Below are 57,671 nucleotides of genomic sequence, written 5' to 3'. Positions count from 1 at the left end.
TCCCAGCTCTTTTCGTCCGGGTTCCACTCCAGCTGGCAGCCCAGATGGGGACAGCGGACCGATACGATGAACGCTTCGCCGGCTTCATCCTTATAGACCCCGACCTTTTCGCCGTCGTACTCCACCACGCCCCCGTGCCCGCGGGGCAGCGCCTCGATATCCTCCCGCGGCGGCGTGAGGAATTTGCGCGCCAGCCCCTTCGCGGCCTGGGCGGTGTCCCGCATCAGCGTCCTGGCGGAGGCGGAGGGGTTGAACCGCTGGGGCGTGAACGCCTGCTCCCAGGGGCTTTTCCCCTCTGTGATCAGGCCGGTGATCAAAAGGGCGGACACCATGGAGGAGGTCATGCCCCACTTTTGGAAGCCGGTCGCCACGTACCAGTCGGGCGTCGAGGCGGAGTACCGGCCGATATAGGGCACCCCGTCCAGCGTCATGCAGTCCTGGGCGCTCCACGCCGCCGCCTCGGCGCTCTCGGGCCAGTAGGTTTTCGCCGCTTCCCGCAGCCTTTGGTACTGCCCGCCCGCGGAGTTTTCGCCGGTGCGGTGGTTCCCGCCGCCGAGCAGCAGCAGGTCCCCCTGCGGCCGGAAGGAGAGGCCGTCCGCGTCGACGCCGAGGTACATCCCGGTGAGTTTGGACGCGTTTTTGAGCGCGAGGACATAGCTGCGCTCCTGGTGCATCCGCATGAAGTAGTAGCCGGGCGCGTTCAGGAAGGGGTAGTGGCAGGCAAACACGATCTTTGCCGCCGTCACCTCGCCGCGGTCGGTGAAGATCCGGTTGCCCTCCACGGAGCGCACGGGGGTCCCTTCGTAGATTTCGAGCGGCCCGGCGACGGCGCGCAGGAACCTGAGCGGATGGAACCGCGCCTGCCCGTCGAAGCGCAGGGCGGCGGCCACGGGGAAGGGGAGCTCCGTTTGGGAACCGTAGGCCGCGCCGATGCCGAGCGCTTTCGCCGCCTCGAACTCCCGTGCCAGCGGTTCCCGCTCGGCGGTGGAATAGAGGTACGCCGGGGCCTCGGTGAAATCGCAGTCGATCCCGAGCTCCCGGACCATGCGCCGGTATTCCGCGACGGCGCGCTGGTTGGCGTCGGCGTACTGCCGCGCCGGCTCCTCCCCCGACCGCTCGATCAGCCGGTGGTAGATGAGCCCGTGCTGGCTGGTGATCTTGGCGGTGGTGTTTTTCGTCTGCCCGCCGCCCACGCGCGAGGCCTCCAGCAGCACGGTGCGCAGCCCCGCCGCCTTCAGGAAATGCGCGGTCAGCACGCCCGCCATCCCGCCGCCGATGACGGCCGCGTCCACGTCGAGGCCGCCCGCGAGCGCCGGCCGTTCCGGCAGCGCGGCGGTTTTGCTCCAGATGGATTCGCTCACGGCTTTTTCACCCCCGCGCGGCGGACCGCCCGTTTGACGACTGTTCCCATATGACCACGCTCCTTCGACTTCTTATTCCTAGCGTGGGCCACCGCATGAAAATTATTCCCGCCGGGGAAAAAGTTTCCCGCCGCTGGCGGGAAAACCGCCGGGGCCCGGCCGTCGGGGCGGCATTTTGGGGAAAAATGTCCGCCCGGCGGGGAAAGAAGTGAAAAAAAGATGGCGGAAGGCTTGATTTTGGAAGCGGATCGCAGTATGATAAAACAATAGGGTTTAACGGATAAATGCGTTAAAGCGCCCGGCGGCGACGCCGCAAAAGGAAACGGAGTGAAGGTAATCATGATCTACAACCGGGAAGCCGAAACGATGCCGCGAAAGCAGATCGAGGCGCTCCAGCTGGAGCGGATGAAGCACATCGTGCGATACTGCTACGACAACGTGAAGCTCTACCACGATCGGTTTGACGCGGCCGGGTTCGACCCCGACAAATTCAAAGCCCTCTCCGACATCAAGTATATCCCGCCGACGACCAAGGACGACCTGCGCGACAACTACCCCTTCGGCCTCTTCGCGGTGCCGCAGAAAAAGGTCGTGCGCATCCACGCGTCGAGCGGCACCACCGGCAAGCCCACCGTCGTCGGATACACGAAAAACGACCTCGACATGTGGAGCGAGATTATGGCGCGCCTCATCGCCGCCGCGGGCGTGAACGACGAGGACATCGCGCAGATCTGCTTCGGCTACGGCCTCTTCACCGGCGCGCTCGGCCTGCACTACGGCCTCGAGCGGCTGGGCGCCTCGGTCGTGCCCTCCTCCTCCGGCAATTCGGAAAAGCAGATCATGCTGATGAAGGATTTCGGCACCACGACGCTGATCGCCACCCCCACCTACGCGCTCTACCTCGGGGAGCTGGCCGCCGAGCTCGGCTACGGGCCGGATGATTTCAAGCTGCGCATCGGCCTCTTCGGCTCGGAGGGCAGCACCCCCGAGATGCGGGCGAAGATCGAGCAGAAGCTCGGACTCTTCGCCACCGACAACTACGGCATGAGCGAGCTCATCGGCCCGGGGGTCTCGGGCGAATGCGAATTCCGCGACGGCTTACATATCAACGAGGACCACTTCTTCACCGAGGTGGTCGACCCCGACACCCTCGAGGAAAAGGCGGAGGGCGAGGTCGGCGAGCTGGTCATCACGACGCTGACCAAGGAGGCGCTGCCTCTGCTGCGCTACCGCACCCGCGACCTCTCCCGCGTGACCTACGCCCCCTGCAGATGCGGCCGCACGACCGCCCGCATGGACAAGATCATGGGCCGCAGCGACGACATGATCAAGGTCAAGGGCGTCAACGTGTTCCCCTCCCAGATCGAGAGCGTGCTCATGCCGATGAGCCAGATCAGCCCGCACTACATGCTCTATGTGCGGCATGAGGGCTACACCGACACGCTCGAGGTCAAGGTCGAATTGATCGACGGCTCGCTGCTCGAGCGGTGGTCCGACCTCGAAAAGCTCCAGGAGACGATCCACGCCAAACTGCGCACCGTTCTGGGCATCGACGCGAAGGTCACCCTCGTGCAGCCCAAGACGATCGAGCGGTTCCAGGGCAAGGCCAAGCGGGTCGTCGACCTGCGCTGAATAAGTAATTCATTAAAGGAGTACATATATGAAACAGCTGATGCTTGGCAACCAGGCGGTTGCCAGAGGACTCTTCGAGGCAGGCTGCCGGTTCGTCTCGAGCTATCCCGGCACCCCCTCCACCGAGATCTCCGAGTACGCGAGCGAGTACGACGAGATCTACGCCGAGTGGGCCCCCAACGAGAAGGTCGCCATGGAGGCGACGCTCGGCGCGGCCATCGGCGGCGCGCGCTCCTTCTGCGCGATGAAGCACGTGGGCCTCAACGTCGCGGCCGATCCGCTCTTTACCGCCTCCTACACCGGCGTGAACGCCGGCATGGTCATCGGCGTGGCGGACGACCCGGGCATGCATTCCTCCCAGAACGAGCAGGATTCCCGCCACTACGCGATCGCGGCCAAGCTGCCGATGGTCGAGCCCGCCGATTCAAAGGACTGCATCGACCTCGTGGCGGCGGCGTACGAGATCTCCGAGACGTTCGACACGCCGGTCATCTTCCGCACCTGCACCCGCATCGCCCACTCCCAGAGCATCGTGGAGCCGAAGGAGCGCACCGAATACCCGCTGAAGGCCTATGAGAAGAACCCGAAAAAATATGTCATGATGCCCGCCAACGCGGTCGGGCGGCATGTCTTTGTCGAGGAGCGGATGAAAAAGCTCGCGGAGTTCGCCGAGACCACCCCGCTCAACCGGGTGGAGATGGGGGACGCGGAGGTCGGCTTCATCACCTCGGGCACCTGCTACCAGTATGTGAAGGAGGCGTTCCCCGCCGCGAGCGTCCTCAAGCTCGGGCTTGTGAACCCGCTGCCCGCGAAGCTCATCCGGGATTTCGCCGCGAAGGTGAAGACCCTCTACGTGGTCGAGGAGCACGACCCGGTCATCGAGACCTTCTGCCGCGCGAACGGCGTGCGGGTCGACGGCGGCAAGGACCGTCTCGGCCTCTGCGGGGAGTATTCCCAGCGGATGGTCGCCAAGGCGTTCGGCGGGGAGGTCCCCGGCGGGCTCTCCTTCGGCGAAGCGGTGCCCGTGCGCCCGCCCGTGCTTTGCCCCGGCTGCCCTCACCGCGGCCTCTTCTACACGCTGCACAAGCTCGGCGTGATGGTCAGCGGCGACATCGGCTGCTACACCCTCGGCGCGCTGCCCCCGCTCGGGGCGCTCGACACGACCGTCTGCATGGGCGCGTCGATCTCCGGGCTGCACGGTTTCAACACCGCGCGCGGCGGCGACTCGGCCCAAAAATCCGTCGCGGTCATCGGCGACAGCACCTTCATGCACTCGGGCATCACCGGGCTCATCGACATCACCTATAACCGCGGCAACTCGACGGTGATCGTGCTCGACAACTCGATCACCGGCATGACCGGCCACCAGCAGAACCCGACGACCGGCCTCACGCTCAAAAACCAGCCCACCCCGCAGGTTTCGATCGAGAAGATCTGCGAGGCGGCGGGCGTCAGGCGGGTGCGCGTCGTCGACCCGAACGAGCTGAAGGAGCTTGAGACCGTGATCAAGGAGGAGCTCGCCGCCGACGAGCCGTCGGTGATCGTCACCCGGCGGCCCTGCGCGCTGCTCAAATATGTGAAGCACAACCCGCCGCTCACCGTGGACGTGGAGAAGTGCAAAAACTGCAAGGCCTGCATGAGGATCGGCTGCCCCGCGATCAGCGCGGCGGAGGGCCACGTCACCGTCGACCAGACCCTCTGCGTCGGCTGCGGGCTGTGTGAAAAAATGTGCGCGTTCGGCGCGCTGAAATCTTCCGCGGAGGTGCAGGGCTGATGGCAAACGTAAAAAGCGTCATGATCGTGGGGGTCGGCGGGCAGGGCTCGCTGCTCGCCTCCAAGCTGCTCGGCAACGTGCTGCTCTCGCGCGGGTTCGACGTCAAGGTCTCCGAGGTGCACGGCATGAGCCAGCGCGGCGGTTCCGTCGTCACCTATGTGCGCTACGGCGACAAGGTCTATTCCCCCATCGTCTCCGAGGGGGAGGCCGATGCGGTCGTCTCCTTTGAGCGGCTCGAGGCCGCCCGCTGGCTGCCCTACCTGAAGGAGGGCGGACGGCTCATCGTCAACGACCAGCGCATCGACCCGATGCCGGTCATCACCGGCGCGGCTCAATATCCCGACGGCGTCCTCGAAAAGCTCGCCGCCACCGGCGCGAACCTGCTGGCGGTCGACGCCCTCTCGCTGGCCGAACAGGCCGGCAGCGCCAAGGCGGTCAACGTCGTGCTGATGGGGGTGCTCTCCACCCTGCTCGACATCCCCGAGGAGGCGTGGCAGGCGTCGCTCGAGGCCTGCGTGCCCGCGAAATTCCTGGAGCTCAACCGCCGCGCGTTCGCGCTCGGCCGGAACCATACCGCGTGATCCCAATCTTAATGACAGAAAGGAATGGATTCCTTTGCCAAACTACTACCAGCCCGAAATCGAGTGCGCCTCCCGCGAGCAGATCAGAGCCTGGCAGGACGAGCGCCTCGTCGAAACGGTCGAACACGCCTACAAAAACGTGGAGTTCTACCGCAGGAAGATGGACGAGAAGGGGATCAAGCCCTCGGACATCAAATCCGTTGACGACCTTTGCAAGCTGCCCTTTTTGACCAAGGCGGACCTGCGCGACGCCTACCCCTACGGACTGCTCGCCGTTCCGCGTGAGGACGCGGTGCGCATCCAGTCGACGAGCGGCACCACCGGCAAGCGGGTCGTCGCCTTCTACACCCAGGACGACATCGACCTGTGGGAGGACTGCTGCGCCCGCGCAATCGTGGCCGCGGGCGGCACCCGCAGCGACGTGGTGCAGGTCTCCTACGGCTACGGCCTCTTCACCGGCGGCCCCGGCCTCAACGGCGGCTCCCACAAGGTGGGGTGCCTCACGCTGCCCATGTCCTCCGGCAACACCGCGCGGCAGATCCAGTTCATCCAGGACCTGGGCGCCACCATCCTCTGCTGCACCCCCTCCTACGCCGCCTTCATCGGCGAGACGTTCGAGGAGATGGGCATCAGCCCGGAGGAGATCCCGCTCAAGGCGGGCATCTTCGGCGCCGAGGCGTGGACCCAGGAGATGCGCCGCGACATCGAAAAGAAGCTCGGCATCAGGGCATATGACATCTACGGCCTCACCGAGCTCTCCGGCCCCGGCGTCTCCTTCGAGTGCGCCGAGCAGACGGGCATGCACATCAACGAGGACCACTTCATCGCCGAGATTATCGACCCCGACACCGGCGAGGTGCTCCCCGAGGGCTCCAAGGGCGAGCTCGTCTTCACGAGCATCACCAAGAAGGCCTTCCCGATGCTCCGCTACCGCACCCGCGACATCTGCGTGCTCACCCGCGAGCCCTGCTCCTGCGGACGCACCCACGTCAAGATGTCCAAGCCGATGGGCCGCAGCGACGACATGCTCATCATCCGCGGCGTCAACGTCTTCCCGTCCCAGATCGAGACGGTGCTCATGAACCACGGCTATCCGGCCAACTACCAGATCGTCGTCGACCGCGTCAAGAACAGCGACACCCTCGACGTCTACGTCGAGATGACGGGCGCGATGTTCGGCGACACCGTCAAGGACATCTCCCGCCGCGAGAAACAGCTCGTCGACGGCTTCAAGTCGATGCTCGGGCTCGCCGTCCACGTGCACCTCGTCTCGCCCAAAACGATCGAGCGCAGCGAAGGAAAGGCGAAACGCGTTATCGACAAACGCCATCTGGTATGATATAATTGGCATAAGAAAGGGAAGCTTCTTCCCGGATTTTTGGGCATTATCGTCAAACTAACGCCGGCACAGCGGCAGAATGGGTGTGTAATATGGTTATCAAGCAGCTTTCCGTCTTTGTCGAGAACCAGCCGGGCAGGCTTTCGGAGATCACCGACGTCCTCAGCGGCCGGGAAATCAACATCCGCGCCCTCTCGATCGCCGACACCACCAATTTCGGCATCCTGCGCCTCATCGTCGACCATCCCTCCCGCGCCGAAAGCGCCCTCAAGGAGCAGGGTTTCACCGTCTCCCAGACGAGCGTCATCGGCGTCGGCATCGAGGACCGCCCCGGCGGTCTCGCGGAGGCGCTCAACATCCTGCGCGAGGCGGGCATGGACGTGGAGTACATGTACGCCTTCGTCAGCCACGCCGAGAAGACCGCCTACGTCATCCTGCGCGTCGCCGACAACGACGCCGCCGAAAAGGTCCTGCGCGACCACGGCATCCCCATCCTCAGCGGCGAGGACGTGTATTAGGGTTACGGGCATTTTTAGAGTTACGGGCATTTTTTGGTCGGCCTTTTGAAAAAGGCCTGGCGAAAACTTTTATCAGGCGCGGCGCCGCCGCCTGTCCGTGCACGCGGCCCGTGCGATGGGGAGCGGAAGGGCGGACGCGCGAAAACAACATCAGCCGGTTGGGCGGAAATTTTTCCGCCCAACCTTTTTTGGAGGAATGTGCAAATGTCCATCGAAAAGGTACGGGCGTTCTTTGCCGCGCGCGGGCGCGGCGGGGACGTCCTGGAGTTCCCGGTTTCAAGCGCCACCGTCGAGCTGGCCGCGCAGGCGGTCGGCGTCATCCCCGCGCGCATCGCCAAGACCCTCTCCTTCAAGAGCCCGGAGGGGTGCGTCCTGATCGTCATGGCGGGCGACGCGCGCATCGACAACCGCAAGTTTAAGGACCAGTTCTCCATGAAGGCGTCGATGCTTCCGCCCGAGGACGCGCTCGCCCTCACCGGGCACGCGGTCGGCGGCGTCTGCCCCTTCGCGATCGAGAACGAAACGGTAAAGACCTACCTGGACGTGTCGATGAAGCGGTTTGAAACCGTCTTCCCGGCGGCGGGCAGCGGCAATTCCGCCATCGAGCTCACCTGCGCCGAGCTGGAGGACTATTCCGGCGCGGCGGGCTGGGTCGACGTCTGCAAGGGCTGGGAGGAGACGTCGGTATGATGCGTGATCCCGTCCAGACGATCGGAAATCTCATCGACCGCGCGGGCGTCTCCTACATCGGCTCGGTCGACGGCGAGGGCTTCCCCGAGATGAAGGCGATGCTCCCGCCCCGCCGCCGCGAGGGCGTCCGCGAGCTGTGGTTCACCTCCAACACCTCCTCGATGCGCGCCGCACACTACCGGGAAAACCCAAAGGCGTGCGCCTACTTCTGCGACCGCCGGTTCTTCCGCGGGGTGATGCTCAAGGGGCATATGGAGGTGCTCACAAGCCCGGAAATCAAGGCGGAGATCTGGCGGGAGGGGGACGAGCGGTACTATCCCGGCGGGGTGGACGATCCCGACTACTGCGTCCTGCACTTCACCGCGTTTTCGGGGCGGTACTACAGCAGCTTCCATTCGGAGGACTTCCCCGTGGAGGGGTGAAAAAAGCGCCCGGCCGTTGAGGCCGGGCGCTTTTTGATACGTTCAGGAGGCGAAGTACTGGACGACCGCGTCCGCGACCGCGCTGCCGTACCGGTACATCGCGAACGCGTCGCAGATCTGCTGGTACTCGGCGGGATTGGTGATGAAGCCGGATTCCAGCAGGATGGAGGGGCAGGCGGTCATCATCGTGACGCGGTAGTAGGAGCGTTCGACCGAACGCAGCCTGCGCCCGCTGTCCTCCGCGAGGCTCTGGCCCGCGAGCTCAGCAAGGCGCTGCGACTGGTCGTTCCAATAGTAGACCTCGATGCCGGAGACGCCGACCGAATCGGCGGTCACGCCGAGGGAATTGTGGTGGCAGGAGATGAAGAGGTCCGCGTCGAACTGCTGGGAGAGCTCCATGCGCTCATTGAGGGTCATCGTCTCGTCGCTGTGCAGCACATGGACCGTCGCGCCGAGCGCTTCCAGGCGGCTCTGGGCCGCGTAGGCGTTGGCGAGGTTGAGGGTCTTCTCCCACGGGCCGCCGTCGCCCGCCACGCCCGAGGCGCCCGGGTCGGTGCCGCCGTGGCCCGGGTCGAGCACGACGGTCACGTCCGAGAGGGGGGTGGCGCTCAGGCGGTCGAACGCGGGCCGCTCGCGCAGGTAGACGACCGTGTCGTTCCCGTCGAACTGGACGTCCCAGCCGCTCAGGCGCACCCCTTCGTTCAGATGAAAGGTGAGGGTCACGGCGCCGTCGTCGCTGATCGACGATTCGACCGACGAGCAGAGGGTGCTCTCGAGCATCGAGGTGTTCATCTTTTCAAAGCCTTCGAGGTGGTGGAAGGTGACGGTCACCGAATTCTCGTCCATGCTCCCCGTGAAGGCGGGGCGCGCGGTGCCGCCGATCGTCAGCTTTTCCCCCTTGGGGGCCTTGGCCATCGCGATCGAGGCGACGGCGCTCTGCGCGGTGGCCGCGCCCTCGTCGACGTCGACGGCGGATTTGAGCACATAGCCGCCCGAGGAGAGGCGGTAGTAGCCGCCGCCCGCGTTTTCGGTGATGTAGTCGACGCAGTCCTTCTTGAGGATGGTGAGGTACTGCCCGTCGTCCGCCGCGTTTTTGTTGACGGGGACGATGAAGGTCTTCATCCGCGCGACGGGGACCGCCCCCTCGCCCGCGACATAGACCTCCCCGGCGGTCTGCTGGCTCGAATTGAGGCCCGCGTAGTTGAGGCGGTAGGTGACGGGGCCGATGTTCTTGATCTGCCCGGACAGGGCGAGGGAGGAGACGTCGAGGGTCGCCTGATAGGTGACGGCGACGCCGTTTTGCACCGCCGCGACCGGCTGGAGGGTGGCGGTGAGCCCGCCCACCGCGGCGGTCACCGTGCCGCCGCCCGGCGCGGTGCAGGAGAGCTTCAGGAGCTGCCCTGCGAGCACCGCCTCCGAGCTGGCGGGATAGGCGCTCGATTTGACGATGGTGGAGATCGTGGTCGTCTCGGACGGGTAACTGCGGGTGATCGCGGCCGTCCTGCTGATCCCGCCCTGCGTGAAGGTGTAGGTGTTGGAGCCGTAGGCCACGTCGACAAGCACGCCCCACAGCCCTTCGGACGAGCGTTCCAGCTCGCGTCCCTCAAAGAGGAGGGGCTGGGAGGGGTCGGAGGTGCCCATGATGTAGTAGGTCCCCCAGGAGGGGTCGGCGGTCACCGGCTCGGCCGGCCGCCCGATCGTCAGGGCCTTCTGGTAGCTGAGGTCGGGCATGCCTGCGGGCTCCTTCTGGCTGAAGGCGGCAAAAAGCGTATAGGCCGCGGTGCGCGACTCGGTATCGAGGGCGCTGTAGTTGCTGATCACGATGCCGCCCGCGCCCGACTGCCGTTCCAGCCAGAGGCTGTTGTCGATCCCGTGGGAAAAGGCGGACGCGTCGTCCGCGCCGTGCAGCGGGTAGTAGGCGGCGCCTTTGGCTTCGCAGAGGGCCTGCCAGCCCGAAAGGAGGGCGGGCAGCTCGTCGAGGGAGACGCCGTCGAAGGTCGGCACGACGAAATCGAGGTCGCCGCTCCCAAGCGGCGCGGAGAAGAGGTCGCGGGCGGCTTCGCCGCCCACCGCGCCGCCCGAGACGACGAGGCCGAGCCGCTGGGAATCCTTATGCTTGAGGCTGTCGTGCGCGTGCCCGGCGGTTTTGGCGACGCAGGAGGCGTAGTCCTCCACGTCGTCGAAGACGCCCGAGTCGACGCCCGAGAGGACGACGCCCGCGATGTCGTAGTTGGCGGTGAGTTCCGAGACGACCTTGCCCGCCAGCTTCTGCACGCCCGGCTCGGACGGGTCGAGGACGCCGTTTTTCACCCAGCCGGGATTTTTTGCCGCGGGGGAGGAGGCGGCCAGGCCGCCGGAAGCGACCGCGTAGGGGTTGACGACCGCGTAGACCTGGATGCCCCGCTCCTTGCATTCGTCGACGAGGTAGCCGAGCGGGTCAAAAAAGGCGAAGGAGCCCTGTTCGCCGGTGAGATAGGCGCTCGACGGCAGCACCGACGAGCGGTAGAGCGCGTCACACTCGGGAGCCGCTTCAAAGAAGACGGCGTTGTAGCCGTATTCGGCGGCGAAGTCCGCGATCGCGTCGAGCTGGCCGCGCAGCGCCTTGGCCGAAAGGTTGGGCGCGGAGGGGAAATCCGCGTTGCCGCGGGTGCGCACCGTCATCGCGCGCAGCTCGGGGGCGGTGGGCACGATCCCCCCGGGATAGCTCTTGGGGATGATCTCGCCGGTGAGCAGGTCGCTCGCCAGCAGCACCGTGAAGGTCGCGGCGACGATCGCCAGCGACAGGAGCAGGGTGCGCGCGATCACATGCGTCCGTTTCGGTTTCATATGGGCAACATTCCTTCTATACCGTAGTGGGGCGTCACAGCTCAAAGTCCGATTTGTCGAAAGCGGGCAGCGCGCGCGGGCGCTTGGGGACCCGCTTGAGCGGCGCGTAGCGGTAGCGCCGGCAGGAGGTGAACGGAGAGGTCACACCCTTTTTTTCACACAGCACCGAACGCCCGTCGCGGGTGATGAACCCGTATTTGCAGTACTGGCAGGCGGGCGGGATCTCGTTGGAAAACAGTCTCAGCTTGCTCATGGCGCACCTCCGAAAGTCCGATATAACCCTATCATTATACAGGAACGGAGGGGAAATTTCTACTTGTAAAAATGAACATTTCGACGCCATTCGGGAAAGGCGAGGATCGAGCACATGCAGAGCAGGCAGAGAGCGGGCAGGACGGCGTGGGGATCGGCGCGCGGGACGGGGGAGGAGAGGAGAGGGAGGCGGACGCCGCGAGGACGGCGGGGGGCAGCCACCGGGCGAAGAGGGCGGCGAAGAGGGTGGTGAGCCCGCCGTGGAGCAGCCGGGAGCGGTAAAAGCGCCCGAACCGCACGCCGCAGCCGTCAAAAAAGCAGGAGCGCACCTGGAAGATGATGCTGAGGGAGGAAAAGGAGACGAGGAAGGCGCAGAGCAAAAAGCCCGCGCGCCCGCCCAGCGACGCGGCCGCGATGCAGCCGCCGGTGACTTCCAGCAGTCCGGCGAGCGCGGCGGTGAAGAAGGGCTCCCCCAGCGCGGGGAAGAGCTTCCCGAGCGCGCCCGCCAGCGCCCCGGTGAGCCCGACGGCGCGCAGCAGCGCGGTGACGGCGGAGAAGGCGACGACGAAGGCGCAGATCGAGAGGATGCCCGAGGCGGCGGAGCGCACGGCGTTCACGAAGGCGTCGCGGGAGCGTTCGGGCGCGCGGGCCGGCGGACTGCCGGCCCGCGCGCCCCGGAAGGCGAGCGCGCCGACGGCGAGGGAGGAGAGCACCTGCGCGCCGAGCAGCGCGAGTCCGGCCGCGCGGCTGCCGAGCATCCCCGCGCCGACGGCGGAGATGAGAAAGGAGGGCCCGGCGTTCACGCAGCAGCAGAGGGCGCGCTCGGCGGTTTCCCGGTCGATCTCCCGGCGCGCGAGCATGTCGGAGAGCATCCGCGCGCCGACCGGGAAGCCGCCCACGAAGCTCATGAGCAGCACCGCGCCGAGGTTTTCCGGCATGCCGATCACCCGGCGGGTAAAGCCGCTTACCGCGCGGGAGAGCACCGCCCCCGCCTGCGTTGCGGCGATCAGCCCCGCGAGGATCATAAACGGGAAAAGGGAGGGGATGATGACCGCCGCGCAGCTCCCGAGCCCCGCGCGCACCCCCTCCGACACCTCCTTGGTCTTCCATAAAAGCCCGACGGCGGACGCCGCCGCGGACGCCGCCAACAGGTATTTTGCGCATTTCACGCGCCCACACCCCCGATTACATAAAAAACCGCTTTTTATAATATCTATGTACTGGTCCCCCGGCGGATGCACCCAAATTTGCCGCGGGGAGATGGGGGAAAATCGATGTTCGGAAGGAAGAAAGGGAAAAAGGAACGCTATTCGATCGCGGACGCGGTGTCCCGCACCCTCGAGCTGCCGGTCGACGTGCTCGAAGGTCTGCCGCAGCTGGAGCTGCTCGGCAACCGCGAAGCCTATATCGAGCACTGCCAGGGGGTGCTCGAATACAACGACCAGATCGTCCGGCTCAACACCGGGAGGATGATCCTCAAGTTCACCGGCCGCCGCCTGACCCTAAAATGCCTCAGCGGAGACAGCATGACGGTGCAGGGATATTTTACCGCGCTGGAGTTCTCCACGGTCTGAATCGTTTGACAGGCGGAGCCGGGAAGCCGGCGCTTCATACCTGACCCCGCCATTTCGCATACGGCATGTTGGAGAGGCGCGGCGGGCGGAGAACCCGCCGCAGCGGCCCCTCAGCTTGCCGAAATGATTTTTTGGCAGAGCCTCCGCATCCCAATGATTCCATGTTTCAAACCCGGCAAGCCCCGCTGCCCCGGAAGGGAGGGGGCGTGTGTGGGGCTGCGCCCGCAGGCGCGTTTCGGAGCGCAACCGAGCGAAGCGAGGCTCTTGGCGCGGAGATGGACCGCCGGTTTTATAACGCATACGGCATGTTGGAGAGGCGCGGCGGGCGGAGAACCCGCCGCAGCGGCCCCTCAGCTTGCCGAAATGATTTTCAGGCTGGGCCTCCGTATCCCGATGATTCCATGTTTCAAACCCGGCAAGCCCCGCCGCCCCGGAAGGGAGGGGGCGTGTGTGGGGGGACCGTAGGTCCCTACCGCACGTTGAGCGAGCGCAGCGAGCGGAGAACCCGCCGCAGCGGCCCCTCAGCTTGCCGAAATGATTTTCGACAAGCTGAGGGGTGGTTTTTTGCTGTTTATCCGGTTCCTGCGCTACCTGCGCGGGCATGTCAAATTTTTTGCGCGGTCGGGTTCCTTCGAGCGCCTCATCAACCTCTGCGCCCACCACCGGGTCCCCCTGTGGGACTGCCGGCGGGAGGAGGCGGGATATTCGGGCCGCACCACCGTGGACGGCTACCGGCGGATGCGCCCGCTCGCCCGCAAGGCGGGGGCGGTCACCCGCGTGAAGGAGCGTCACGGGCTGCCCTTCCTGCTGCGCCGCTACCGCCGCAGGATCGGCGTGGCCGCCGGCGCGGCGCTCTTCATCGCCTTCTTTGCCGTCACCCAGCAGTTCGTGTGGGTGGTCGAGGTGCAGGGGAACGAGCGGGTGGACAGCCAGGTGCTGCTCCAGGCTCTCGAGGAGCTCGGAGTCAGGCGGGGCGTCCTCAAAAGCGGGCTCGACGCGCGGGAGATCCAGCTCGAGGTCCAGCTCAAGGTGGACGATCTCTCATGGGCGGCGCTCAACATCCGCGGCACCACCGCGACGCTGCTCGTGCGGGAACGCACCGTGCCGCCCCAGAAGATCGACACCAAAGTGCCCGCCAACGTCGTGGCGGCGCGGGACGGCCAGATTGTCAGCATGGCGGTCACGGACGGCCGGGCGGCCGTACAGAAGGGGGACGCCGTCCGGGAGGGGGAGATCCTCGTGAGCGGCGTCTTTGAGGACCGCTGGGGGCTCAACCACCTGCTGCGCGCCAACGCCAAGGTCATCGCGCGCGTCCCCGAGAGCCTCGCCGTCGAGGTGCCGCTCACCCAGTCGCGCGCGGTGCCGTCCGGGCGGGTGGTCAAGCGCCGCTACCTCGAACTGCCGGGGGTTCGCCTGCCCCTCTTCCTCTATTCGGGGTTGGACGGGGAGTACAAGGTGGAGAAGGTGACCCGGCCGCCCGTCCTGTTCGGCGTGGAGATGCCCTTCCCGGTGACGCGCGAAACCTACATCTTCTACGAGACGGAGGAGGAGCGGATCAGCGCCGAAACGGCGCTGCGCATCGCCGAGCGGCAGCTCGCCGCGAAGGAGCGGGGCGCGTGGGCGTCCGGCACGGTGGTCAAGCGGGAGGTCTCGGCCAAAACGGAGGGCGGCAGGGTCGTGCTGACGGGGGAATACCTCGTGGAGATGGACATCGCCCGGCAGGTGGAAATCCCGGTGTTCGACCGCACAGGACAGGGGGAAAAGGCTCTGCGCGAGGGAGGCTACTAGGGATTTTGGCGCGTTTCCAAAGAAACTGGGAAAGTTTCACAAAATATTCATAAAGAACTGTGGAAACTGCTTGTTATTTGCGTGAAGATTTGCTATACTAAATCGTGGATGATTTTGGGGATTTCCAATAGAAAAAGGATGGAAAAAAACGAATGATCGAACAACTGGTGAATATCGACCGGATGGAGCACGCGCTGGCGCTGTTCGGGAGCTTCGATGAGAACGTCAGGCTCATCGAGCAGGAATACAGCGTCACGGTGACCTGCCGCGGCACCGAAATCAAGGTGTTCGGCGACGAGGAGGGCGTCTCCCTGGCGGTACGCGCCATCACCGGGCTGCTCTCCCTCATCAACAAGGGGGAGTCGCTCACCGAACAGAACATCCGCTATGTCATGGCGATGGTCAGCGAGGGGCGCGAGGACAAGGTCGCGGCGCTCGCGGACGACGTGGTGTGCATCACCACGACGGGCAAGCCGATCAAGGCCAAGACCCTCGGGCAGAAGCGGTACGTCGAGGCGATCCGCGACAACACGATCACCATCGGCGTCGGCCCCGCCGGCACCGGCAAGACCTACCTCGCCGTGGCCATGGCGGTGCGCGCCTTCCGCGCGCACGAGATCAACCGCATCATCCTGACGCGCCCCGCCGTCGAGGCGGGGGAGAAGCTCGGCTTTCTGCCGGGCGACCTCCAGAACAAGGTCGACCCCTACCTGCGTCCGCTTTACGACGCGCTTTTTGATATGCTCGGCGCCGAGAACTACCAGAAATATGTCGAGCGCCAGAACATCGAGGTCGCCCCGCTCGCCTACATGCGCGGGCGCACCCTCGACGACAGCTTCATCATCCTCGACGAGGCCCAGAACACCACGCCCGAGCAGATGAAGATGTTCCTCACCCGACTGGGGTTCAATTCCAAAGCCATCATCACCGGGGACGTGACCCAGATCGACCTGCCGGACGCCAGGCGTTCGGGCCTTCTGGAAGCGGTCAAGGTGCTGAAGAACGTGGATGACATCGCCATCCTTCATTTCACCGAGAAAGACGTCGTGCGCCACCGCCTGGTACAGGCGATCATCAAGGCGTACGAGCGGTATTACGAGGAGGGTAAACGCAACAGATGACCGAAAGTATCAAGGTGCTCATCACCAACCGCCAGAAGGACGTGAAGATCCCCAGCGGCATCCGGCTGCTCATCCGCCGCTGCTGCCACGCGGTGCTCGCCGCCGAGCAGTTCGGCGACAGCGCGGAGGTCAGCGTCAGCTTCGTGAACAACGAACAGATCCGCCAGCTCAACAACGAGTTCCGCCAAAAGGACACGGCCACCGACGTGCTCTCCTTCCCGCTCGGGCAGGACGGCGTCTATGACCGCAACCTCGAGACGGGCGCGCTCCAGCTCGGCGATATCGTCATCTCGATCGAAAAGGCCGTCGAACAGGCCCGTATCTACGGCCACTCCCTCCAGCGGGAGATCGGCTTTCTGACCGTGCATTCGATGCTCCACCTGCTCGGCTACGACCACGAGTCGGGCGGGCTCGAGATGGTGCGGATGCGCGAGAAGGAGGAGAGCGTGCTCTCGAGCCTCGGATTGCAGCGGGACGGCAGCTATGTGCTGACCGAAGATGAAATCTAAGCTCGCCGCCCTCGCCCGCAGCTTTCGCTGGGCGGGCTGCGGCGTGCGCCACTGCGTTTTGCACGAGCGCAACTTCCGCATCCACCTGGCCGCCGCGCTCTTCGTGTTCTGGCTGGCCGGGGCGCTGCGCGTGGAGGCCGCGGGCTTCGGGCTGCTGTCCCTCGCGGCCGGCGGCGTGCTCGCCGCCGAGATGCTCAACACCGCCGTCGAGGCGGCCGTCGACCTCGCCAGCCCCGGCAGGCATCCGCTCGCGAAGCTCGCCAAGGACGTTTCGGCCGGCGCGGTGCTCGTCATGGCGCTCGCGAGCGTCGGGGTCGGGTTCGCCGTGCTCTGGCGCCCGGAGGGGCTGCTCGCGCTCTGGCGCGCGCTGCTCGCGCACTGGCAGCCGAAGGTGCTGCTCGTGATCTATCTTGCCCTCGCGGCCTGGTTTGTGTTCGGGTTCGGCGGGGAGAAACAGACGCCGGCGTAGACCGCCGGCGCATTTTTGCGCCGCGCCGTAAAGGGCGGAAAAACTGGACGCGCCCCACAGGGGCGGGGAGGAGAAGCATTTTGACCGAACCGGAATACAGCACCAAATCGGCGTTCGTCGCCATCGTCGGACGCCCCAACGTGGGAAAATCGAGCCTGCTCAACGCCCTGATCGGGGAGAAGGTGGCGATCGTCTCGGACAAGCCCCAGACCACCCGCACCCGCATCACCGGCGTGCTGACGAGGGGGGAGACCCAGTTTGTCTTCATTGACACGCCGGGGCTCCACAAGCCCCGCACGCGGCTGTCGGAATACATGGTGAAGCAGGTCAGCGACAGCGTCGCGGACGTGGACGTCGCCCTGCTCGTCGTCGAGCCGCAGGGGGAGATCGCCCCCGCCGAGCGAGACCTCATCGCCTCCTTCCGGGCGCAGCGGATTCCCGCGGTCCTCGTCGTCAACAAGATCGACACCCTCGCCAACAAGGAGAAGCTGATGCCCCGCATCCTCGCCTTTACAAAGGAGTACGAGTTTTCCGCCGTCGTGCCGATCTCCGCGCTCACCCGTGACGGGGTGGACGCGGTGCTCGGGGAGCTCGAGGCGTTTGCCGCGCCCTCCCCCTTCTTCTTCGACGCGGACACGCTGACCGACCAGCCCGAACGGGTGATCGTGGCCGAGATCGTGCGGGAAAAGCTCCTGCGCAACCTGCGCGACGAGATCCCGCACGGCACCGCCGTGTCGGTGGAATCGATGAAGGAGCGGGAGGGGCAGGACCTCGTCGACATCGAGGCGCAGATCTACTGCGAGCGGGAGAGCCACAAGGGGATGATCATCGGCAAGGGCGGCGAGATGCTCAAGCGGATCGCCACCCAGGCGCGGCAGGACATCGAACGGTTCCTCGGCTGCCGGGTCAACCTCAAATGCTGGGTCAAGGTGCGCGAGGACTGGCGCAACCGGGAGAACGTCATCCGGTCGCTCGGCTACAACTGAGCCGCGCGTCGGTTTGAAAAACGAACAGGAGGCCCCGCGGGGACGGACAACCGTCCCCGCGGGGCCTCTTTCGCCGCCGTGTAAAATCTGCGTAAAATTTGCGGCGGAACCCTTGTGCTCCCCGGCGCGATCTTTTATAATGGGTTGCGAATCGCGGTGAAAAGGGGGGGACGTTCCGCATGGAAGCAGCTGCGCCGTCCGGAGCATCCGCCCGGATACCGGGACTAAAGAGGCATGACCCGCGTCCGGCGCCGGACGCGCGCCATGCCTTTGGAATGTTTCATCCCCGCCCTGCCGGCGGATTCGGGAAGGAAGTAAAGAGAGAAGGAGCGTGCCGCGCGTGAAGGTGGCGGATATCCTGGGGCTTCTGGGAGGCCTGGCGCTGTTTTTATACGGGATGCAGATGATGAGCTCGGGGCTCGAGGCGGCGGCGGGCAACCGCATGAAGCGGATTTTGGAGCGGCTGACGAGCAACCGCCTGCTGGGGGTCGCGGTCGGCGCGGGCATCACGGCGGTGATCCAGTCCTCCTCCGCGACCACCGTCATGGTCGTGGGCTTTGTCAATTCGGGCATGATGACCCTGCGGCAGGCCGTATGGATCATCATGGGGGCGAACGTCGGCACCACCATCACCGGCCAGCTCATCGCGCTCGACGTGGGCGCGCTGGCCCCGCTCTTCGCCTTCTGCGGCGTGACGCTGGTCGTGTTCATGAAGCGGGCGGTCTTTCACCACTACGGGCAGATCGTCGCGGGGCTGGGCATCCTCTTCATCGGGATGGAGATGATGAGCTCCTCCATGATGCCGCTGCGGGATTCGGAGGCGTTCGTCAGCCTCATGACCCGCTTTGGCAACCCGCTGCTGGGGATCCTGGCCGGGGCGCTTTTCACCGCCGTCATCCAATCCTCCTCAGCGTCGGTGGGGATCCTCCAGGCGCTGGCGGACAGCGGGCTCATCGGCCTGCCGAGCGCGGTTTACGTCCTCTTCGGCCAGAACATCGGCACCTGCATCACCGCGGTGCTGGCCTCGATCGGCACCGGGCGCAACGCGAAGCGCACCACCGTCATCCACCTGCTCTTCAACCTGATCGGGACGAGCATCTTCACCGTGGTCTGCATGACGTTCCCGCTCACGCAGTTTATCGAGGCGCTGACCCCCGGCAGCCCGGCGGCCCAGATCGCCAATATGCACACCCTCTTCAACGTTGCGACCACCCTGCTCCTGCTCCCGCTGGGCACCTGGCTCGCGAAGCTCGCGGTGCGCATCCTGCCCGAGCACGTCTCGGAGGACGCCGCGCTGCAAAAGCTGCTCTATATCAAGCCGGTGGAGGCGTCGCCGGAATACCAGATGGGCAACTCCGCCATTGCGATCAACGGCGTCTGGCGGGAGCTCGGACGGATGGCCGACATGGCCCGCGGCAACGTGGAGCAGAGCTTCCTCGCCGTGCTGGACGGCGATTCCCGCCGGTTGGCGGAGGTCGAACGCACCGAGGAATACATCGACTACCTCAATAAGGAAATATCAAAGTACATCTCGCGCATCATCGTTTACGAGGCAAACGAGCGGGACTCGATGACGATCAGCGCCTTTTTCAAGATCAGCGGCAACCTCGAGCGGATCGGTGACCACGCCGTCAACATCTGCGAGTACACGAAGCTGCTGGAGGAAAAGCGGATTTCCTTTTCCGAGCAGGCGCGGGGCGAGATCGCACAGATGAAAGAGGTGAGCCTGCGCGCCATCGGCCTGCTCCAAGAGCTGGACGGCGTTTCCGTCGAACGCCTGTCCGAAATTTCCGCCTTTGAGCAGAAGATGGACGACATGACCCTCGCGTTCCGGCAGAACCAGATTTGGCGGATGCACGAGGGAGTCTGCTCGGACGAGGCGTGCATCCTCTATTCCGAGATGCTGACCGATTTCGAGCGGATCGGCGACCACATCCTCAACATTGGGCAGGAGCTCGCCTCGGCCGGTTTTCCGCGCTGAGAGGCGCTCCATCCGTCCGGCTTTCCGCGCATGCGCGCGGAAAGCCGGTTTTTTATGTTTTAAACCACAAAAAAGGAGGCAATTTGCAAGTATTTCCACCAAATTTCAAAAAAATAACTATACAAAGGTCATACTATATGTTATAGTATGGGTAACAAAAAATGAATATTTGGCAAAACTATTGAAAGATAGTGACGCAAAGCCATGGGTCTAAACCGTAGGGTATGACAGCCGGTTGCCGCACAGCCTCCCTAGGGGGGCTTTCTGTACGACTGCCGTCGAGGCGGTCGTATTCTTTTATAGGGAGAAAAAAACGGTCACACCGTCTCCCCCGGCCGCGGCCCAAAGAAATTCCGGACAGATCCGATTCGGACAAAGATATTTTTCTAGGAGGGCATATCATGAAAAAGAACTGGATTCGCTTGCTGACGATGTTGCTTGCGGCCATGCTCATCCTCACGATGAGCGGCGTTGTCAGCCTTGCGAACGACGACCAGCCCGTCACCGGTGACGGCGTATCGGATGTATCCGATACGATCAGTCCTGTGAAGACGGAAGAAGAGCCGTCCGTGGACGAGAGCTCCACAGGCGCGAGCTCCGAGGATGAAGGCTCCAAGGGCCCGAGTTCCGAGGATGTAAGCTCCGAGGGTTCGAGCTCCGAGGGTTCGAGCTCCGAGGACGCAAGTTCCAAGGACGCGAGCTCCAAGGACGCGAGCTCCAAGGATGCAAGCTCCGAGGACATAAGCTCCGAGGAATGCACCTGCGGCGCCACCGAGGGCGAGGTACATAAGGAGGGCTGCCCGCTCTACACGGAGCCCGAAGAGAAGCCCTCGGAGGCGGTCCAGGCGGTCATCGATATGATCGAGGCGCTCCCGGATACCGACACAGTCGCCAACTATGAGCCAGCGGTCGATCTTCCCGAGGACGACGAGGGATACAACGATGCCTATAATGAGGCGTATTCGGCGTACCTGGAGGAAGCCAAGGAGAATTACGCCGCCGCGCAGGAGGCGTACAACGCGCTGACCGACGAGGAAAAAGCGGAGATCCCGGAGGAGCTGACCGGAAAACTGGTTGACTTTGCCGGTTTCATCGCCATGCTCGGACAGGTGAACACGCTTGATTTGGATAACGCCAGCGGCGGGCCGGAATACTATGAGGAATTTGGTACAAAGAAGGCTCCCTTCTTCTTTGCGAACGGGACGCCGATCACCATCACGGAGACCGGCGCTGACGGAATGGGCGCGAAGATTACTTGGGACGGCGGCGAAAAGGATGTCCCGGCAAATACCAACGTGTTCGGCGGATACCACAATAGCGATACCTCGTGCACGACCAGTATCATAATGATCGGCGGACGGCTCAACTCCCTGTTTGGAGGAGGCTTGCATAAGAGTCACGTCACCAAAGCGACGATTACGATCTCAGGCGGGGCGGTCCCCGGACAGGTCGCGGGCGGCGGCGCATCCTCAATGACAAATGGCTGCAGCGACGACTGTTCCTATACAAACGCATGGTATAGCGGTGATGCCAAGGACTCCCCCTGCCGGGTCGATGAAGCGGTGGTTACCATTGAAGGTGGTAACGATTATTTGCTCGTATTCGGCGGCGGCGAAGGGATCAGCAGTACCGGTACGGCGACGCTGAACATCTCTGGCGGCGATATGTCGGGAGCCTATGTCACCGCGGGCGGTTCCAACGGCTATACCGGAAGCGGGACCGTGAACGTTTCGGGCAGCGCCAATATCAAGGTTTTACAGGGCGTCAACCGCGGCGGCATGGACGCCATCAAGCTGAACGTGACCGGCGGAACGGTTAAAAATATGTATGCCGGCGGCGAATCGGGCGATGCCAGCGTAACGGGAACATTCGCTCAGTCGGATGTCACGGTTTCCGGCGGCACGGTAAAAACGCTCAGGGCTGGCACGAACGGCGGGGCCGAGATCACCGATATGAGCGGTATTACGGCGACGATTACGCCGAGCGCCGTGGAGGACAATCAGCTCACTGACAAGCTGGTCGCGGAGGTTAGCGGCGTCGACTATCCGAGCCTTGACGCGGCGGTCAAAGCGGCAAAGAACGGTGACGTGATCAAGCTGCTTTCCGGTTATACCGCGGAAACGGCGGACGATATCGTAACGATTCCCGAAGGCCTCAGCATCACGCTGGATCTGGCAGGGAAGACCATCGACGTGGGCAGTTCTTTTGCAGGCCGTCCGCTTATCAACAGGGGCACACTGACGATCACCGGAAACGGAACGATCGACAGTTCCGCCTCTTTAAGCGGCCGGGGAGCGATCGACAACTACGGCACGATCACTATTGAAAATGGTACCTATACCGGCAATGTTTATGCAGACGGCGCAAGCCTGATGAACCGCCAGGGCAGTACCGCGATCATTAACGGCGGCACTTTCAACGGCGCCACTAGTGCGCTCTATAACGAGGGCAAGGTAACGGTCAATAACGGCTCCTTTATTACCACTTCCTGCACCCATGTGGTGGATGCTGGAGGAAAGCAGCACTGGTCTTACGCTTTAAATAGCCGTGGCGAACTATACTTTAACAACGGTACTGTACAGGGCGTGCAGGGGGCGCTTTCCATCAGTAGCGGCTATGCCGAGGTGAAAAAGGGTACCTTCACGACGGTTAAGGATACGGAAGGCAACGATGCATGCGCGTATTACGCGATTTATATTGCCGGTGAGGTCGGCGAGGTGGAGGCCCATGTTTATGGCGGTACGTTTAAGTCTGCCAGCAAGGTGGCGATTCTGGTCGGAAACGACAATACCGGCGGCGACGGCGGCATCAACGCAAAGGCAACCGCTTATATTTCGGGCGGTACTTTTATCGGCGGAAATGGTAAGGCTCTGGACGCCGGAACAAATACTGGCAATCCATCTATTACAGGCGGCACTTTTAACAGCGACGTGACCAAGTATGTTGCCGCAGGCTATGTGTGCGAACAGCAGGGCGACGGCAGTTACAAGGTGTCCCCCGGCGCTTCGATCGCGCAGATTGGAAGCACTGTTTATCCGAGCCTTGCCGCGGCGATCACTGACGCCGTAAGCGGCGACACAATCACGCTTCTGGCAGACGTTAAAGAAGATCCCGTCACTGTGGATCGGGCGGTCACCATCGACGGCAACGGCAAGGAATTTACCGGTACGATGGTGGTCAGCGCCGGCGGCGTAACCATCAAAAATACCGTGTTTACGGGTGCCGGAATCGTTCCTAAGGAAGGGAAAAATGGTGCGAACCACCTGATCAAGGTCACCTGCGACGGAACGTTCACCTTTACCGGCAATACCATCAGAGGGGTAGATGCGAAAACAGCGGACGGCCAGGACGGCATTTATTACGATTACATCAATATTGCCGCGTCGGGCGTCGTCACGATCACCGGAAACACCTTTGACGCCAATGGCGGAAAGGTCTATAACGGCATCGAGTGCAGCCAGTCCATTCCGCTCGCCAGCGGAAGCAAGATCGCCAACAACACCTTCGCGAAGGGCGACTGCACCCATAACTCGATCAACATCTATAAGGTGGCGGACGGCGGCAGCTATGACGTCAGCGGAAACACCTTTGCCTATTCCGGCAACGCGTTCCGACTGAGCAACTATCCGAATGCAGACGGTGCAAGCCCCCGCGCCACTTTCAACATGAACAATACCACATACAACGAGACAGATACGACGAATCCCGGGTATGCGGGTCTGATCTGTCTGCAAGACCCGACCAACCAAAACGGCAAATTTGAGGATTTCTCCAAGTTCACCATCCATCTGGCGAACCTGAAAGGCCCCGGCGGTGAAATCCTGACCAAAAATGAACTTGGCACCGCAAAACAGGTCTTCTATGTTTACCGCGACAAAACCGGCATCATCGAGGATGCGGCTCAATGGCCAGTCGTTCCCGAATTCATCAATACCGACGAGGAGATCGCCGAGGTGGTCGCGGCGGCGATCAAGGCCGGCAACGACGCCCTGAAAGCGGCGCTGGGTGACGGCTCCACCACGACTTTGGCCGACGTCACCGAGGACGACATCAAGGCGATCATCTTGAGTGACAAGGGCGCGGCTTTCAAGACGGCGATCGGCGAGGCCAGCGCCATGCTGGATAAGCTCGATGCCGGCAAGCTGGCGGCCTATCTTGCGAAGAATCCCGACCTGAATAAACAGGTGGACGCGCTGCGGATGAGCTACGACATCGCCTTCACAGTGGCGCCCGCGCCGAGCGTTCCGGAGGTCAAGGCGACCGTCCCGGCGGACGCGACGGATGCTGAAAAGCAGGCGTTTAACGAGGCGAAGGGCGAACTGGCCGCCGACAGCAACCCGGCGGCAACCGAACCGCCGAAGAACCTGGCCGAAGCGGTGAAGGGGAACCTGCCCGCGGAGGCGACCGAGGCGGCGCTTGCCAATAATACCACCGAAATCCATGTTTCCCTCGAGACGGAGATCCACGATATCGCCGTGCAGGAGGTTACCAACGACGACGGAACCACGACCGCGGTGGTCACCGAGATCAAGTTCGAGGTGCAGCCCGTCTGGCTCATTAAAGCTGGAGATGATGTCAAGGCGAAGGGCGCCATCGATTCGCTGAGCGGACAGCCGGTCACCTTCAAGCTCCCCATCCCGAAGAGCGTTACGGATCGGTATGCCAAGATCGTCCATGAATACTCCGGCGGCAGCGAAACCTTCTACCTGGAGATTCAGAAGGACGAAGAGGGCAACCAGTATGTCGACGTGACGGTCACCCATTTCAGCCCGTTTGTCGTGACCTTCACCAACAGCAAGCCCTCCTCCGGACATTCTTCCTCGGGCGGCGGTTCCGGCGGCGGGAGCGCCTCGCTCGATAACTACGACTTCTGGGCGAAGGTCCAGAAATCGATCGAGCGCGCGGACGGCGGCGACGTCATCAAAGCGAACGCCTCCAAGGCGCTCAACGTGCCCGGCAGCGTGCTGCGCGCGCTCGAAGGCCGCGACGTGACCCTTGTCATCAGCTACAAGGGCAGGGAACTGGCGATCTACGGCAAGAACATGCCTTCGATCCCCGACAACAAGGTCTACTATACCTTTGACGACCTGTTCGACCTCTTTGCGGATTACGACGCGACCGTGTTGGAAATCCCCGAGGCCAAGCCGGGCAGCAACCCGGTGACGGGCGGCGGCTACTATCTGCCGGGCGTCACCGTGCCGACGGTCACCCTCACGGCGGAGCTTCCCGCGGTGCCGGAGACCCCGGACAGGATCTCGCTGGAGCCCGCCGAGAAGGCGGTCGAGCCGGCGGTGCCGGCCGAAGCGGCGCCCGCGCAGGCATCCGCGCCCGCGGCGGCGCACAGGCGCCTGAGCGGCGTGACGATCGCGCTGGCGGCGCTCATCGCGGCGGTGGCCGTGGGCGGCATCACCACCGGCGTCTGGCTCTATAAGCGGCGCGAACAGGAATAAGCACCCTAAGGGGCGCATCCCTCCGGATGCGCCCCTTTCCTTCCCCGTCCCGGCTTGACGGGGCGGGGGATGTATGCTATGCTTTTTCTGATAAAACGCGTTTTTGGCTGTCAAGTCTAAATTACTGGAAAATGTGATAGACTTTCCCTCTGATAAGGGTGCCGCCGCCGGAAAAAATAGAACCATCAGGAAAAGATGGGGGCGGTGCTGATGAATCCGGGCGAGATGTCGGCCTATGACGCGTTTTTACATTCGGGAAAGATTGAGGACTACCTCAAATATGTAGACGTCCGGCAGCAGTCCGCAACCGGGACTGCTTCGGGCGCCGCTGTGACGGGAGATACCGGTGCATATCACGACCGACGGGATCGTGCTGCGGGAGCGCGCGATTGACGAGTTTGACTGCGTGCTCACCCTCCTGACGAGGGAACGCGGCATCATATCCGCATACGCACGGGGAGCTAAGAAGCCACGCGGGACGCTGCGCGTTCCCGCCGAGCTGCTCAGCTACTCGTGCTTTGTGCTGTTCTCCAACCGGGAGCGGTACAGCGTCGACAAGGCCGACCTCGACACCGTCTTCATGGGCGTGCGCGGCGACGTGGAAAAGCTCTCCCTCGCCTCCTACTTCTGCGAGCTGACCGCGCAGGTCGCCCCCCGTGAGGAAAACGCGGACGGCTATCTGCGCCTGCTGCTCAACACCCTCTACCTGCTCGACACGGGCAAACGCGCCTGCGGGTTTCTAAAGCCGGTCTACGAGCTCCGGCTGCTCACGATGGCGGGCTTCATGCCAAACCTCGTCGCCTGCGCGGGCTGCGGCTGCTATGAGGCGGAGGAGATGTTCTTCCTGCCCCAGTCGGCGCAGCTCGCCTGCGGGGAGTGCGTCCGTTCCTTCCCGGCGGACCAGGTGCGCCTGCCGCTCGGCAGGGGGGTGCTCGCCGCCATGCGCCACATCCTCTATTCCGAGGCGGAGAAGCTCTTCTCCTTCAGCCTCCCCGGACCGGCGCTCGCCCGGCTGGAGGAGGTCTGCGAATGTTATACGGTCACACAGCTGGAACGGCGGTTTGACACGCTCGATTTTTACCGGACAATGAAGGGATCAGTCAATGGATAAATACTGTAAGGCAATTGAACTGGATAAGATCCTCGCGCGGCTGGCGCAGCTCTGCTCCTGCGAGGACGCGAAGTCGATGGCGCTGGCCATCGAGCCCGCGCGCGACCTGCGGGACGTGCGCGAGCTCATGCAGTACACGGTCGACGCGAACACGCTGACCAACCGCTACTCCACGCCGTCGGTCGGCGCGGTGGAAAACCCCGCCGCCGCGCTCAAGCGCAGTGAGATCGGCGCGCGGCTCTCGCCGCGCGAGCTGCTCGACGTGGGGAAGGTGCTGCGCGCCTTCGAGACGATCGAACGGTGGCGGCACCAACTCGAAGGCGGGCAGACGAGCCTCTCCTACCTGCTCGATTCGGTGGTCGCGCTGCCCGACCTGCAAAAGCACATCGCGGACACGATTATCAGCGAGGAGGAGATCGCCGACAACGCGAGCCACGAGCTCGCCGACATCCGCCGTAAAATCCGCCAGGCGGGCGCCAAGGCGCGCGAGGTCCTCGATAAGATGGTGCGCTCGGCGACCTACCAGAAATTTTTGCAGGACAACATCATCACCCAGCGGGACGGCCGCTTCGTCGTGCCCGTCAAGCTGGAATACCGCAATGAGATCAAGGGCCTCGTGCACGACACCTCCTCGTCGGGCGCGACGGTCTTCATCGAGCCGATGGGGGTCGTCGAGGCCAACAACGAGATCCGGCTTTTGCAGGGCAGGGAACAGGCGGAGATCGACCGCATCCTCTACGAGCTCTCCGCGCAGGTGGGCGGCTGCGCCGCCAGCATCCGGGGCAGCTATGAGGCGGTCGTCGAGCTCGACCTCTACTTTGCCAAGAGCCGCCTCGCCGACGAGATGCACGCGAGCGTGCCCGCCATCAACGACACCGGCGTGGTGCGGCTCAAAAAGGCCCGCCACCCGCTGCTCGACAAGCACAAGGTCGTTCCGATCGACCTTTCGCTCGGGGAGACGTTCGACACGCTCGTCGTCACCGGCCCCAACACGGGCGGCAAGACGGTCGCGATCAAGACCCTGGGCCTGCTCACCGCGATGGCCCAGTGCGGCCTCATGCTGCCCGTCGCGGACGGCAGCACGGTGCCCGTCTTCAAAAAGCTGCTCGTCGACATCGGCGACGAGCAGTCGATCGAGCAGAGCCTCTCCACCTTCTCGGCGCACATGACCAACATCATCCGCATCCTCGACGAGGCGGACGGCGATTCCCTCGTCCTGCTTGACGAGCTCGGCGCGGGCACCGACCCGGTCGAGGGCGCGGCGCTCGCCGTCGCGATCATCGAGCAGCTGCGCGCCCAGCGCGCCCGGGTGGTCGCCACCACCCACTACGCCGAGATCAAGATGTACGCCCTCAACACCGACGGCGTCGAAAACGCCTGCTGTGAGTTCGACGTGGCGACCCTGCGGCCCACCTACCGCCTGCTGACCGGCGTGCCGGGGCGGTCGAACGCCTTCGCGATCAGCGAACGCCTCGGACTGCCCTCCGGCGTCATTGAGAACGCGCGCACCCACCTGTCGGGCGAGAACGCGCGCTTCGAGGACGTGGTCGCCCAGCTCGAGGGCACCCGGCAGGAGCTCGAAAAGGAGCGCGCGCTGGCGGCGAGCCAGCGGGTCGAGGCGCAGCGCACCTCCGCCGAGGCGGACGAGCTGCGCCGCACCGCCGAGCGGGAGCGCGAGCGCGAGCTCGAGCGCGCCCGCGTGCAGGCGCGCGGCATCGTCGAGCAGGTGAGCGCGCAGGCGGAAAAGCTGATCGACGAGCTCGACGAGCTGCGCCGCCAAAAGGACAGCGCCGACTTCTCCGAGCGCGCCGCCGCGGCGAAGGTTGCCTTCAAGGCAAACCTGCGGAAGTTGCAGGACCTCGCGGACCCCGTCACCCGCAAGAACGTGGAAAATTACGTGCCCGACCGCCCGATCAAGCGCGGCGACACCGTGCGCCTTCTCGAGCTCGGGAAGGAGGGCACCGTCCTCTCCGCCCCCGACGGGCAGGGGTACCTCAACGTGCAGGCGGGCATCATCAAGACGCGCGTCCACCAGTCGGAGGTGCGACTTGTCGACATGTCCAACAAGCGCGTCACGGTCAATAATGCCGGCGTTTCGTCGCGCGGCGTTTCCTCCAAGGCCACCCGCGACGTCAAAACCGAGCTCGACCTGCGCGGCATGACCTCCGATGAGGCCCTCGTCGAGCTCGAGCGGTTCATCGACTCGTGCGTCCTCTCGGGCGTGCCCACCGTCACGATCATCCACGGCAAGGGCACCGGCGCCCTGCGCGCCGCCGTCCAGCAGCGCCTGCGCAAGCACCGCAACGTCAAAACCTTCCGCCTGGGGACGTACGGGGAAGGGGAAGCGGGGGTTACGATCGCCGAGCTGAAGTAGCGGGAGGTACGCGTCATTGTTACGGCCTTTTCCGGAAAAGGCCTTGGCGAAAAGCTTTCCGGGGGACTTTCGAGAAAGTCCCCCGGACCCCTCAAAGCTTTATCAGGCCGGCCGCCCTGCCACGGCGCGCGCTCGACCCGTGACGAAGGCGGGACGCGCTTTCGGGAAAGTCCCCCGGCCCCCTCAAAGCTTTATCGGGCCTGCCGCCCTGCCGCGGCGCGAGCCCGCCCCGTGCCCGGTGCGCGGGGACGCGCTTTCGGGAAAGTCCCCCAGCCCCCACAAAGCTTTATCAGGCCGGCCGCCCTGCCACGCCGCGCGCCCGACCCGTGCCCGGGGCGCGGGGACGCGCTTTCGGGAAAGTCCCCCGGCCCCCTCAAAGCTTTATCAGGCCGGCCGCTCTGCCACGGCGCGCGCCCGACCCGTGTCGAAAGCCGTCGGAAAAGCGCGCCGCGCTTTACAGCCTGGCAAATTTATGTTATGATTTATCTTGGTACGAAATTTCATGAAGATAGATTGCGAGTGATGACTGTGGAAAAGAAAATTACCAAGCCCGGTTCCCTGACCTACAAGGGCCGCCCGCTCGTTCGCAGCGGGAATACCATCTATTACGGCGATATGGGCGACAAATACGTCGCCATGCTCCAAATCCTCAGCGAGGCCGATTTTGACGGCGAAACCCTCCCGACCAAGGTCTCCGTCCAAATCTGGTCCACCGACGAGGAGCTCCGCCCCCGCGACCGCGTCGTGAAAAAGACCGAAAAGAACAACCTCTTCGACGCGATGAACATCGCCTCCATCTGGCTTGAGCGCCAGCTCGGCGAGAAAAAAGCCTGAATGATGCTGAAAAGCCGCCGTCCCCTCCGGGACGGCGGCTTTTTTTATCGATTGGCGCTCAGTCGGATGCCCCCTGCTCAAGGTGCGGGATGTCCGTCAGTCCCAGCAGGTAATCCGTCGATACCTGGAAGTAGCCCGCCAGCTTCACAAGGAAATCCAACGAGGCGTTCAGACTGCCGTTTTCCAGCTTGTGAAGCTGCTCGGTCGACAGGTTGAGCAGTTCCGCGATCTCTTCAGGCGATTTGTCCTCCCGGCTGCGCAGAAATTTCAATCGGTCCCCGAATGTGTCCTGGTCAAACACGTGAAGTGCCCTCCTTTGTTGTTTTAACGGTTTGTTTCCGGTTTGTCGGTCCGCCCGACAAGATAATCTATCGATACGCCGAAATAATCGGCAATAGCGACTAACCCATTGATATGCGGTTCCTGCTCTCCGCTTTCGTAACGCTGGTACTGCCGCACGGTGATGCCAAGCAGATCGGCCAACGTCTTTTGAGGCGTTTGCTTTTTGAGGCGTAGCGCCCGGAGACGACTGCCAAAATGATTCATAAGAGCGATAACCCCCTTGACACGACTTTATTAGTCGTGTATACTAAAGGCAGAGAGGCGACCAAAAAGGTCGTATCAAAACATTCTATCACATATTATGCTGGGAGGCGAAAAACGGTGGCGGAAGATTATTTACGTCAGCTTTACAGGAACGGACTGGATTATTATGCGGGCCTGGCGGCGCATCAGCCGGGCTTTGAGGAGGTTAAGGCGCGATATGGCCGGTGCGCCCGCAAAATCCGGAGCAGGCTGACACAGAAGCAGGTTGTCTGGCTGAAATCGCTGATCGACGCGCAGTACGAAATGGAGTGTATCCACTGCGAAACCGCGTTCGCGGAAGGGTTCCGGCTGTGCGCGCGGCTGACGGGGGAGCTGAACGCGCGCGCGGTTTCAGCGCGGGATGCGGCTTCCGGTTGAACGCGCGCTACAGCTTTGGGCACGGGCCGCGTGCGCGGTGGGGCGGGGAGGCCGGCCTGATGTGTTTTCGGGGGGGTTGGGGGACATTTTCCCAAAAGGTCCCCCCAGTCCGGGGGACTTTCTCGAAAGTCCCCCGGATCAGCCGCCCAGAAAGCCGCCGTCGACCTTTAGCACTTGTCCCGTAATGAACCGTGCTTTCCCGCCGCATAAAAAGACGACGGCGTCCGCGACCTCCTCGGGGGAGCCGATGCGGCAGAGGGGCGTTTCACCGCACAGCGCGGCGAGGGTCTCGGGGGAGAGATTGGCGTTCATCTCGGTGTCGATGACGCCGGGGGCGACGCAGTTGACGGTGACGCCCGAGGGGCCGACCTCCTGCGCGAGCGCCCGGGTGAAGCCGATGACGGCGGCCTTGGAGGCGGAGTAGTGCACCTCGCAGGACGCGCCGGAGATCCCCCAGATGGAGGAGATGTTGACGATGCGGCCGCTGTGGCGGCGGAGCATGCCGGGCAGGACGCAGCGGCAGGTATGGAACACGCCGCCCGCGTTGACGGAAAGCATCCGGTCCCAGTCGGCGGCGGTGAGGTCGGTAAAGAGCTTCTGCTGGGCGATGCCCGCGTTGTTGACCAGCGCGTCGATGTGGCCGAAGCGTTTTTCGGCGGCGGCAGCCATCGCCTCGACGGCGGCGGGGTCGGCGACGTCGGCGCGGTAGAGCTCCGCGTCGCAGCCGAGGGCGGAGAGCTCGTCCAAAAGCGAGCGGGCCGCGGCCTCGTTTTTGTGCCAGCAGGCCGCGACGGCATAGCCCTCCCGCGCAAAGGCGAGGGCGCACGCCCGGCCGATGCCGCGGGACGCGCCGGTAATCAGGACGGTCTTCATAAAGCCTCCACGGGATGTCAACGCCCCCGTCCTGCGGGCGGGGGCGTCCGTAATGTTCTAATCGTTCAGGTAGCTTTTGACCAGCATCTGGAGCAGCTCGTCGCGGTCGATTTTCCGGATGAGGCTGCGGGCGTTGTTGTGGGTCGTGATATAAGTCGGGTCCTCCGACAGGATGTATCCCACAATCTGGTTGATCGGGTTATAGCCCTTCTGGCGGAGCGCGTCATAGACCTCCGTCAGGATTTCCTTCATCTGCTGTTCCTTATCCTCATGGATCGAAAAGGATATCGTCGGCTCGTGCATGACATCACCCCTCCCTCTTACTGACCATTTTACAACAATTTTCGCCTTATGGCAAGGCGTAAACTGTATATTTCTCATATTGTATGACTTTGCCCGCGCAAATATACCGCTGAAAAAGCCCCGGTAAAACCGGGGCTTTTTTGATGCTTGGATTCAGCTGCGGATTTCGACGCCGAGGTTTGCGAGCGATTTGAGCACCCGCTTGATGGCGGCGTCGGCCTCCTCGTCGGTGAGGGTGCGGTCGTCGGCGCGCATCGTGAGGGAATAGGCGACGCTCTTTTTGCCCTCGGCGACCTGCTCGCCGCGGTAGACGTCGAAGAGGCTGACCTCCTCGAGCACCTTGCCGACCGCCTCGCGGATCGCCTTTTCGAGCGCGGCGACGGGCAGCTCGTCGTCGCAGATGAGCGCGAGGTCGCGGGTCGCGGCGGGGAAGCGGGGCAGCGGCTTGTAGCCGCGCTCGGGCGCGACGTTTTCAAACAGCACCGCCTCGTCGAGGCAGGCGACATAGGCGCGCGCGCCGATCTGGTAATTCTGACAGATTGCCGGGTGCACCTCGCCGATCATGCCGAGCTTTTGGCCGTTCACGGTGATTACGGCGCAGCGGCCGGGATGGTAGGTGGGATCGTCGGAGACGGCGGCATATTCCGCGCCCTCGACGCCCGCCGCGGAGAGCAGCGTTTCGACGACGCCCTTGAGGGTGAAGAAGTCGTGTCCCTCGCCGTAGGCGCCGATCGTGACGCAGGCGCGCTCGTCGGGCAGCTCGCGGCCCTCGACGGGGAGGTAGACGTTGCCGATCTCATAGAGGGCGGCGGCTTTGTTGCGGTTGTTGTAGTTGCGGGAGAGCACCTCGAGCATCGAGGGGACGGTCGTGGTGCGCATGACGCTGGTGTCCTCGCCGAGCGGGTTCTGGATGACGACGCATTTACGGTAATCGCTGTCCGCCGGAAGCCCGATCTTGTCGTAGTATTTGGGGCTGATGAAGGAGTAGGTCGCGACCTCGTAAAGCCCCTGTGCGAGCAGGGTGCGGCCGAGAAGCTGCTCGAACTTCTGGATGGGGGTGTAGCGGCCGTTGGCGGTGCCGCGGATGGCGGTGACGGGGATCTTGTCGTAGCCGTAGAACCGCGCGACCTCCTCAGCGAGGTCGGCCTTGTGCGCGAGGTCGGCGCGGAAGGTGGGCGGGATGACGAATTCGCCGTCGATCCTGCATTCGAGGCGGGTGAGGATGCGGTGCATCTCCTCGACCGGCACCTTGATGCCGAGGAAGCTGTTGATCCAGTCGGGCTCCAGCTTGATGCGGCGCTCGGCGTGGTCGGAATTGTCCACGTCGATCATGCCGCCGACGACCTCGCCCGCGCCGAGCAGCTCGACGAGCTCGCAGGCGCGTTCGACCGCCGGGATGGTGGTGGCGGGGTCGAGCTGCTTTTCAAAGCGGCCGGACGCCTCGGTGCGCATGCCGAGCTTTTTGGCGGTGGTGCGCACCGACGGGCCGTTGAAGCAGGCCGACTCGAAGACGATCATGTTGGTGTCGTCCATGATGCCGCTGTATTCGCCGCCCATGACGCCCGCGACGGCGGAGGGCTTCTTCGCGTCCGCGATGACGAGCATCTCGGGGGAGAGGACGCGGTCGACCCCGTCGAGGGTCATGATCGTCTCGCCCGGCTTGGCGTTGCGGACGACGATCTTGCCGCCCTCGACATACTTGTAGTCGAACGCGTGCATCGGCTGGCCGTATTCGAGCATGACGTAGTTGGTGATGTCGACGATGTTGTTGATGGGGCGCACGCCCGAGGCGCGCAGCCGCTCCCGCATCCAGCGGGGGGAGGGAGCGATCTTGATGTTCTTGACCATCCGCGCCGTGTAGCGGGGGCAGAGGGCGGGGGCGAGCACCTCGATCGAGAGGTGGTTTTTGATGTCGTCGACGGTCGCTTTGACCGCGGGCGCCTTGAGGTCGAGAGGCTTTCCGAAGGTGACGGCCGCCTCGCGCGCGAGCCCGGTGACCGAGAGGCAGTCGGGGCGGTTGGAGGTGATCTCGAATTCGACGCACACGTCGTCGAGCCCGATCGCCGACTGGATGTCCTGCCCCGGCTTTATGTCCGGTTCCTCCAGGATGAAGATGCCGTCCTCGACCGCGTAGGGGAAGTCGTGGGTTGTGAGGCCCAGCTCGGAAAGGGAGCAGAGCATCCCGCAGGACTCGACGCCGCGCAGCTTGCCCTTTTTAATGTGGACACCGCCCGGCAGCCAGGAGTCGTGCAGGGCGGTGGGCACGTAGTCGCCCTGCCGGACGTTCTGCGCGCCGGTGACGATCTGCACGGGGGCTCCCGCGCCCACGTCCACCTGCGTGACAAACATGTGGTCGCTGTCGGGGTGGCGGACGATCTCGTCGACCCGGCCGACCACGACGTTTTTGATCTCCGCGCCCTCGCGCTCCCAGCCCTCGACCTTGGAACCGGACATGGTCATCGCTTCGGAAAACTCGTGGGGCGTGATATTGCCGACGTCGACATAGTCGGCCAGCCATTTCATGGACAGATTCATGATAAGTTACCCTCCCTTAGAATTGGTTGAGGAACCGCAGGTCGTTCTCGTAGAAGAGGCGCAGGTCGTCGATGCCGTAGCGGCGCATGACGATCCGCTCAAGCCCCATGCCGAACGCGAAGCCGCTGTATTCCTCGGGGTCGATGTTGCAGATGGAGAGCACTTTGGGATGCACCATGCCGCAGCCGAGGATCTCGATCCAGCCCTCGCCCTTGCAGAGGCGGCAGCCCTCGCCGTGGCAGGCGAAGCACTGGAAATCCATCTCCGCGGACGGCTCCGTGAAGGGGAAGTGGTGGGGGCGGAAGCGCACGACCGCCTCCTCGCCGTAGAGCCGCTTTGCGAACATCTCCAGCGTGCCCTTGAGGTCGGCCATCGTAACGCCGCGGTCGACCACGAGCCCCTCGATCTGGTGGAAGAGGGGGGAGTGGGTCGCGTCCACCGCGTCGGAGCGGTAGACCCGTCCGGGCGCGATGACGCGGATGGGGGGCTTCTGCTTTTCCATCGTGCGCACCTGCACCGGGGAGGTCTGGGTGCGCAGCAGGACGTTGTCGCTGATGTAGAAGGTGTCCTGCGTGTCGCGCGCCGGGTGGTCCTTCGGAATGTTGAGCGCCTCGAAGTTGTAGTAGTCGGTCTCGACCTCCGGGCCTTCGGCCACCGAGAAGCCCATGCCGAGGAAGATCTCCTTGACCTCTTCGAGCACCTTGGTCAGCGGGTGGAGCTTGCCGAGCGGCGCGGCCCTGCCGGGCATCGTCACGTCGAGCTTTTCGAGCGCGAGCTTCTGGTCGAGCAGGGCCGCCTTGACCGCGGCGGTGCGCTCCTCGACGAGCGCCTCGATGCCCGAACGCACCTCGTTGGCGAGCTGCCCGACCTTCGGGCGCTCCTCGGCCGAGAGCTTGCCCATCTGCTTGAGGATGACGGTGAGCTCCCCCTTCTTGCCGAGGTATTTGACCCGCAGGTCGTCGAGCGCCTTGAGGTCGCCGGCCTGCGCCAGCGCATCGGCCGCCTGCTGTCTGATCTGTTGCAGCGCGTTTAACATTGTATTTCATCCTTCCCTGTGATACTGCAAAATAAAAAGGCCGTCCGTCCGCAAAGGGACGAACGGCCGTGACGCCAGTCCGTGGTACCACCCAAATTCCCAATACAAAGAGTATTGGACACTTCTGCGCTTTTTAACGGGGCGAACCGTCGCCGCCTACCGCCCCGGGGGGGGTTGAGCGGCGCCGCTCACGGGTGAACTTCACGCAGACGCTTCCCGCGGTCCGTTTTCAGCCGGCGGCGGACCTCTCTGTTGCGGCGCGGATGCGCTACTCTCCCGATCTCAGCGTTATTCGATTAACCATCATCTTAGCATGATTGCTCCGGATTTGCAAGGGCTTTTTGAGATTTTTCTCCTCAGAGGAGCATCCCGTCCCCGCCGTCCTCACAGCCGCACTCGTCGTTGTCGAGGATTTCGCCGACCCGCAGGCGGCGGGCGAGCTTCATCTCCTCCACCTGCTTGTGGATGAGTTCCTTGACCCCGCGGGGCTCGCGGATGTTCTTGAGCAGCAGCCTGGGCAGCGACTTGTCCGACGACTGCACCAGCACCGACCCGACCCGGAAGATCCGCTGCCACAGGCTGATGGTGAGGCTGATGTCCCGCACACGGTAGAGGATGACCTCCTCCTGCCGGGTGTTCAAAAGTCCCGTCTCGAGAAAGAGCCGGTCCTCCGACATCGAATATTTCGTAAAGGTGATCGGCAGTCCGCAGATGCGTTTGCGGTCCTTCCAGACCACGGCGGGTTCGGAGATTCGTTCAGCGGCCATGACAGGGCTCCTTTCTTTCGCGCAGCGCGCCCGATGGGTCCATCATAACACCCCGCCGCGAAAAACGCAAGAAGGGCAAAAAGGGGGAGCGGCTTTGCCGCCCCCCCTCGGGTCGATCGGTTCAGGAGACCATGATCGCCATCACCATCAGGATATAGACGGCGAAATAGGCCACCACGCAGCCCACGGCGGCGATGACGACGATGGCGCGGTTGGTGCGCCCCGCGCGGGCGATCGTCTCGGTGTAGCGGCGGTCGTCGAGCGTGCCCTGCGCCGCGAGCATTCCCTCACGGACGCGGGTGACCTTTTTGACCGCGTGCCGCAGGTAGAAGCGGTTGGCGAAGAGGGAGAAGACAACGCCCACGGCGAGCAGGAAATAGCGCATGTACTCCATCGCGGCGTAGGCCCACAGGTGCTGGGTGGGCTGGAACTCGCTGATGAACTCAAACATGCTCGCCCCGGCGTAGATGTCGTTCATGTGGTCGAGGGCGAAATGGACCGCCTCGGGCATGACGAAGAGGGTGGGGATCTGCGCGAGCAGGGTGATGCCCAGCAGGATGAGCCCCACCGAATACATCTTGCGGTAGAAAAAGTAGAAAAAGTTGAAGAAAAGCGCGCAGAAGTTGAAAGAAACGGGCTTCCCCTGGGAAATCTGTTTAAAGCGGGGGAGGAAGTAGCCGGAGTTCTCCCCGACATAGAGCGCGAGGTCCCGCGCCGACACCCCGTCGATCTCCTCCGAGGGGTTGAGCCCGCCGAAGGCTGCGCTGTAGGGATTCTGCGCGGGCGGCGCGGCGGCATAGGGCTGTCCGCCGAAGGGGGAGAAGGGCTGCCCCTGCTGGGGCTGGGGCTGGCCCTGGGCGCCGCGGTGCAGCGGCGCGCCGCACACCTGGCAGAAAAGGCCGGTGGAGGGATTGCCGGCGCCGCACGCCGGGCAGGCGGTCCCGCCCGCGGCGCCGCCGGGGGCCTGCCCGGGGGTCTGCTGCTCGTGCGGCGGCTCCCAGGCATGTCCCTTAATATGCAGGTCGTTCAGCGCGCAGTGCCCGAGCTGCTGGTAGCACGTCCGATGGTGGGGCGCGCCGCAGACCGGGCACACGACGATGTCGTCGTCCTCCGTAAAGCGTTTGTTGCAGACGGGGCACTTTACGCCCGTATAGTTCGCCAAAAAATCAACCCCTGAATCATAAATCCATAAATAGTGCTTTCTGAATACCCATGATACAGACAATCCCCTGAAAATTCAAGAGCGTAATTGTGAACTTTTCGTGCGAACGGCTTTTCCACGGGGTTTTGCGCCGGAACCGCTTTACTTTCCCGGGAAAAAATACTATAATATTATTTCTGAGAATGACAAATGCTAGTGGAATGGAGTTGCCGATATGCTGCAATTTGAGGAGCTGCGCCTGCGGCTGGAGGGCCGCCGTGAGGAACTGGACGATCTCGCCCAGGCGATCGGATACGAGGGCCTCAAGCGCAAGCTCGCCGAACTGGAGGAGCAGACGACCGCGCCGGGCTTCTGGAACGATGTGGAACGCTCGCAGAAGAACCAGGTGGAAACCGCCCGCGTCAAGGGAAAGATCGAGGGCTGGGACAGGCTCGACGCCCTCTACGGGGACACCCTCACCCTCATCGAGCTCGCGGACGAGGAGGAGGACGAATCGGTCTACGAGGAGGCGCTCGCGGACGCCGAGAGGTTTGAGCAGGACCTCGAGACCCAGAAGCTCTCCACCCTGCTGACGGGCGAATACGACGTGAACAACGCGATCATGACCTTTCATGCGGGCGCGGGCGGCACCGAGGCGCAGGACTGGGCCCAGATGCTCTACCGCATGTACACCCGCTGGGCCGAGCGCCACGGCTATACCTATAAGATCCTCGACTATCTCGACGGCGACGAGGCGGGCCTCAAGAGCGCGTCGATCATGATCGAGGGGGAGAACGCCTACGGCTTCATGCGCTCGGAGGCGGGCGTGCACCGGCTGGTGCGCATCTCGCCCTTCGACGCGTCCGGCCGCCGGCACACCTCCTTCGCCTCGGTGGAGGTGCTGCCCGAGCTGCCCGACGACAACACCGTCGAGATCGACCCCGAGGACATCAAGATGGAAGTCTTCCGCTCCTCCGGCGCGGGCGGCCAGCACATCAACAAGACCTCCTCGGCGGTCCGCCTCATCCACATCCCGACCGGGATTGTCGTCTCCTGCCAGAACGAGCGCAGCCAGTTCCAGAACCGCGACATGTGCATGAAGATGCTCACCGCCAAGCTCGTCGAGATCAAGGAGCGGGAGCATCTGGCCAACATCAACGAGATCAAGGGGGAGCAGATGCAGATCGCCTGGGGCAGCCAGATCCGCTCCTACGTCTTCATGCCCTACACCCTCGCCAAGGATCACCGCACCGGCTTTGAAATGGGCAACATCAACGCCGTGATGGACGGCGACATCGACGGGTTTATCAACGCGTACCTCAAGGCCGCGAGCCTGGGGACGCTCGGACAGGTGGACTGAGAATAGCATTGAGGAGAGAATCTTATATGTGGGCTGTCTACGCGGTCGGTTCGGCGGTCTTCGCGGCGCTGACCTCCATCCTTGCCAAGATCGGCATCGAAAACGTCAATTCCAACCTCGCCACCGCCATCCGCACGGTGGTCGTGCTTCTTCTCGCGTGGGGGATGGTCTTCCTCACCGGCTCCCAGCACGGCATCCGCGACATCTCCCAGCGCAGCATGCTCTTCCTCATCCTTTCGGGGCTCGCCACCGGCGCCTCGTGGATGTGCTATTACAAGGCCATCCAGATCGGCGAGGTCTCCAAGGTGGTCCCCATCGACAAGTTCAGCCTCGTGATCACGATCGTGATGGCCTTCATCTTCCTGCACGAGGCGGTCAGCGTCAAATCGGTCATCGGCGCGGTGCTCATCACCGGCGGCACCCTTTTGATGGTGCTCTGATCTTGGAAAATGCCGCCTTCGGGCGGCATTTTTGCGCTCCTCCACCCCCGGCGGGGCTTTAGATTTACCGCGCGCCTGTTTGCGGCCGCGGCTTTTTATCGCGCCCCTCCGGTGCGTTCCCAACGGTGGAAATGGAAGGTGCGGCGAGCTTGCCGGGCAGGAGCGCGCGGGGAAGGGCCGCTGACCCGCCGCCCGGCGCGCCTGACAGGAAAAAGCGGCCGCCAAAGGCGGCCGCTTTTTCGGATCTGGTCAGGTGTTTTCCCGGCGCCACGCGGCGATCTGGGCCATGCGTTCCCGGACGCGGGCCTCGGAGCCCTGCGCGGTCGGGCGGTAGTAGCTGCGCCCGGCGAGGGAGTCGGGCAGGCACTGCATGTTGGTGAGCTTGTCCTCGCTGTCGTGCGCGTACTGGTAGCCCTCGCCGTAGTGGAGCTCCTTCATGAGGCGGGTGGGGGCGTTGCGGATCTGAAGGGGCACCGGCTCGGCCAGCATCTTCTGCGCGTCCTTTTTGGCGCTCTCATACGCCAGGTAGAGGGCGTTGGATTTGGGCGCGAGGGAGAGGTAGACGACCGCGTGGGTGAGGTTGACGCTGCATTCCGGCATGCCGATGAAATGGCTTGCCTGGTAGGCGGCCACGGCGATCTCGAGGGCGCGGCTGTCCGCCATGCCGACGTCCTCCGACGCGAAGCGGATGAGCCGCCGCGCGACATAGAGCGGGTCCTCGCCCGCCTCGAGCATCCGCGAAAGCCAGTAGACGGCGGCGTCGGGGTCGCTGTTGCGCATCGACTTGTGCAGCGCGGAAATGATGTTGTAGTGCTCCTCGCCGTTTTTGTCGTAGAGCAGGGACTTCTTGCTGATGCACTGCTCGACCGTCCCGCTCGTCACCGTGACCTTCCCGTCCCGCCGCTCGCCGTTGAGCACGACCATTTCGAGGGTGCTCAGCGCGACCCGCGCGTCCCCGTTGGCGAAGGCGGCGACCATCCGCAGCAGCTCGTCGGGGAAGTCGACCTCCTGCCCGCCGAAGCCGCGCGGGTCGGAGAGGGCGCGGCGCAGGAGGGAAAAGAGGTCCTCCTCCGAAAGCGCCTGGAGGACAAAGACCTTGCAGCGGGAGAGCAGCGCCGAGTTGACCTCGAAGGAGGGATTCTCGGTGGTCGCCCCGATGAGCACGATGCTCCCGCGCTCGACGAAGGGCAGGAAGGCGTCCTGCTGGGCCTTGTTGAAGCGGTGGATCTCATCGACGAAAAGGATCGTCCGGTCGCCCATCCGCCGCCCGGTTTCGGCGCGCGCCATGACCTCCTTGATCTCCTTGATGCCGCTGGTCACGGCGGAAAAATCGATGAATTCCGCCTGGGTCCTGTGCGCGATGATCCGCGCGAGGGTGGTTTTGCCCACGCCGGGCGGCCCCCAGAAGATCATCGAGGAGACCCGGTCGCTCTCGATGAGCTGGCGCAGGACCTTGCCCTCGCCGAGCAGGTGCCGCTGCCCCGCGAATTCCTCGAGGGTTTCGGGGCGCAGGCGGCTGGCCAGAGGGGCCTCGGGCTCCCGGCTTTCAAAGAGGGACTGCTGACGCATACGATCACCGCCTTTTCCTTAGTATAGCCCTTTCGCGCCGGTTTGAAAAGAGGTTACGAAAAGCCCCGTCCGTTTCCGGGCGGGGCTTTTCGCTGTCTGTGTGAGAAGGTAGAGTAGGAGTTTATCGTAATTACGCGCTCTGCGCGGGGGTCCCGGTGGCTTTGCGCTCCTTGAGAATCATGTTGAGCAGGATGTTGAGCAGGACGCCGGAAACCACCGCGATGAAAATATTGTTGTTGACGAACATCTTCAGGAACGGGTCAAAAGTGGCCGCCCACTCCGCGCCGGTGGTGGAGAAGAAGACGGGCATCATGACGCCGAGTCCTAGGGTGGTGCCTGCGATGAGGTTGCCGCGGACGTCGCGGGTCTCGGAGATGACGACGTCGATGCCGGAGAACATGATCATGCTCGCGGAGATGAGGAAGACGGCGCCAACGATCGGGCGCGGGATGCAAGCGAGCAGCATGGCGAGCTTCGGCGACAGGCCGTAGATTAAGAACATGACGGCGGCGACGCGGGTGACGCGGCGGGAAGCCACGCCGGTGGCGGCGAGGATGCCGATGTTCTGGGTGTAGCTGGTGACAGGCAGCGCGCCGAGGAGGCCGCTGCACATGCAGCCGAGGCCTTCCGCGAAGATGCCCTTATTGATGTGCTTGACGCGGTAGACCTGGTCGCAGACGGCGCAGGTCGCGGCGTAGTCGCCGATCGACTCGAAGATCGAGCCGATGTAGCCGGTGAAGCCGGCGAGGATGGCGGCGAAGGTAAATACGACGGGAGAACCGGCCGCGCTGGGAATGCCCTCAAAGTTGCGGAAGGGGAAGATGGTCGGCAGAGCGAACCAATCCTCCGCGAAGACCTTGCCCCAGTCGAAGATCCCGACGATCGACGAGATGACGACGCCGATGACGAGGACCGAGATGAGGACGAAGCCCTGGGAGAGCAGGCCCTTGCCCTTAAACTTGAGGAAGAGGGCGAAGAGGAAGGCGACCGCCGCCAGAATCAGGAAGACCGGCTCGTGGGAGGAGAAAATCCAGCCCGCGGCGATCTTGCACGCGACGAAACCGATGGTCGCGACGACCGAGCCGGTGACGACGGGCGGGATGAATTTACGCAGTCTGCCGAGCACGCGGGAGAAGCCGATGACGGCCTCGAGCGCGCCGCCGACGAGGACCGCGCCCCACATTGCGGGGAAGCCGTAGGTGGCGGTGACGCCGCCCATGGCGGTCAGAACGGAGGAGGACGGCCCCTGGACGATCGGCAGACGGTTGCCGATGGTGGTCTGGATCAGGGTGCCGATGCCCATTGCGAGGAAGCAGGTCTTGATCATGACCGGCACGACGGTGTCGGGCAGGCCCGCGAGGGAAACGAACATGCCGGCCCAGATGAAGGGGGTAAAGTCGACGAGGGTGATCTGCCAGGCGAAGAAGAGGGTCTGCCACCAGCTCTTGGGGTTCTCCTCCACGCCAATGGATACCTTGACGGTACTGTCGGGCTGTGTCTCAAAAATGGGTTGTTCCGGATTGTACATAAGCCGACTTCCTTTCCTGAAATTAGAGAAAGGGCGCCGCGAATAACGTTTTTATTCCCGCGGCGCCTTTGCCTCTGCTGTCTTACTAGGCGAAGCGGATGGGTTTGTCAAACCTTATTCCGGAGTCTCAGAGCAGCGCCGCCTTGCGCTCAAAGGAGGCGATGACCTTTCCGTGACGCAGGATATAGGGGCGGGACGCACGGGTGCGCAGCGCCTCCTGGATATTGTCCGCGTCGAGGATGTTGAGGTCCGCGTCGTTGCCGACCTCGATCCCGTACTTGGCGTCGGGGTCGAAGATGCGCATCGAGTTGGTGGTCAGCATGTCGAAAATGGTCTTCGCGGTGCCGGGGGTGTTGTACTGCGCGGTATAAGCGCCCACCAGACCGTAGTCGAGCGGATCGCCGGTGCCATAGAGGTGGAAACCGTCGCAGATCGTGTCCTGCGCGGTGGCGACGTTGATTCCCATCTCTACCATCTCACGGATTCTGGTGACGCCGCGGGTGCGGGGCTCGGCGTCGATGCCCATGATCGCAAGCACCTGGGTGTTGGTGCAGATGTTCATTCCGGCCTCTTTGATGAGCTTCATAACCTTGATCGCGTGAGACTGGTTCTGGTAGGTGATCGAGGTGCAGTGGCCGCCGGTGACGCGGGGGCCCCAGCCCTTCTGGAGGGTGAGCCAGGCGGTGTATTCCAGGGAACGGTCGAACATGTCCTTCGACTGGTCGATGTGCATGTCGATGGGGACGTTGTACTTTTCGGCGATCTCAAAGACGAGGTCGACGTGTTTGCGGGCGAGCTCGGGGAGCCACTCGGCAGCGGGCATGCCGCCGGCGATGTCGCAGCCCATCTCCATGGCTTCCCACATGAGCTTCTCGGTGCCCTCGTTGGCGTAGATGCCCTCCTGCGGGAAGGCGATGACCTGGAGGTCGCAGATGTCCTTGGTCGCTTCCTTCGCGGCGAGGACGCCCTCGAGGCCGACGAGGTTGGCCATGTTGTCGATGTCGACGTTGGTGCGCAGCTTGGTGGTGCCGAACATGACGCACTCGCGGATCGCGCGCTCGGCGCGGGCCTTGACTTCCTCAACGGTGTAATGCCGCTTGAAGTCGTGCATGATATGGATGGAGTCCTCCAGTGTTTCGACCGAGCTCTCACGGCCCTGAAGCGCCGTGTAGGCCTTGTCGAAATGCATGTGCGTGTTGACGAACGTGGGGGCGGCGAGCATGCCGCGGGCGTCGATCACTTCGCAGTTCTCGATCCCTTCGGCGCGGATTTCCGGTTTGATCTCGAGATACTTTCCGTCGTCTCCGATCAGGATATCGGACATTCCACGCCCCACAATGTTCGCATTGCGGATGAGCAGCATAGGGGTTCCTCCTCAAATCGATTTTTCAGCGGTCTCAGGGCCGCTTTTCTACTTCATCATAGCAAGATGACGGGGTGCTGTCAAATGATTTTCTGTAAAAATTGCACTTAAAATTTGTAAAATTAAGCCGATTTTTAATAAATGCGTACACATGTTTGCGTAAACAAGAAAACAAAATCGAAAAAATCTACCAGTTTCGTGGTGAATTTGTAAAAGTTCGACGGGTCCGCGCGGTCAAAACGGCGAAATTTCGGCCGGGGGGCGTTTCGGCACAACTCCCAAATTGACAATGCGCGCGTGAGAGATTATGCTAAAAGTATGATTTGTGTAGTTTTCACGAAGGAGGCGGCTGTATGGTAACGATCCGTGAGGTCGCGCGGGAAAGCGGCGTTTCCGCGGCGACGGTTTCGCACGTGCTCAACGGGACCCGGCGTGTGGAGCCGGAGACCGCGGCGCGGGTGCGCGCGGCGATTGAAAAGCTCGGATATCGCCCGCTGCGGGAATACGACCGCTACGGCCTGCGGGGAATCCGGCTGGCCGGCTTTTTCGCCCACGGCACGGGGATGTGCGCCTGCGCGGACTTCTTCGGCCTGCTGGAGCAGCGGCTGGCGGAGCATAAGATCCAGCTGGTGCTCATCGCGGCGCCGGAGACGATCCCGGACGGGGAGCTCCGCGCGCTCCAGCGGTTCCACCGGCTGAGCTTCTGCGTCGTGCACACCTCGGTGCGGGTCCCGCCGGCCAGGCGGGAGGCGCCGCCCTATGAGGTGCCGACCGTCTTCCTCAGCAGCGCGCCGCCCCCGGCGGGCAATTCCTGCGCCGTTTCCTTCGATTACCGGCAGGCGGTGCGGATGGCGCTTTCCCACCTGATCAGCCGGGGACACCGGGAGATCACCATCTTTACGAGCATCCACAACATCGACGTCACCGAGGAGATTCGCGCGGGCGCGCGGGCCCTCTTTGCCGACCGGGGGCTGGAGTACTGGCCCTCCCGCTTTTTGAACATCGCGCGGGCCGTGGAGGAGGGGAACGAGGCCGCCCAGGCGGCGGTGGACGCGCATTTCGCGCGCCATCCGGGCCTGACGGCGGTGGCCGCCGCCGGGACGTGGGCGACGGTGCACGCCGCCGCGAGCCTGCGCAGGCGCGGGCTGGATTACCCGCGGGACGTCTCGCTCGTGGCGATCGGCGGGCTCTACGCGATGGAGGAGAGCCGTCCCGACCTGACGCGGGTGGATCTCGGCGCGCCCCAGCTGGCCGACGCGGTCGTCCGGGCGCTGCTCAATGAGCGGATGGACCAGAGCCGCACGCTGCTGCTCCCCTCCTTCCTGCCGGGCGGCAGCACCCGGTCGCTCGCACGCGCGCCGTCGGGCGGACCGGCGGCGCGCCCCGAGCTGCTCGAGCTTTCGGAGGACGAGCTCGGGCGCATCCGCTCCCGCCGCTTTACCGCCTGCATCGCGCTTGACGGCGCGGGCACGATGTTCTCGGAGCTCGTGCTGCAGGGGGTGCGGGAATCGCTGGCCAGCCTCGACATGACGCTGCTCGAGGTGGCGGAGGCGAAGGGGAGCGTCGGCATGCGGGACATGCAGCTCCAGGAGCTCGTGCGGCTCGCCCCCGACGCGATCATCAGCTTTTCCAACGACCAGACGGCGCTGCGCGACCGGTTCCTCTCGCTTTCGGCCGAGCGTACCAAGCTGATCCTCGGCGTGGACGTGCCGCCCGACCTGCCGGAATACGCCTACGCCACCTGTGTGGCGACCAACGAGACGGAGAAGGGGCGGCTGGCCGGCAGGCTGCTCGCCTCCGAAATGATCCGGCGGGGAAAGCGCAAGATCGGCTTTGTCTGCAACGCGGACATCAACTTCACCGCGCGCCAGCGGGACATGTCCGCGATCGGCACGGTGACGGAGGACTTCCCCCAATTGGACATCGTCTTCCGCAAGGACTTCATCCGGGAGCAGAACGCGTTGTCGGTGGTGCGGGACGCGCTGGAGGCCCACCCCGAGACGGAGGGGCTTTACATCTTCAGCGCGGACGCGACCCTCACGGCGCAGAAATATCTGCAGTCGATCGGCCGTGAGGATATCCTGCTCGTCACCACCCAGATCAACGACGAGATCGCGCGCCTCTTCCTCATGAACCAGAACGTCATCGGCATCGTCTCGTCGCAGGCGTACGAGATGGGCCGCTACCTGGGGCTCGCCGCCGCGAGCAGCCTGCTCGGCAAGCACCTGCCCTCCTATGTCGTCGTGGAGCCGGTGCTGATCACGGCCGGCAACCTCGAAAAATCGTGGGTGCGCACGGCGCGCCGCCGCCCGCCCACGAAGAAATAGAAAACACCCGGGCCTCCGGCCGACGCCGGGGGCCCGGGTGTTTTATGCGGCTGTGGGAAAAACTTCAAAAACAAGGAAAGCGCCGGGAGAAATCCCCGGCGCTTTCGCGCGTTCTAGAGCTGTTCGGCAAGAGGGAAGGCGAGCGTCCCGAGCGACCCTTTTCTAGAGCTGTTCGGCAAGAGGGAAGGCGAGCGTCCCGAGCGACCCTTCGCCGTCGAAGGGGAGGGGCCGGGGCGGGCCCGCCGCCGTGAGGGCGGGGTTCTCCCGCGCTTCGGCGAGCAGCGCCTCCGACGCCCACAGCGTTTCGATGTGCGCCGTGTCCTCGATGAGCACGGCGCGGAACGGCCCGGCGGCGCCGCAGGTGTGCAGGCAGGCGAGCAGGGCGGAGCGGTCGTCGGGCATCACGCAGGGCATCCGCATGCCCGCCGGGTCGCGGCAGGTCAGCCCGTTCACGTAGATCGGCGTGAAGTCGATCTTGCCCCGCAGCCGCTCGGTGATGAAGTCGGCGTTGCCCATGCCCGCCGCGTTGCCCGCCGAATGGGCGGTCAGATCGAGCACCGCGAGGCGCGCGGCGTGCGGCGGGCCGACGCCGAGCTGCACCGAGCGCCCGGTGACGTTCGGGTCCATGCCCGCGCCGCTCAGTTCCTTGCCCATCCGGCGCACAAAGAGCGCGTCGAGCGGGTCGAAGGGGATGCGCGGCATGAGAGCTTTGGCCTGTTCAAGCAGTTCGGGCTCACGCAGGGGAATCCGCTCCGCGGGGATCGCCTCCACGACGCGCAGCCGGTGGCAGGCGTTCTCCACGAGCGCCACCCCGAAGGCGACGCGCGCGTTTTGCAGGATGACCCGTCCGCACTCCCAGATGTTTTCCGCCATATGGGAGAAGCCCGCGCTGTGGCAGAGGTCCGCGCCGTACCGCTTGCCGAGTCCGACGACGAGCATCTTCATGACGCCGCTTTCCACCCGGCCGCGAAAGTCGGTGTGGGGCTTCACGCGGCCGACCGGCACGATCCAGTCGGCTTCGGCCGCGAGCCGGTCGATGCGCACGGGGACGCCGTCCGCCCGGCGGCCGACCTCCACCGTGTCCATGCAGGAGCGCACCGGCGCGCCAACCGTCTCTTCGGTGACGCCGTAGCGGGCGAGCAGCGCGCGCTGCCCCTCCGCGGTCGCGCCCCCGTGGCTGCCCATCGCGGGCACGAGGAAGGGGAGGGCTCCGCGCGACCGCACCGCTTCGGCCAGGGCGCGCAGAATCTCAGGGAGCCGGTCGATCTGCCGGCTGCCCGCCGTGAGGGCCACCGTGTCCCCCGGGCGAAGGCGTTCGAGCACGCCCGCCTCGCAAAGGGTGCGGCGCACCGCCTCCCCGGCGTCGGGGACCTCCGCGCGGTCAAACCGCTGGCGCAGGGGGAAAAAGCGGGGAAGCGCGGTCCCCCGCAGGATCTCGCCGTAGACGTCCATGCCGTTCCTCCGTTCCGGTAAAAAAATCCCCGCCGCGGCCGCGGCGGGGACGGGTTCGTTCAGGATTCCTTTTCCTGCACGATCGCTTCCATGTCCTCGAGGGAGTTTTCGATGTGCTCGGTCATCAGCGCGACGCCCGCCTCGACGTCGCGCTTTTCAAACGCGCCGATCAGGGCCTCGTGGGTGGTGATCGCATGGTCGGCGTTGTCGGGCAGCAGGTAGGTCTGCACACGGTAATCCACGATGCACTCCGCGATGATCTTCTCCATCCGGATGAGCAGCTCGTTGCCGCTCGCCTCGGCGATCTTGTGGTGGAGCTCCTCGTCGTAGAAGGCCATCTTGACATAGTTGCGCGCCTTGGCGCTCTGCATGAAGAGGTCGTGGATCACCCGCAGCTGTTCGAGCTGCCGGTCGCTGATCCGCTGGATGGCAAGCCGCGTGGTCATCGTCTCGATGCCCATGCGCACCTCCATGATGCTCGTCAGACGCTGGCCGTGCTCCTTAAACCAGCAGGCCACGCAGCTGTCGTCGGTGCGCTCGCTGGGGACCCCTTTGAAATAGGCGCCCTTGCCGCGCTTGACGTCGATCATGTCGATGGCCTGCATCATCCGGTAGGCCTCACGCGCGGTCGAACGCCCCACGCCGTACATCTCGCAGATTTCCTTTTCCGTGGGCATCTTGTCGCCCACGGCGACGTTTTGTTCAACGATGTAGTCCTTCAGGTTGTTGATCACCTGATCGACGATCGAAATCCGTTCGATCGGTTTCATCGTTCCCACCACCTTCATCGCGCTCGCCGCCTCCCGCCGTCCGTTCCTGTCCTATCATCCGACAACCGGGAGGGGGTTTATCCGCCTCCATTATAACACCCGCTCCCGCTTTCATCAAGCCTCGGCAGGGAAATTGTGGCTATTTCATGACGCGCGCGAACTCCTTGCGGATCTGCCGCTGGAGCCCGGGCTCATCGATGCCCACGTTGGTGAAGATAAAGTCGAGGACCGCTTCGAGGGTTTCTCCGGTCGGTTCGATGCCCAGGTCGGAGATGCAGGTCGGGGTGCCGAGCTCCTTCAGGAAGCGGATGTTCTTTTCGATGTATTCCTCCGAGTAGCCGTTGACCGCGAGCTGTACCGGGATGCCCGCCGAGACGATCTCGCCGTGCAGGAGTCTGGCGCGCTGGGGCTTATAGAGCTTGCTCACCGCGTCGTAGAGGCCGTGCGCGATCGCGAGCTGCTTGCTGCCGCTTGAAAGCTGGGAGGTGAGCCCGGTCAGCGCGAGGTTGGTGAAGAGGATGTCGTCGACGACCGGGGTGAGGCGCTTGGCCGCCACGTCGCGCACGCTTTCGGCCGCGTCGGCAAAGTACTTCTCGGTGTTCGACTTGGCCACCTGGAGCGCCGAGACGGGCATGATCGTGATGTCCCAGCCCTTGACGAAGCGGATGCTGAAGTCGATCTCGGGGTATTTGGCCATCGCGTCCGCGATGCCCGCCGCGAGCATCCGCGAGGGGGAGCGGCGGGAGAGCAGGTCGGTGTCGACCAACACGGCGCCCACCGGCTGGCTGCAGTATTCGTTGCAGTCGGGCGTTCCGGTGTCGTCATATTTGATGCAGACGGTCGCGTAGCAGGCGCAGGTCGCCGCCGTCGTCGGCACTGTGACGACCCGCACGCCCAGCCGGTCGGCCGCGAGCTTGGAGGCGTCCATGCATTTGCCGCCGCCCACGCCGATGACCAGTTTCGCGCCGTATGTACGCGCGTCGGCGACGATCGAACCGACCGTCGTCTCGCTGCAGAAGCCGGAGAAGGGGTGGACCTTGTACTCCACGCCGGATTCCCGCAGGCCCTTTTTCACGTCGGGTCCCGCGATCTCCCACGCGGTGCGCCCCGCGACGACGAGCGCCCGGTCGGCGAAGAGCTTCGCCTCGCGGCCCGCCAGCGCCGCCGCGCCCGGGGTCTGGATGTATCTGCCGGCGCCGAGGATGATCTGGGCTCCGTCTCTCATTGAAACCAACTCCTTTTATTGTTTGCCGTCCGGGCTGAGCCCGAACACCTGAATGGCCGTTTTGGAAAAGATCTGTTCGAGCGCCGCCCCGCTTTTGACGGCGCGGCGGTATTTGAGCAGCTCCCCGGCGGCCTGGACCGGCACGTCGGTGGAGAACATCAGCTTGTCGGGGGGCAGCTCCGCGAGAAAGCCCTCGATCCCCTCGATGCCGACGCCGCTCGGTTCGAGCCAGACGTGGTCGAACGCCTTCGCGAGCTGCATGGCCTGCACGGTGAAGAAATCGGAGCCCGCGTGGGCGATCACCGTTTTGACGCCGGGGAAGTCGCGCACGAGGGGGTAGAGGCGGGCGGGGTCCGCAAAGGGGATTCCCATGCCGGTGTGCACCATGACCGGAATGCCGAGGGAGCGGGCCGTCTCGTAGACGGTGCGCGCGTCGCGGCTCATGAGGTCGACCGCGTGGCCGTTGGGGGTCAGCTTGACGCCGACGAACCCGAGCTCCCGCACACAGCGGCGGACCTCCTCATAGTAGTCCTCCGGCGTGTAGTGGGGGCTGAGGGAGGCCATGCCCCAGAAGCGCCCCGGATGGGCGAGGCAGAGGCGGCGGATGCGGTCGTGGGCTTCGCGGGCGTCGGCCAGGTAGGGGCGGGTGATGCAGGGCTGGACGATGCCGCCATCGATGCCGTTCTCCGAGAAGGTGCGCAGCAGGAGCTCTTCGGTCACTTCAAAGTCGTAGACGCAGTCGCGTCCGAGATGGCAGTGGGCGTCGAGTATCATAGGCGTCCTCCGTTGTAATTGGTTGGATATAAGGTTGTCTGATATCTGCACTCATTATAGCAACGCGCAAATGGCGTGTCAAGGGGGTAAAATGTATTCTATCGACAAAAAATATCCACTAATTTTAATGATTTACGACAAATCTTCCGAATGGTGATTGACATGCCTTTGCAGCATGAATATAATGGAGGCAAGATGTCAGATAACATTATAACCCGATAAGCAATGCGGGGCGCTGATGTCAAACAGAATTTAGGAGGAACGCAGCATGACGAGAAAAGAGTTTTCCGAGAAATACGGGCAGATTCTCCTGCCCCTGGTGACCCCCTTCGACGAGAAGGAAGAGATCGACTACAAGGTCTATGAGGATCTGATCGAATACCTCATTAAAAACGACCTGTGCGACTCCCTCATCGTCACCGGCACCACCGGCGAGGCGAGCCTCTGCACCTTCGATGAGCGCGTCAAGCTCATGGAGACCGCCGTCCGCGTCAGCGCCGGCCGCAAACCCGTGATCGCCGGCACCGGCTGCGCCTCCACCAAGGAGACCGTCGCCCTCACCAAAAAAGCCGAGGAGCTCGGCATCGACCTGTGCATGGTCGTCTGCCCCTTCTACAACAAACCCACCCAGCCGGGCGTTTACAACCACTATAAGACGATTGCCGGGAGCGTCGGCGTCAACATCCTGCTCTACAACATCCCCATCTTCGTCGGCATCAACATCGACGCCCCCACCGTCCATGAGCTCGCCAAGATCCCCAACATCATCGGCATCAAGGACGAGGCGGGCATCAACCCGACCCAGGTCACCGACTACTTCCTCGCCACCGAGGACGTCAACCCCGAGTTCGTCATCTTCAACGGCGACGACATCATGCTGCTGCCCACCATCGTGCAGGGCGCCATGGGAATCGTCTCGGGCGGCGCGCACATCTTCGGACACGAGATCCGCGCGATCATGCAGGCGTTCGCCGCCGGCGAAAACGAGAAGGCCAAGGAGCTCTTCGTCCCGCTCTACCGCTTCTGCAAGAGCTGCGGACAGAACGGCCGCATCCTGCCCAACTCGATCATGCGCCCGGCCATCGAGCTCGTGACCGGCATCAAGGTCGGCCCCGCCAGAAGCCCGCTCGCCCCCATCACTGACGAGGAGAAAGCGGTCCTCGTGGACGTGCTGAAAAAGGTCGGCAAGCTCTCCTGATCCGATGTGATTTTGGCCCCGCGGAGGCGGGGCTGTGGAAAGAGAACAAGTAACGGGAGGAAAGAAAATGAAAAAGCATCTTGCAATCCTACTGGCAGTGATGATGGTGGCGGCCATGCTGGGCGCCTGCGGCGACACCGCGGCGGCCCCCGCCACCGACGGCGAAATCCTCATCGGCCTGAGCTGCGCGCTCACCGGAAACTTCCCGCTGGCAGGCCAGCGCACCCGCGAGGGCGTCGACCTGGCGCTCGAGGAGATCAACGCGGGCGGCGGCGTGCTGGGCAAGAAGCTCGTCTATACGATCGAGGACGACCAGAACACCCAGACCACCGCGGTCAACGTCGTCACCAAGATCCTCACCCAGGACGTCGCGGCGGTCATCGGCCCGCACACGAGCGGCAACGCCATGGCGACCAACGAGCTCTATAAGAATGCGCAGGTGGCCTTCCTGACCGGCGGCACGAGCCCCAAGCTCGAGGAGGCCGGCAACCCGTACATGTTCCGCTGCCGTCCCGCTGACACGATCAACGGACAGGTTGCCGCCAAGTTCGCGATCGAGAAGCTCGGCGCCACCAAGATCGGCATCTCTTTCAACAACAACGACTTCGGCACCGGCGGCCGCGACGTCATCATCGCCTACCTGGAAGAGGCGGGCGTGCCCTACGTCGCCGTCGGCCACAACGCGGGCGACAAGGACCTCACCGGCCAGATCATGCAGCTCAAGAGCGAGAACGTCGACTGCATCATCTCCTGGACCGACGACGCGGAGGTCGCCCTGACCGCCCGCCAGCTCTATGAGCTGGGCGTCGAAGTCCCGGTCATCGCCTCCGCCGGCGTCGTTATGGACCAGGTGCTCAACCTGCTCGAACCCGAATATGTCGAGGGCTGGTACTCGGTCACCGACTTCGTCTCCACGAGCAACGACCAGATCACCGCGGACTTTACCAAGAAGTTCACCGATAAGTACGGCTACGCCCCCGAGCTCTATGCCGCGACCTACTACAGCGCGACCTACGTGCTCGCCGACGCGATCGAGCGCGCCGGTTCCGACGACCCGCAGGCGGTCCGCGACGCGCTCGCGGCCACCGAAGGCCTCACCCTCCCCGAGGGCAGCTACAAGTGCGACGACAAGGGCAACCTGCTCCACGGCTGCGTCATCGCGCAGATCCTCGACAAGGTGCCCACGATGGTCGAGTACGTCGACCTCAACAGCTGACCGGACCATGTGAACCTCTCCCACGCGCCGGGGGCGCTGCGCGGGGCCGCCAGGCGGCGGCCCCGCGGCCCCCTTCTCCATGCAGAATACGGCTGTTTTGCGCGCGCCGCTGACAAAACAGCAACGAATACAGGGGTGAAAGAATGACAGCCGAAATCATCGTCCAATTGATCGTCAGCGGGTTGGCCCTCGGATTTATCTACGCGCTCGTCTCAATCGAGTACACCATCATCTTCAACGCGACCGGCCTGCTCAACTTCAGCCACGACAAGCTCATCATGCTCGGCGCCTACGTCTTTGCCGGACAGTTCGTCGTCCGCATGGGCGCCGCGCCCGCGGTCGCCGTCATCGCCACCGTCGCCACCATGTTCCTCTTCGGCGTGCTCGTGGCAACCGGCATCTTCAATCCCTTGCGCAACATGGCGTCCCCCGTCTTCGCCGTCATCGGCACCGTCATCCTCGGGCGCATCCTCACCGAGTCCGCCCGCGTGATCTGGGGCGCCACCCCCTTCACCGTCCCCGGCTTCCTCAAGGGGATCGTCAAGGTCGGGAACATCGTCATCCCCAAGGCGAACATCGCCATCATCCTCGTCTCCGCGATCATCGTCACCGCCCTGCAGGTCTTCTTCAAGACCACCAAGATGGGCAAGGCGATGCGCTGCGTCCAGCAGAACAAGACGGCCGCGACCCTCATGGGCATCAACGTGACCGCCAACATCAACCTGACAATTGCGCTCAGCGCGGTGATCTGCTCCGCCATCGGCATCATGGTCATCCCGCTCTTCACCATAGACCTCACGATCGCCAACATGATCGGCCTCAAGGGCTTCGCGGCCGGCGTCATCGGCGGCTTCGGATACCTGCCCGGCGCGATCGCCGGCGGCATCTTCATCGGCATCCTCGAGAACCTCAGCACGCTGATCATCCCGACGCTCTATAAGGACTGCGTGGCCTTCGTGCTGCTGATCGTCTTCCTGCTCGTGAAACCGTCCGGCCTGCTCGGACACAGACGCTAGGAGGGGCCGGATATGAAAATCGTAAAACGTGTTTTATTGGCCGTGCTCCTGGCGGTGCTCATCGTCTTCCCGATGAGCTACGACAACGCCTATGTACATATCCTGCTCAGCCAAACGCTCGTCAACATCGTCATCGTCATGGGCCTCAACTTCATCACCGGCCTCACCGGGCAGATGAACCTCGGCACCGCCGGCATCATGGCGCTGGGCGCCTACATCGCCGCGCTGACCAGCACCCGCCTGGGCACCTCGCCCTGGATCGGCTTTCTCCTCGCGATCGTCATGGGCGTCGCGATCGGCTGGGTGCTCGGCTATCCGAGCCTGCGCCTCAAGGGGGTCTACCTCTCGCTGACCACCATCGGCTTCAGCGAGATCGTCCGCCTCGTGCTCACCAACTGGGTCGAGCTCACCGGCGGCACGATGGGCGTGCAGGGGGTCCCGCACATCAACCTCTTCGGCTATGTGCTCGACACCTCCCGCAAGGTCTACTACCTCTATCTCGTCGTCGTCATTCTGCTCGCCTTCACCGCGTGGCGTATCGTCCATTCCAAGTGGGGCCGCGTGTTCAAGGCGATCCGCGACAACGTCGAGGCGGTCGAGGCGTGCGGCATCGACATCGCCAAGCTCAAAATTCAGGCGTTCACCCTCGCGACCGTCTTCGGCTGCCTCGGCGGCGCGATGTACGCCTATCTGATGGGGTACATCAACCCCACCACCTTCACCACCGACCTGTCCGCCAACTATCTCATCATGATGATGCTCGGCGGCATCGGTTCGGTCGTCGGCAACATCCTGGGCGCCACGATGATCACCCTGCTGCCCGAGATGCTGCGCTTTTTGGGAACCAACTACTGGCTCTATTTCAGTATCATCGCCCTGCTCTTCGCGATCTTCCTGCCCAACGGGCTCGTCTCCCTCTTCACGAAGGAGAACCGGCTGGGGATGTTCTGGATGGCCAAAAAAGAAAAGACCGGAGGGCGCAGATGATGGAACCTGTCTTGAAGCTGGAACATGTCACCAAACGGTTTTCCGGGCTGGTCGCCGTCAACGACCTGTCTCTGGAAATGCCCAAAAACTGCATCCATTCCCTGATCGGTCCCAACGGCTCCGGAAAGACCACCACCGTCAACATGATCACCGGCGTGCTGCCGGTGAGCGACGGGACGATCTTCTATGGCGATACCCAGATCAGCGGCAAGCCGGTCTTCCAGATCGCCCGGCTCGGCATCGGGCGCACCTTCCAGAACCTCAAGCTCTTCAGCTCGATGAGCGTGCTCGAAAACCTCATGATCGGCGCGCACCAGATGACCAGGATCGGGCTCATCCAGTTTCTGGTCGACCTGCGCGGCGAAAAACGGGAGGAGAAGCTGCTCATCGAACGCGCCGAGGAGGTCCTGGAGGAGATCGGTATGGCCGACCTGCGGCATGAGAAGGTCAAGAACCTCGCCTACGGCAAGCAGAAGATGACCGAGCTCGGGCGCGCGCTCATGATGAAGCCCGACCTGCTCATCCTCGACGAGCCGGCCGCGGGGCTCAACCCCTCCGAACGCCGCGAGTTCGTCGATATCCTGCTCAAGACCCACGAGAAGGGGATCGACCTCTTCCTCATCGAGCACAACATGGACGTCGTCATGAACATCAGCACCAAGATCACCGTGCTCAACTTCGGCGCGAAGATCGCCGAGGGCAACCCCTATGAGATCCAGAACAACGACGAGGTGATCCGCGCTTATCTCGGCGACAAGTATAAGCCGGTGGACCTCCCGCCGGCGGTGGAGGGTTAGGCTTATGGCTATGCTGAAGGTAAACGGGATCAACGTCTTCTACGGCAACGTGCAGGCCCTCTTCGACGTGTCCATCGAGGTGGGGGACAACGAGATTGTCTCGATCATCGGCGCCAACGGCGCCGGCAAGACCACCCTGATGAAGACGATCATGGGCATCAACCGCCCCGCCAAGGGGGATATCACCTATAACGGCGAAATCATCAGCAACCTCAAGGCGCACCTCGTCGTCGGGCGCGGCATCGTCTACATCCCCGAGGGCCGCGAGGTCTTCCCGCAGATGAGCGTGCTCGAAAACCTCGAGATGGGCGCCTTCTGCAAGAAGTACTCCAAGGCCGAGCTCGACCGCCACGTCGAGGAGGTCTACGAGCTCTTCCCGCGCCTCAAGGAGCGCGCCAGGCAGCTCGCGGGGACCCTCTCGGGCGGCGAGCAGCAGATGCTCGCGATCGGCCGCGGCATGATGAGCGACCCCAGGCTGCTCATGTTCGACGAGCCGAGTCTCGGGCTCGCGCCCGTCATCGTCGACGAGATGTTCGACGCGATCGTCAAGATCAACCGCACCCGCAAGACCCCGGTGGTCATCGTCGAGCAGAACGCGTTCATGGCGATGTCCATCTCCGACCGCACCTACGTGCTCGAGGTCGGGCACATCGTGGGCAGCGGCCCGAGCCAGGAACTGCTGAACAGCCCCGACATCAAAAAGGCATACCTCGGCGGCTGACGGAAGAGAGAAGCTGGCCGCGGCGGGGCCCGCGCGGGCGCGCGGGCCGGCCGCCGGGCCGTTTCCCAACGGCGGCCGGCGGGAAACCGCGGGATTTTCCCGCTGCAAATCGGGATTTTCACACTTTGCGCGGGACGCGCGGCATGTTAGAATGGTCCGGAGGATGCGTTTCATCCCGCCGGGCTTCCGGCGCGGGAACGGGTTTTGCGCCGGTTGGGCCGCTTTAATGTCTGACAATCTGATGAGTAAGAAGGGAGTCGGGACGACTATGAAACTGGTAAGGGTGCTCCACGAGGGCCGCGCGCGCTACGGAAAGCTCTGCGGCGAACGGGTGGAATGGCTGGACGGCTCGGTCGCGGAGGGGTTCACCCCGGCGGAGGGCGGCGCGCCGCTCTCCGGGGTGAAGCTGCTCGCGCCGGTCGAACCCACCAAGGCGGTCTGCGTGGGACTCAACTATATGGACCATATCATCGAATCGAATGAGAAGGTGCCCGAGACGCCGGTCATCTTCATGAAGCCCGCCACCGCGGTCATCGGGCCGGGGGAGGCGATCGTCTATCCGCCGCAGTCCAGGCGGGTCGACTACGAGGGGGAGCTCGCGATCGTCATCGGGAAACGCGCCAAAAACGTCCCGGAGGACGCGGCGGGGGAGTATATCCTCGGCTACACCTGCGCGAACGACGTGACCGCGCGCGACCTCCAGCCCTCCGACGGGCAGTGGACCGTGGCGAAGGGGTTCGACACCTTCCTGCCGCTCGGCCCCTGCGTCGACACCGACGCGGACCCCGCGGACCTGCCCATCCGCACCATCCTCAACGGCAGGGTGGTGCAGGACTCCAACACGAAGCACCTGCTCTTCAAGCCGCGCATGATCGTCAGCTACATCTCGGCGGTCATGACCCTCGAGCCGGGGGACGTCGTCCTGACGGGGACCACCCTCGGCATCGGGCCGATGCGGCCGGGGGACCGGGTCTCGGTGGAGATCGGCGGGATCGGCAGGCTGGACAGCGTCGTGAGCGCGCCGTAAGACACGGAACGCAGAGGCCGCCGGCAGTCCCGACGGCCTCTTTTGCTTGAAAACTCAAATCGGATAAAGGGGAAATAGCGCAGATGAATATTTTCGTGTGCATCAAACAGGTCCCCGGGACCAACAAGGTGGACATCGACCCGGTGACCGGCACCCTCAAGCGGGGCGGGGTGGATTCCAAGATGAACCCCTACGACCTCTACGCGCTCGAGACCGCCCTGCGCCTGCGGGAGCGGTGCGGCGGGAAGGTGTCGGTCGTCAGCATGGGGCCGCCGCAGGCCGAGACGGTCATCCGCGAGGCCTACGCCATGGGCGCGGACGAGGGGGTGCTCCTCTCCGACCGGCGGTTCGGCGGCGCGGACGTGCTCGCCACGAGCTACGCCCTCTCGCAGGGGGTGCGCAGGCTCGGCGAGTTCGACCTGCTCCTCTGCGGCAAGCAGACGACCGACGGCGACACCGCCCAGGTCGGGCCGGAGCTGGCCGAGTGGCTCGGCATCCCGAGCGTCTCCAACGTGCGGAAGATCCTCGAAATCGGGGAGGACGGCGTTTCGGTGGAGATGGATATGCCCGACGACGTCGAACGGGTGAGGGTGAGGTTTCCCTGCCTGCTCACCGTCGACCAGGACATCTTCCAGCCGCGCCTGCCCTCCTACGTCAAAAAGACGGAGAGCGCCGGGCGGCCGGTGGAGAT

General features: G+C 63.8%; 49 protein-coding genes, 1 riboswitch and 1 other annotated feature (2 of these 51 only partly in view). Of the genes, 30 read left to right on the top strand and 19 right to left on the bottom strand.

Features of this window, described 5'->3' with window-relative positions; genetic code table 11:
- Positions 1 to 1,361 carry the 5' portion of an FAD-dependent oxidoreductase gene (locus C1A13_RS09455; protein WP_101551392.1) on the bottom strand. Its footprint begins 82 nt before the window's first position, so the window shows 1,361 of its 1,443 coding nt (coding positions 1–1,361); its start codon is at positions 1,359 to 1,361; its stop codon lies beyond the left edge, outside the window.
- 339 nt (positions 1,362 to 1,700) lie between these two features.
- Here C1A13_RS09455 and C1A13_RS09450 point away from each other — a divergent pair, with 339 nt between their 5' ends.
- The 7 genes from C1A13_RS09450 to C1A13_RS09420 all read left to right on the top strand — a co-directional run bounded on the left by C1A13_RS09450 (position 1,701) and on the right by C1A13_RS09420 (position 8,317).
- A complete protein-coding gene (locus C1A13_RS09450; RefSeq protein ID WP_172439317.1) occupies positions 1,701 to 2,993 on the top strand; it encodes a phenylacetate--CoA ligase family protein in 1,293 nt (430 codons plus the stop codon).
- A gap of 28 nt (positions 2,994 to 3,021) precedes the next feature.
- Positions 3,022 to 4,767 (top strand): indolepyruvate ferredoxin oxidoreductase subunit alpha, encoded by a 1,746-nt coding sequence (gene iorA / locus C1A13_RS09445; RefSeq protein ID WP_101551390.1) that lies wholly within the window; start codon positions 3,022 to 3,024, stop codon positions 4,765 to 4,767.
- Positions 4,767 to 5,348 (top strand): indolepyruvate oxidoreductase subunit beta, encoded by a 582-nt coding sequence (locus tag C1A13_RS09440; protein WP_101551388.1) that lies wholly within the window; start codon positions 4,767 to 4,769, stop codon positions 5,346 to 5,348. The genes iorA and C1A13_RS09440 overlap by 1 nt, the downstream gene beginning before the upstream one ends.
- A 34-nt stretch (positions 5,349 to 5,382) precedes the next feature.
- Complete coding sequence (locus C1A13_RS09435; protein WP_101551386.1) at positions 5,383 to 6,687, top strand: phenylacetate--CoA ligase family protein; 1,305 nt, start codon at positions 5,383 to 5,385, stop codon at positions 6,685 to 6,687.
- Positions 6,688 to 6,779: 92 nt separating this feature from the next.
- Complete coding sequence (locus C1A13_RS09430; protein ID WP_101551384.1) at positions 6,780 to 7,205, top strand: ACT domain-containing protein; 426 nt, start codon at positions 6,780 to 6,782, stop codon at positions 7,203 to 7,205.
- A 204-nt stretch (positions 7,206 to 7,409) separates the two neighbouring features.
- Entirely contained in the window at positions 7,410 to 7,895 is a 486-nt protein-coding gene (locus C1A13_RS09425) for a YbaK/EbsC family protein (RefSeq protein ID WP_101551382.1), read from the top strand.
- Positions 7,892 to 8,317, top strand: a complete 426-nt coding sequence (locus tag C1A13_RS09420; protein WP_101551381.1) for a pyridoxamine 5'-phosphate oxidase family protein — start codon at positions 7,892 to 7,894, stop codon at positions 8,315 to 8,317. The genes C1A13_RS09425 and C1A13_RS09420 overlap by 4 nt, the downstream gene beginning before the upstream one ends.
- Positions 8,318 to 8,359: 42 nt before the next feature.
- On the opposite strand, the gene C1A13_RS09415 is transcribed toward C1A13_RS09420, so the two are convergent.
- The 3 genes from C1A13_RS09415 to C1A13_RS09405 are packed head-to-tail and all read right to left on the bottom strand — an operon-like array spanning position 8,360 to position 12,564.
- Entirely contained in the window at positions 8,360 to 11,143 is a 2,784-nt protein-coding gene (locus C1A13_RS09415) for an N-acetylmuramoyl-L-alanine amidase (RefSeq protein ID WP_101551380.1), read from the bottom strand.
- A 34-nt stretch (positions 11,144 to 11,177) separates the two neighbouring features.
- Positions 11,178 to 11,396: a hypothetical protein gene (locus tag C1A13_RS09410; protein ID WP_242970846.1), complete on the bottom strand. Its 219-nt coding sequence runs from the start codon at positions 11,394 to 11,396 to the stop codon at positions 11,178 to 11,180.
- A gap of 34 nt (positions 11,397 to 11,430) precedes the next feature.
- Entirely contained in the window at positions 11,431 to 12,564 is a 1,134-nt protein-coding gene (locus C1A13_RS09405) for a hypothetical protein (RefSeq protein WP_101551378.1), read from the bottom strand.
- A gap of 105 nt (positions 12,565 to 12,669) precedes the next feature.
- Here C1A13_RS09405 and C1A13_RS09400 point away from each other — a divergent pair, with 105 nt between their 5' ends.
- The 11 genes from C1A13_RS09400 to C1A13_RS09350 all read left to right on the top strand — a co-directional run bounded on the left by C1A13_RS09400 (position 12,670) and on the right by C1A13_RS09350 (position 29,592).
- The gene (locus tag C1A13_RS09400; protein WP_101551376.1) at positions 12,670 to 12,969 is read left to right on the top strand and encodes a YabP/YqfC family sporulation protein; all 300 of its coding nucleotides are present in this window, start codon (positions 12,670 to 12,672) and stop codon (positions 12,967 to 12,969) included.
- A gap of 564 nt (positions 12,970 to 13,533) precedes the next feature.
- Complete coding sequence (locus C1A13_RS09395; protein WP_172439236.1) at positions 13,534 to 14,757, top strand: sporulation protein YqfD; 1,224 nt, start codon at positions 13,534 to 13,536, stop codon at positions 14,755 to 14,757.
- Between the two features lie 152 nt (positions 14,758 to 14,909).
- On the top strand, positions 14,910 to 15,878 hold the full coding sequence (locus C1A13_RS09390) for a PhoH family protein (protein WP_101551372.1): 969 nt from the start codon (positions 14,910 to 14,912) through the stop codon (positions 15,876 to 15,878).
- Complete coding sequence (ybeY, locus tag C1A13_RS09385) at positions 15,875 to 16,387, top strand: rRNA maturation RNase YbeY (RefSeq protein WP_101551370.1); 513 nt, start codon at positions 15,875 to 15,877, stop codon at positions 16,385 to 16,387. Before C1A13_RS09390 ends, ybeY begins: the two co-directional genes overlap by 4 nt.
- Complete coding sequence (locus tag C1A13_RS09380; RefSeq protein WP_101551368.1) at positions 16,377 to 16,856, top strand: diacylglycerol kinase family protein; 480 nt, start codon at positions 16,377 to 16,379, stop codon at positions 16,854 to 16,856. The genes ybeY and C1A13_RS09380 overlap by 11 nt, the downstream gene beginning before the upstream one ends.
- Before the next feature lie 80 nt (positions 16,857 to 16,936).
- Positions 16,937 to 17,842, top strand: a complete 906-nt coding sequence (gene era, locus C1A13_RS09375) for a GTPase Era (protein ID WP_172439235.1) — start codon at positions 16,937 to 16,939, stop codon at positions 17,840 to 17,842.
- A 340-nt stretch (positions 17,843 to 18,182) separates the two neighbouring features.
- Entirely contained in the window at positions 18,183 to 19,823 is a 1,641-nt protein-coding gene (locus tag C1A13_RS09370; protein WP_101551364.1) for a Na/Pi cotransporter family protein, read from the top strand.
- Positions 19,824 to 19,984: 161 nt separating this feature from the next.
- A riboswitch (cyclic di-GMP riboswitch) is annotated at positions 19,985 to 20,066 on the top strand.
- Positions 20,067 to 20,224: 158 nt separating this feature from the next.
- The gene (locus C1A13_RS09365) at positions 20,225 to 25,273 is read left to right on the top strand and encodes a hypothetical protein (protein ID WP_101551362.1); all 5,049 of its coding nucleotides are present in this window, start codon (positions 20,225 to 20,227) and stop codon (positions 25,271 to 25,273) included.
- 346 nt (positions 25,274 to 25,619) lie between these two features.
- Complete coding sequence (gene recO / locus C1A13_RS09360) at positions 25,620 to 26,384, top strand: DNA repair protein RecO (protein WP_172439234.1); 765 nt, start codon at positions 25,620 to 25,622, stop codon at positions 26,382 to 26,384.
- A complete protein-coding gene (locus C1A13_RS09355) occupies positions 26,377 to 28,758 on the top strand; it encodes an endonuclease MutS2 (RefSeq protein WP_101551358.1) in 2,382 nt (793 codons plus the stop codon). Before recO ends, C1A13_RS09355 begins: the two co-directional genes overlap by 8 nt.
- 528 nt (positions 28,759 to 29,286) lie before the next feature.
- A complete protein-coding gene (locus C1A13_RS09350; RefSeq protein WP_121585971.1) occupies positions 29,287 to 29,592 on the top strand; it encodes a hypothetical protein in 306 nt (101 codons plus the stop codon).
- Positions 29,593 to 29,650: 58 nt separating this feature from the next.
- Here the strand turns inward: C1A13_RS09350 and C1A13_RS09345 are convergent, their stop codons facing one another.
- On the bottom strand, positions 29,651 to 29,893 hold the full coding sequence (locus tag C1A13_RS09345; protein WP_158595532.1) for a helix-turn-helix domain-containing protein: 243 nt from the start codon (positions 29,891 to 29,893) through the stop codon (positions 29,651 to 29,653).
- 23 nt (positions 29,894 to 29,916) lie between these two features.
- Entirely contained in the window at positions 29,917 to 30,138 is a 222-nt protein-coding gene (locus tag C1A13_RS09340; RefSeq protein WP_101551352.1) for a helix-turn-helix domain-containing protein, read from the bottom strand.
- Between the two features lie 117 nt (positions 30,139 to 30,255).
- Between C1A13_RS09340 and C1A13_RS09335 the strand changes: the two genes are divergently transcribed.
- Positions 30,256 to 30,555 carry a DUF6809 family protein gene (locus C1A13_RS09335; RefSeq protein ID WP_101551349.1) on the top strand — a complete coding sequence of 100 codons (300 nt, stop codon included), beginning with the start codon at positions 30,256 to 30,258 and terminating at the stop codon, positions 30,553 to 30,555.
- A gap of 138 nt (positions 30,556 to 30,693) precedes the next feature.
- On the opposite strand, the gene ymfI is transcribed toward C1A13_RS09335, so the two are convergent.
- The 6 genes from ymfI to C1A13_RS09305 all read right to left on the bottom strand — a co-directional run bounded on the left by ymfI (position 30,694) and on the right by C1A13_RS09305 (position 37,231).
- Positions 30,694 to 31,428: an elongation factor P 5-aminopentanone reductase gene (gene ymfI, locus C1A13_RS09330; protein WP_101551347.1), complete on the bottom strand. Its 735-nt coding sequence runs from the start codon at positions 31,426 to 31,428 to the stop codon at positions 30,694 to 30,696.
- A 57-nt stretch (positions 31,429 to 31,485) separates the two neighbouring features.
- On the bottom strand, positions 31,486 to 31,731 hold the full coding sequence (locus C1A13_RS09325; RefSeq protein WP_101551345.1) for an IreB family regulatory phosphoprotein: 246 nt from the start codon (positions 31,729 to 31,731) through the stop codon (positions 31,486 to 31,488).
- Between the two features lie 153 nt (positions 31,732 to 31,884).
- Positions 31,885 to 34,266: a phenylalanine--tRNA ligase subunit beta gene (pheT, locus tag C1A13_RS09320; protein ID WP_101551344.1), complete on the bottom strand. Its 2,382-nt coding sequence runs from the start codon at positions 34,264 to 34,266 to the stop codon at positions 31,885 to 31,887.
- Between the two features lie 16 nt (positions 34,267 to 34,282).
- Positions 34,283 to 35,302, bottom strand: a complete 1,020-nt coding sequence (gene pheS, locus C1A13_RS09315) for a phenylalanine--tRNA ligase subunit alpha (RefSeq protein ID WP_101551342.1) — start codon at positions 35,300 to 35,302, stop codon at positions 34,283 to 34,285.
- Between the two features lie 51 nt (positions 35,303 to 35,353).
- Positions 35,354 to 35,595: a binding site (T-box leader), on the bottom strand.
- 63 nt (positions 35,596 to 35,658) lie between these two features.
- Complete coding sequence (locus C1A13_RS09310; RefSeq protein ID WP_101551340.1) at positions 35,659 to 36,069, bottom strand: PH domain-containing protein; 411 nt, start codon at positions 36,067 to 36,069, stop codon at positions 35,659 to 35,661.
- 121 nt (positions 36,070 to 36,190) lie between these two features.
- On the bottom strand, positions 36,191 to 37,231 hold the full coding sequence (locus C1A13_RS09305) for an RING finger protein (protein WP_146021712.1): 1,041 nt from the start codon (positions 37,229 to 37,231) through the stop codon (positions 36,191 to 36,193).
- 214 nt (positions 37,232 to 37,445) lie between these two features.
- Here C1A13_RS09305 and prfB point away from each other — a divergent pair, with 214 nt between their 5' ends.
- Positions 37,446 to 38,570 (top strand): peptide chain release factor 2, encoded by a 1,125-nt coding sequence (gene prfB, locus C1A13_RS09300; RefSeq protein ID WP_101551336.1) that lies wholly within the window; start codon positions 37,446 to 37,448, stop codon positions 38,568 to 38,570.
- A gap of 26 nt (positions 38,571 to 38,596) precedes the next feature.
- Positions 38,597 to 39,010 (top strand): EamA family transporter, encoded by a 414-nt coding sequence (locus C1A13_RS09295; RefSeq protein WP_101551334.1) that lies wholly within the window; start codon positions 38,597 to 38,599, stop codon positions 39,008 to 39,010.
- 249 nt (positions 39,011 to 39,259) lie between these two features.
- Here the strand turns inward: C1A13_RS09295 and C1A13_RS09290 are convergent, their stop codons facing one another.
- The 3 genes from C1A13_RS09290 to C1A13_RS09280 form a co-directional block, all read right to left on the bottom strand.
- Positions 39,260 to 40,579 carry a replication-associated recombination protein A gene (locus C1A13_RS09290; protein WP_101551332.1) on the bottom strand — a complete coding sequence of 440 codons (1,320 nt, stop codon included), beginning with the start codon at positions 40,577 to 40,579 and terminating at the stop codon, positions 39,260 to 39,262.
- Positions 40,580 to 40,709: 130 nt separating this feature from the next.
- On the bottom strand, positions 40,710 to 42,107 hold the full coding sequence (locus C1A13_RS09285; protein WP_101551330.1) for a uracil-xanthine permease family protein: 1,398 nt from the start codon (positions 42,105 to 42,107) through the stop codon (positions 40,710 to 40,712).
- 127 nt (positions 42,108 to 42,234) lie between these two features.
- A complete protein-coding gene (locus tag C1A13_RS09280; RefSeq protein WP_101551328.1) occupies positions 42,235 to 43,470 on the bottom strand; it encodes an amidohydrolase family protein in 1,236 nt (411 codons plus the stop codon).
- A 353-nt stretch (positions 43,471 to 43,823) separates the two neighbouring features.
- Here C1A13_RS09280 and C1A13_RS09275 point away from each other — a divergent pair, with 353 nt between their 5' ends.
- Complete coding sequence (locus C1A13_RS09275; protein WP_101551326.1) at positions 43,824 to 45,797, top strand: LacI family DNA-binding transcriptional regulator; 1,974 nt, start codon at positions 43,824 to 43,826, stop codon at positions 45,795 to 45,797.
- 162 nt (positions 45,798 to 45,959) lie between these two features.
- On the opposite strand, the gene C1A13_RS09270 is transcribed toward C1A13_RS09275, so the two are convergent.
- The 4 genes from C1A13_RS09270 to C1A13_RS09255 all read right to left on the bottom strand — a co-directional run bounded on the left by C1A13_RS09270 (position 45,960) and on the right by C1A13_RS09255 (position 50,018).
- The gene (locus C1A13_RS09270) at positions 45,960 to 47,249 is read right to left on the bottom strand and encodes a lactate racemase domain-containing protein (protein WP_101551323.1); all 1,290 of its coding nucleotides are present in this window, start codon (positions 47,247 to 47,249) and stop codon (positions 45,960 to 45,962) included.
- Positions 47,250 to 47,308: 59 nt separating this feature from the next.
- The gene (locus C1A13_RS09265) at positions 47,309 to 48,037 is read right to left on the bottom strand and encodes a FadR/GntR family transcriptional regulator (protein WP_101551321.1); all 729 of its coding nucleotides are present in this window, start codon (positions 48,035 to 48,037) and stop codon (positions 47,309 to 47,311) included.
- A 121-nt stretch (positions 48,038 to 48,158) separates the two neighbouring features.
- The gene (locus tag C1A13_RS09260; protein ID WP_101551318.1) at positions 48,159 to 49,244 is read right to left on the bottom strand and encodes an iron-containing alcohol dehydrogenase family protein; all 1,086 of its coding nucleotides are present in this window, start codon (positions 49,242 to 49,244) and stop codon (positions 48,159 to 48,161) included.
- A 15-nt stretch (positions 49,245 to 49,259) separates the two neighbouring features.
- Positions 49,260 to 50,018 (bottom strand): amidohydrolase family protein, encoded by a 759-nt coding sequence (locus tag C1A13_RS09255; protein WP_101551316.1) that lies wholly within the window; start codon positions 50,016 to 50,018, stop codon positions 49,260 to 49,262.
- Between the two features lie 268 nt (positions 50,019 to 50,286).
- Here C1A13_RS09255 and dapA point away from each other — a divergent pair, with 268 nt between their 5' ends.
- From dapA to C1A13_RS09215, 8 genes are all read left to right on the top strand, one after another.
- On the top strand, positions 50,287 to 51,216 hold the full coding sequence (gene dapA / locus C1A13_RS09250; RefSeq protein WP_101551314.1) for a 4-hydroxy-tetrahydrodipicolinate synthase: 930 nt from the start codon (positions 50,287 to 50,289) through the stop codon (positions 51,214 to 51,216).
- 67 nt (positions 51,217 to 51,283) lie between these two features.
- Positions 51,284 to 52,432, top strand: a complete 1,149-nt coding sequence (locus tag C1A13_RS09245; RefSeq protein WP_101551312.1) for an ABC transporter substrate-binding protein — start codon at positions 51,284 to 51,286, stop codon at positions 52,430 to 52,432.
- Positions 52,433 to 52,575: 143 nt separating this feature from the next.
- On the top strand, positions 52,576 to 53,448 hold the full coding sequence (locus C1A13_RS09240; protein WP_101551311.1) for a branched-chain amino acid ABC transporter permease: 873 nt from the start codon (positions 52,576 to 52,578) through the stop codon (positions 53,446 to 53,448).
- A 12-nt stretch (positions 53,449 to 53,460) separates the two neighbouring features.
- Positions 53,461 to 54,435: a branched-chain amino acid ABC transporter permease gene (locus C1A13_RS09235; protein ID WP_101551308.1), complete on the top strand. Its 975-nt coding sequence runs from the start codon at positions 53,461 to 53,463 to the stop codon at positions 54,433 to 54,435.
- Positions 54,435 to 55,232, top strand: a complete 798-nt coding sequence (locus C1A13_RS09230) for an ABC transporter ATP-binding protein (RefSeq protein WP_101553237.1) — start codon at positions 54,435 to 54,437, stop codon at positions 55,230 to 55,232. The genes C1A13_RS09235 and C1A13_RS09230 overlap by 1 nt, the downstream gene beginning before the upstream one ends.
- 4 nt (positions 55,233 to 55,236) lie before the next feature.
- Entirely contained in the window at positions 55,237 to 55,953 is a 717-nt protein-coding gene (locus C1A13_RS09225) for an ABC transporter ATP-binding protein (RefSeq protein ID WP_370867153.1), read from the top strand.
- Positions 55,954 to 56,221: 268 nt separating this feature from the next.
- Positions 56,222 to 56,980 carry a fumarylacetoacetate hydrolase family protein gene (locus C1A13_RS09220; RefSeq protein ID WP_101551306.1) on the top strand — a complete coding sequence of 253 codons (759 nt, stop codon included), beginning with the start codon at positions 56,222 to 56,224 and terminating at the stop codon, positions 56,978 to 56,980.
- 83 nt (positions 56,981 to 57,063) lie between these two features.
- Positions 57,064 to 57,671, top strand: the 5' portion of a protein-coding gene (locus tag C1A13_RS09215; RefSeq protein WP_101551304.1) for an electron transfer flavoprotein subunit beta/FixA family protein. Its footprint extends 181 nt past the window's final position; only the first 608 of its 789 coding nucleotides appear in the window; it begins with the start codon at positions 57,064 to 57,066; the stop codon falls past the right edge of the window.

It is taken from the genome of Anaerotruncus massiliensis (ex Togo et al. 2026) (genome assembly GCF_900199635.1).
Classification (GTDB): domain Bacteria; phylum Bacillota; class Clostridia; order Oscillospirales; family Ruminococcaceae; genus Anaerotruncus; species Anaerotruncus massiliensis.
The sequence above is the reverse complement of the archived record's forward strand: the minus strand, read 5'-3'. Positions and strand labels throughout refer to the sequence as shown.

Bases quoted from the DNA above. Each gene is read 5' to 3' on its own strand.
- C1A13_RS09450 (WP_172439317.1), top strand. From the start codon at position 1,701: ATGATCTACAACCGGGAAGCCGAAACGATGCCGCGAAAGCAGATCGAG.
- iorA (WP_101551390.1), top strand. From the start codon at position 3,022: ATGAAACAGCTGATGCTTGGCAACCAGGCGGTTGCCAGAGGACTCTTC.
- C1A13_RS09440 (WP_101551388.1), top strand. From the start codon at position 4,767: ATGGCAAACGTAAAAAGCGTCATGATCGTGGGGGTCGGCGGGCAGGGC.
- C1A13_RS09430 (WP_101551384.1), top strand. From the start codon at position 6,780: ATGGTTATCAAGCAGCTTTCCGTCTTTGTCGAGAACCAGCCGGGCAGG.
- C1A13_RS09425 (WP_101551382.1), top strand. From the start codon at position 7,410: ATGTCCATCGAAAAGGTACGGGCGTTCTTTGCCGCGCGCGGGCGCGGC.
- C1A13_RS09420 (WP_101551381.1), top strand. From the start codon at position 7,892: ATGATGCGTGATCCCGTCCAGACGATCGGAAATCTCATCGACCGCGCG.
- C1A13_RS09415 (WP_101551380.1), bottom strand. From the start codon at position 11,143: ATGAAACCGAAACGGACGCATGTGATCGCGCGCACCCTGCTCCTGTCG.
- C1A13_RS09410 (WP_242970846.1), bottom strand. From the start codon at position 11,396: ATGAGCAAGCTGAGACTGTTTTCCAACGAGATCCCGCCCGCCTGCCAG.
- C1A13_RS09400 (WP_101551376.1), top strand. From the start codon at position 12,670: ATGTTCGGAAGGAAGAAAGGGAAAAAGGAACGCTATTCGATCGCGGAC.
- C1A13_RS09390 (WP_101551372.1), top strand. From the start codon at position 14,910: ATGATCGAACAACTGGTGAATATCGACCGGATGGAGCACGCGCTGGCG.
- ybeY (WP_101551370.1), top strand. From the start codon at position 15,875: ATGACCGAAAGTATCAAGGTGCTCATCACCAACCGCCAGAAGGACGTG.
- C1A13_RS09380 (WP_101551368.1), top strand. From the start codon at position 16,377: ATGAAATCTAAGCTCGCCGCCCTCGCCCGCAGCTTTCGCTGGGCGGGC.
- C1A13_RS09365 (WP_101551362.1), top strand. From the start codon at position 20,225: ATGAAAAAGAACTGGATTCGCTTGCTGACGATGTTGCTTGCGGCCATG.
- C1A13_RS09355 (WP_101551358.1), top strand. From the start codon at position 26,377: ATGGATAAATACTGTAAGGCAATTGAACTGGATAAGATCCTCGCGCGG.
- C1A13_RS09340 (WP_101551352.1), bottom strand. From the start codon at position 30,138: ATGAATCATTTTGGCAGTCGTCTCCGGGCGCTACGCCTCAAAAAGCAA.
- ymfI (WP_101551347.1), bottom strand. From the start codon at position 31,428: ATGAAGACCGTCCTGATTACCGGCGCGTCCCGCGGCATCGGCCGGGCG.
- C1A13_RS09325 (WP_101551345.1), bottom strand. From the start codon at position 31,731: ATGCACGAGCCGACGATATCCTTTTCGATCCATGAGGATAAGGAACAG.
- pheT (WP_101551344.1), bottom strand. From the start codon at position 34,266: ATGAATCTGTCCATGAAATGGCTGGCCGACTATGTCGACGTCGGCAAT.
- pheS (WP_101551342.1), bottom strand. From the start codon at position 35,302: ATGTTAAACGCGCTGCAACAGATCAGACAGCAGGCGGCCGATGCGCTG.
- C1A13_RS09310 (WP_101551340.1), bottom strand. From the start codon at position 36,069: ATGGCCGCTGAACGAATCTCCGAACCCGCCGTGGTCTGGAAGGACCGC.
- prfB (WP_101551336.1), top strand. From the start codon at position 37,446: ATGCTGCAATTTGAGGAGCTGCGCCTGCGGCTGGAGGGCCGCCGTGAG.
- C1A13_RS09295 (WP_101551334.1), top strand. From the start codon at position 38,597: ATGTGGGCTGTCTACGCGGTCGGTTCGGCGGTCTTCGCGGCGCTGACC.
- C1A13_RS09290 (WP_101551332.1), bottom strand. From the start codon at position 40,579: ATGCGTCAGCAGTCCCTCTTTGAAAGCCGGGAGCCCGAGGCCCCTCTG.
- C1A13_RS09285 (WP_101551330.1), bottom strand. From the start codon at position 42,107: ATGTACAATCCGGAACAACCCATTTTTGAGACACAGCCCGACAGTACC.
- C1A13_RS09280 (WP_101551328.1), bottom strand. From the start codon at position 43,470: ATGCTGCTCATCCGCAATGCGAACATTGTGGGGCGTGGAATGTCCGAT.
- C1A13_RS09275 (WP_101551326.1), top strand. From the start codon at position 43,824: ATGGTAACGATCCGTGAGGTCGCGCGGGAAAGCGGCGTTTCCGCGGCG.
- C1A13_RS09270 (WP_101551323.1), bottom strand. From the start codon at position 47,249: ATGGACGTCTACGGCGAGATCCTGCGGGGGACCGCGCTTCCCCGCTTT.
- C1A13_RS09265 (WP_101551321.1), bottom strand. From the start codon at position 48,037: ATGAAGGTGGTGGGAACGATGAAACCGATCGAACGGATTTCGATCGTC.
- C1A13_RS09260 (WP_101551318.1), bottom strand. From the start codon at position 49,244: ATGAGAGACGGAGCCCAGATCATCCTCGGCGCCGGCAGATACATCCAG.
- C1A13_RS09255 (WP_101551316.1), bottom strand. From the start codon at position 50,018: ATGATACTCGACGCCCACTGCCATCTCGGACGCGACTGCGTCTACGAC.
- dapA (WP_101551314.1), top strand. From the start codon at position 50,287: ATGACGAGAAAAGAGTTTTCCGAGAAATACGGGCAGATTCTCCTGCCC.
- C1A13_RS09245 (WP_101551312.1), top strand. From the start codon at position 51,284: ATGAAAAAGCATCTTGCAATCCTACTGGCAGTGATGATGGTGGCGGCC.
- C1A13_RS09240 (WP_101551311.1), top strand. From the start codon at position 52,576: ATGACAGCCGAAATCATCGTCCAATTGATCGTCAGCGGGTTGGCCCTC.
- C1A13_RS09235 (WP_101551308.1), top strand. From the start codon at position 53,461: ATGAAAATCGTAAAACGTGTTTTATTGGCCGTGCTCCTGGCGGTGCTC.
- C1A13_RS09230 (WP_101553237.1), top strand. From the start codon at position 54,435: ATGGAACCTGTCTTGAAGCTGGAACATGTCACCAAACGGTTTTCCGGG.
- C1A13_RS09225 (WP_370867153.1), top strand. From the start codon at position 55,237: ATGGCTATGCTGAAGGTAAACGGGATCAACGTCTTCTACGGCAACGTG.
- C1A13_RS09220 (WP_101551306.1), top strand. From the start codon at position 56,222: ATGAAACTGGTAAGGGTGCTCCACGAGGGCCGCGCGCGCTACGGAAAG.